Consider the following 48,534-nt stretch of genomic DNA (forward strand, 5'->3'; position numbering starts at 1 on the left):
ACATTCCGAACCCGGAAGCTAAGCCTTTCAGCGCCGATGGTACTGCAGGGGGGACCCTGTGGGAGAGTAGGACGCCGCCGAACAATCATTGTGGGGAAGCCCCGCACCTTCTGGTGCGGGGCTTTTCTGCGTTCGGGGTCAGCCCGCCCCCCGGCGGGGACTCCTGTAGGGTCAGGGGGCATCGATTCGACCATTTCTAGCGTGACAGTGGGAGGCCCCCGGGTGGAGGTCCAGGAGACTCGGGTTCAGACCGACCGAATTTTCACCATTCCGAACATCCTGAGCATGGCTCGGCTCGTCGGCGTACCGCTGTTCCTCTGGCTCATCCTGGAGGGGTACGACGGGTGGGCGCTGGCCGTCCTGATGCTCAGCGGGATCAGTGACTACCTCGACGGAAAACTCGCGCGCCGCTGGAATCAGATCAGCAAACTGGGCCGCCTGCTGGACCCCGCCGCGGACCGCCTCTACGTCCTGACGACGCTCTTCGGTCTCACCTGGCGGGAGATTCTTCCCCTGTGGCTCACCGCGGCCCTCCTCGCCCGTGAGGCAATGCTGCTGGTCATGGTGTGGATCCTGCGCCGGCACGGCTATCCGCCCCCGCAGGTCAACTTCCTCGGCAAGGCCGCGACCTTCAACCTCATGTACGCCTTCCCGCTCCTGCTGCTCAGTGACGGGGACGGCTGGTTGGCCTGGATGGCGTCCGTTTTCGGATGGGCGTTCGCGGGATGGGGTACAACGCTCTATTGGTGGGCAGGAATCCTTTACGTGGTGCAAGTCCGCCGCCTGGTCAGGGCTGCCACGGCCGATTGAGCTCGCTCGGCGCCGGTGCTGACGCGGAGGAGTTGCGGAGTATCCGTCCGGGACGGGTGAGGTCGGCTGGACCGTCATCTCTCTAGGAGGACTCTTCCGACATGAAGGCCGTCGTGATGGCCGGTGGCGAAGGTACGCGGCTTCGCCCCATGACCTCAAGCATGCCCAAGCCGCTCCTGCCGGTGGCCAACCGGCCGATCATGGAGCACGTGCTGAGGCTGCTCAAGCGCCATGGGCTCAGCGAGACCGTGGTCACGGTGCAGTTCCTGGCCTCCCTGGTCAAGAACTACTTCGGTGACGGCGAGGAGCTCGGGATGGAGCTCACCTACGCCAACGAGGAGAAGCCTCTCGGGACCGCCGGCAGCGTGAAGAACGCCGAGGAGGCCCTGAAGGACGACACGTTCCTCGTCATCTCCGGCGACGCGCTGACCGACTTCGACCTCACCGACCTCATCAATTTCCACAAGGAGAAGGGCGCACTGGTCACGGTGTGCCTGACCCGGGTGCCGAACCCGCTGGAATTCGGCATCACCATCGTGGACGAGGAGGGGAAGGTCGAGCGCTTCCTCGAGAAGCCGACCTGGGGGCAGGTCTTCTCGGACACCATCAACACCGGCATCTACGTGATGGAGCCGGAGATCTTCGACTACGTCGACCCGGACGTCTCGGTCGACTGGTCCGGTGACGTCTTCCCGCAGCTGATGAAGGAAGGCCGGCCGATCTTCGGCTACGTGGCCGAGGGCTACTGGGAGGACGTGGGCACCCACGAGAGCTACGTGAAGGCGCAGGCCGACGTCCTCGAAGGCAAGGTCCAGGTCGACATGGACGGCTTCGAGATCTCGCCCGGGGTCTGGATCGCCGAAGGCGCCGAGGTCAGCCCGGACGCGGTGCTGCGCGGGCCGCTGTACGTCGGGGACTACGCCAAGGTCGAGGCCGGCGTGGAACTCCGCGAGCACACGGTCGTCGGGTCGAACGTGGTCGTCAAGAGCGGGGCCTTCCTCCACAAGGCCGTCGTCCACGACAACGTCTACATCGGCCCCCACAGCAACCTGCGCGGCTGCGTCATCGGCAAGAACACCGACATCATGCGGGCCGCCCGGATCGAGGACGGTGCCGTCATCGGTGACGAGTGCCTCGTGGGTGAAGAATCCATTGTCCAGGGCAACGTGCGCGTCTACCCGTTCAAGACGATCGAGGCCGGCGCCTTCGTCAACACCTCGGTGATCTGGGAGTCCCGCGGCCAGGCACACCTGTTCGGTGCCCGGGGCGTCTCCGGGATCCTGAACGTGGAGATCACCCCCGAGCTGGTGGTCAAGCTGGCCGGTGCCTACGCGACGATGCTGAAGAAGGGCGCGATCGTCACCACGGCGCGAGACCACTCCCGCGGTGCCCGTGCGCTCAAGCGCGCGGTGATCTCGGCGCTCCAGGCCAGCGCCATCGACGTGCGCGACCTGGAGAACGTACCGCTGCCGGTGGCCCGTCAGCAGACGGCCCGCGGCGCAGCGGGCGGGATCATGATCAGAACCTCGCCCGGGGTGCCCGACTCGGTGGACATCATGTTCCTCGACGAGCGGGGAGCCGACCTCTCGCAGGCGCAGCAGCGCAAGCTGGACCGGGTGTACGCACGGCAGGAGTACCGGCGCGCCTTCCCCGGCGAGATCGGCGACCTCCAGTTCCCGTCGAGCGTGTTCGACTCGTACACGGGCTCGCTGCTCCGGCGGGTGGACACCACCGGCATCGCCGATGCCGGGCTCAAGGTGGTCGTGGACGCCTCCAACGGCAGCGCCGGCCTCGTGCTGCCCAGCCTGCTCGGCCGGCTCGGCGTGGACGCGCTGACGATCAACCCCGGTCTCGACGAGTCCCGGCCCACCGAGACCCGGGAGTCGCGGCGGGCCGGGCTCGTGCGGCTCGGGGAGATCGTGGCGTCGGCCCGGGCGGCGTTCGGCGTACGGTTCGACCCGGTCGGCGAGCGGATCTCCCTCGTGGACGAGCGGGGCCGGATCATCGAGGACGACCGGGCGCTGCTCGTGCTCCTCGACCTCGTCGCCGCCGAGAAGCGCAGCGGCAAGGTGGCCCTGCCGGTGACCACGACGCGCGTCGCCGAGCAGGTGGCGGCGTACCACGGGACCCAGGTGGAGTGGACGACGACCTCGCCCGACGACCTGACCCGGGTCGGCCGGGAGGAGACCACGATCTTCGGCGGCGACGGCCGGGGCGGGTTCATCGTCCCGGAGTTCAGCAGCGTCTTCGACGGGTCGGCGGCCTTCGTCCAGCTGATCGGGCTGGTGGCGCGGACCCAGCTCACCCTGAGCCAGATCGACGCCCGCATCCCGCGCGCCCACGTGATCAAGCGGGACGTGCCCACGCCGTGGGCGGCGAAGGGGCTCGTCATGCGGCGGGTCGTGGAGGCCGCCGGCGACCGGCAGGTGGACACCACCGACGGGGTGCGCGTGGTCGAGGCCGACGGGCGGTGGGCGCTGGTCCTGCCCGACCCGGCGGAGGCCGTCACCCACCTGTGGGCCGAAGGCCCCGACGACGCCTCCGCGCAGGCGCTGCTCGACGAATGGGGCGCGGTCGTGGACGGCGCCGGACAGCACTGACCGGAATCCGGCGGGCCGGGTGCGGGGAGTGACCCGGCCCGGCCCGCCGGACGGGCGCATTGGGTGTTGGCGGCGGCGACATGCAACGATGTGCGGCATGTCGCAGCCGCCCAACAACCGGAGTTCGGCCACACCGCCCGCGCGCCCGGACGCCTCCATGTCGCTGCTGACCCACGTGATGGACCACAGCCTCGACGAGGGCTATGCGGAAGCGTCGGCCCGGCGCGAGGCGGACGGCACGGCGGGGCTGCCCCGTACCCTCAAGGCCAAGCTGGGGCTCGCCGCGGGTCTCGTGCTCGCCGCGATGGTGGTCACGCTCGGTGCCGCGCAGGCACGCGTGGCGGCGCCGGTCCTGGCCAAGGAGCGCCAGGAGCTGATCGACCGGGTGCAGCGGGCGGACGACCACGCCGACGCCCTGGAGCGGGAGACCGAGCGGCTGCGGACCGAGGTCGCCGACCGGCAGCGCGCCGCGCTGAAACAGCAGGTCGGAGAGCGGGGCCGGCTGGTGGAACTGCTGGCTGGTGCAACCGAGGTGCACGGTCCCGGCGTCAAGCTGGTGGTGGACGATGCCAAGGGTGCCTCGTCGGGCGGCGGTGGCGGTCCGCGCGAGAGCGCCGGGTTCTCGAACACCGGCCGGGTCCGGGACCGGGACATGCAGCGGATCGTCAACGGGCTCTGGCAGGCGGGCGCCGAGGCCGTCTCGATCAACGGGCAGCGGCTGACGGCGCTGTCGGCGATCAGGGCCGCGGGTGACGCGATACTGGTCGACAACAAGCCGCTGGTGCCGCCCTACGAGGTCCTCGCGGTGGGTGACAAGAAGCGGCTCGGGCCCACGTTCCAGGACTCCGTGGACGGTCAGTACCTGCACGTCCTCCAGGAGAGCTACGGGATCCGCTACAGCCTGACCCCGATGGACGAGGTACGGCTGCCCGCGGCGTCGAGCCTGACCGTCCGCACAGCCACAGCAGCAGAGCCGAAGAAGGGTGCATCGTGATCGCGGTACTGGGCCTCTTGGCCGGAGTGGTGGTCGGGCTTCTGGTCCGGCCCGAGGTGCCGGCCGTGGTGGAGCCTTATCTGCCGATCGCCGTGGTCGCCGCGCTCGACGCGGTGTTCGGCGGTCTGCGCGCGATGCTGGACGGGATCTTCGTCGACAAGGTCTTCGTGGTGTCGTTCCTGTCGAACGTGGTCGTCGCCGCGCTGATCGTCTTCCTCGGCGACAAGCTGGGCGTCGGATCGCAGCTGTCGACGGGTGTGGTCGTCGTCCTCGGCATCCGGATCTTCTCCAACGCCGCGGCCATCCGCCGGCACGTCTTCCGGGCGTGACGCCGATGAGTACGGACAACACCCCGCCGGAGGAGCCGGACGCCTCCGGCCCGTCGAAGCCGGAGCCGCAGCCGCAGCCGTCGGCGCAGCCCGTGCCGCCCGCGGCGCAGCCCCAGGAGCCGCCGCAGGAGACCGGGCGCCAGCGCCTGGCCGCCGGGCTGTGGCCACCGAGGTTCAGCCGGGCCCAACTGATCGTCGCGCTGCTGCTGTTCGTCCTGGGACTCGGGCTCGCGATCCAGGTACGGTCCAACAGTGACTCCAGCGCCCCGCTGCGCGGTGCCCGGCAGGAGGACCTCGTACGGATCCTCGACGAGCTGGACGGGCGCACCCAGCGCCTGGAGGACGAGAAGCAGCGGCTGGACGACCAGCGCAAGGAGCTGCAGAGCAGTTCCAACCAGGCGGAAGAGGCCCGCCGTCAGACGGTTGAGAAGGAGCGCCAACTGGGCATCCTGGCCGGTACGGTGGCCGCACAGGGCCCGGGGATCACGCTGCGGATCACCGATGCCAAGGGCCAGGTGCGGTCCGACCAGCTGCTGGACACCCTCCAGGAGCTGCGGGCGGCCGGGGCGGAGGCGATCCAGATCAACGGCGTGCGCGTCGTGGCGGGCTCGTACTTCTCCGACGAGGGCGGCGGGGTCGGGATCGACGGTAAGAAGATCACACAGCCCTACGAGTTCAAGGTCATCGGCAAACCGCAGGATCTGGAGCCCGCGCTGAACATCCCGGGAGGTGTGGTGCAGACGATGGAGAAGGAACAGGCCACGGTCGCCGTCACACGGTCGGCGAAGATCGTTGTGGATGCCTTGCGGGCTGCGAAGCAGCCTGACTACGCTCGGTCGTCATCGCCGTGATGCGTAGCGGAATGTGGACAGGCTCACGCGGGCCGAAGCCTGCGGGGGGTCGGCGCACGGAAGTCGCCGTGCGTGGTGGAAACTGTCTGGTGGTTACGGACGTTGTCAGAATGTCCGGGTCGGCAGGTGTGTGCATGCAGAGTTCGTCCTGCCCCACGGGCGGGTCTGTTTCGGTCAAGGGGAATCGCCCGTGAAGTTGTTTGAGAAGTTGTTCGGCAAGAAGAAGAACGAGGAAAGCGGTGCGGCGCGGCACCGCGCGGGGCAGCCGGAAGGGGAAGGGCAGGGCGACAGGCCGCTCTTCCGCGACGAGGTGGCCGGCCCGGGTGACAACGCGGGCGGGCGCGGCGCGTCGTCCGTTGACCCGGCTGGTTCCGGACGCATAGGTTTCGGTGAACCATCAACCTCTAGTGCGGGTGGAGGGTTTGCCTCTGACCCCTATGCCACCAGTGCCTCCGCGGGGCAGCCGCGGCGCGAGGAGCCGTCCATGTCGGCCGAGCAGACGTGCGGCAGGTGCGGTCACCGCAGCGACGCTGCGAGCCGTTTCTGCTCCAACTGCGGGGCGCCGCTGCGGCCGGGCCTGACGCCGGAGCGCGCTTCGGAGACCACGTCCACCATCTCGATCTCGGGCCTGGAGGCCTACGAGGCCGAGGGGTCGGGCCAGCACGCGCCGTCCTCGCTCTCTCCCGAGGCCCAGGCCGCGGTGGAGGCGCTGCCGCCCGGTTCCGCCCTGCTGATCGTGCGGCGCGGCCCGAACTCGGGCAGCCGGTTCCTGCTGGACGGCGAACTGACCACTGCGGGCCGGCACCCGCAGAGCGACATCTTCCTGGACGACATCACCGTGTCCCGCCTGCATGTCGAATTCCGCCGGAGCCCGGAGGGCGGCTTCACCGTCGCCGACGTGGGCAGCCTCAACGGCACGTACGTGAACCGCGAGCCGATCGAGTCCGTCGCCCTGCACAACGGTGACGAGGTGCAGATCGGCAAGTACCGGCTGGTCTTCTACGCGAGCCTGCGGGGCGTCTGACCCCCTCGGACACCGTCCGGGGGGAACCCCACCCCCGGACACCCTCCGGGGTGACCCCAGGGAAGGTTCCATGCTGCGTACCCCGACGGGCGGTGCCGCCAAGAACGGCACCGCCGGCTCGGCCGGGCAGCTGGTCAGCATCGGCACGGTGCTGACCACGCTGCGGGACGAGTTCCCCGAAGTCACGATCTCGAAGATCCGCTTCCTGGAGGCGGAAGGCCTGGTCGAGCCCCGGCGCACGCCTTCCGGATACCGCAAGTTCAGCACGGAGGACGTGGAGCGCCTCGCGCGCGTCCTGCGCCTCCAGCGCGACCACTACCTCCCGCTGAAGGTCATCCGGGAGCAGCTGGACGCGCTCGACCGGGGTGAGCAGATCCGCATCCCCGCGCCCGCCGCGCACGGGGAGTCCGTGGACGGCGCACAGCCCTCCGCCGGGTACGCGGAGGCGGCCGGCGAGCCGCCGGCGGCGGCCCGGGTGGGCCGGGCCGAGCTGATCGCGGCCGCCGAGGTGGACGAGGCGCAGCTCGTCGAGTGGGAGTCGTACGGGCTCGTCTCGGAAGGGCCGGGCGGCGGATTCGACGCGGGGACGCTCGCCGTGGCCCGGCTGATCGCGGATCTCGGCCGGTTCGGCCTCGAACCGCGCCACCTGCGGGGCATGAAGGCGGCGGCGGACCGGGAGGCCGGTCTGGTGGAGCAGCTCGTAGCCCCGCTGCGCAGGCACCGCAATCCGCAGACCAGGGCGCACGCGGAAGCCACGATGAGGGAACTCGCGGGGCTCTCCGTGAGGCTCCACGAGGCCTTGGTGCAGACCGCTCTCGGGCTCCGTGCGCACTGACCGGACCGGTCCCGGTGGGGCCCCGACTACCCAAACCTGCCGGGCAGGTCCTAGGGTTGCTGTGTGAACGAGCTCGACGTTGTGGGTGTCCGGGTGGAAATGCCCTCCAACCAACCGATCGTGCTCCTGCGTGAAGTGGGAGGCGACCGGTACCTCCCCATCTGGATCGGTCCTGGGGAGGCGACCGCCATTGCCTTCGCGCAGCAGGGCATGGCCCCTGCCCGGCCGCTGACGCACGACCTGTTCAAGGACGTGCTGGAGGCGGTCGGTGAGGAGCTCACCGAGGTCCGGATCACGGATCTGCGGGAGGGCGTCTTCTACGCGGAGCTGGTCTTCGCCAGCGGGGTCGAGGTGAGCGCGCGGCCGTCGGACGCCATAGCGCTCGCCCTGCGCACGGGAACGCCGATCTACGGCAGCGACGGCGTGCTGGACGACGCCGGGATCGCCATTCCCGACGAGCAGGAGGACGAGGTGGAGAAGTTCCGCGAGTTCCTCGACCAGATCTCTCCCGAGGACTTCGGCACGGGCCCCCAGTAGCCGCGCCGGCGGCCGTGCCGTCCACCGGGAACTGTCAGCCCATTCGAGTAGCCTTTCCCCGCAGCGGGGTACGGGAAACCACTCTCAGGGTGATTATCACTCGGCGTGCCGAGTGTGGCGATCGTTGACGCACCCCTGGTCACTGCCTACCTTCAAGGTGGCAGGTCAAGGACGGAGGGTCGGCGTGAGGATCACGGGCGACGGTACGACCGGGGGCACCCCCGCGCGGAGCGACGGCGGGCCGTACCCGGTGCACGGCGGCGCGGCGGGTGCCTCGCCCCGTCAGCCGGCGGCCGCGCCGGTCGGACCGGTGGGCGAGGGCCCGGCGTCGTCCGAGCAGGTCGGCTACCGCGGACCCACGGCGTGCGCCGCCGCGGGGATCACGTACCGGCAGCTCGACTACTGGGCGCGCACCGGACTCGTGGAGCCGAGCGTGCGGCCCGCGTACGGGTCGGGCACCCAGCGGCTGTACAGCTTCCGCGACGTGGTCGTGCTGAAGATCGTCAAGCGCTTCCTGGACACCGGGGTGGCGCTGCAGAACATCCGCACCGCCGTGCAGCACCTGCGGGACCGGGGCTTCTGCGACCTGGAGCGCATGACGCTGATGAGCGACGGCGCGACCGTGTACGAGTGCACCTCGCCGGACCAGGTCGTGAGCCTGCTCCAGGGCGGGCAGGGCGTCTTCGGTATCGCGGTGGGCGTCGTCTGGCGCGACGTCGAGAACGCGCTGTCGCAGCTCCACGGGGAGCGCGTGGACACCGGGGAGACCCTGGTCGGCCACAACCCGGCCGACGAGCTCGCGGCCCGCCGGAACCGGGCCGTCTGAACCCGGCCGTCAGAACCCGGCCGTGCGGACCGGCCGTCCGAACCCGGCGGTCAGAACCGGCCGTCCGGCCCCGGCCGCTCGGCCCCGGCCGTGCGGACCGCCGTCCGTGGCCCGCGGCCGCGGCGGGTCCCGGACCGGTGATCACCGCGTTGTCAGTGGCGTAGGGCAGCATCGGTGCCGTGAGATCCGCCCCGACCATCCTGCACCTGGACATGGACGCCTTCTACGCCTCCGTGGAGCAGGCGTCGAAGCCCAGCCTGCGCGGGAAGGCCGTGATCGTCGGAGGGCTCGGGCCGCGCGGGGTCGTCGCCACCGCCTCCTACGAGGCCCGGCGGTTCGGGGTGCACTCGGCGATGCCGACGGCGCAGGCCCGCCGCCTCTGCCCGAACGGGGCCTACCTGATCCCGCGCTTCACCCTGTACCGCGAGGTCAGCGAGCTGGTCATGGGCCTGCTGCGGGAGCTCTCGCCGCTGGTGGAGCCGCTCAGCCTGGACGAGGCCTTCGTGGACCTGGAGGCGGGCGGAGCGGCCTTCGACGCGGCGGGCGCCCGCGCCACGGGGGAGCGGCTGCGGGCCGGCATCACGGCCCTCACCGGCCTCAGCGGTTCGGTGGGGCTGGCAGGGTCCAAGATGCTGGCCAAGATCGCCTCCGAGGAGGCCAAGCCCGACGGGCTGCTGCTCATCGAACCGGGGACCGAGCGCGAGCTCCTCGCGCCCATGCCGGTGCGCACCCTGCCCGGGGTGGGGCCGGCCACCGGGGAGCACCTGCGCCGGGCCGGGATCACCACCGTGGGGGAGCTGGCCGAGGCGGGCGAGGACGAGCTGGTGCGGATGGTGGGCCGGGCGCACGGCGTCGGCCTGTACCGGATGGCCCTGGGGCTGGACGACCGGCCGGTGGTCGCCGAGCGGGACGCGAAGTCCGTCTCGGTGGAGGACACCTTCGACGTGGACCTGCACGACCGGGTGCGGATCCGGTACGAGGTGCAGCGGCTCGCCGACCGCTGCGTGGGCCGGCTGCGCGCCTCGGGCCACTCGGGGCGGACCATCGTGCTGAAGGTGCGCCGGTACGACTTCTCGACGCTGACCCGCTCCGAGACGCTGCGGGGCCCCACCGACGACCCGGCGGTGGTGCGGGAGGCGGCCGCGCGGCTGCTGGAGGGCGTGGACACCACCGGCGGGGTGCGGCTGCTGGGGGTGGGCGTGACGGGGCTCGCCGACTTCACGCAGGAGGACCTCTTCGCCCAGGCGCGGGCCGCCGCCGAGGGGGAGGCGGAGGAGGCGCAGGGCCCCGAGGAGGACGCCGCCGCGGCCGCCCCGGAAGGCGGGCCCGCGGAGCCGCCCGCGGCGGCCCTGGAGGGCGCCGGGGCCGCTCCCGTGCGGCACTGGGCGGCGGGCAGCGACGTCCGCCACGCGGTGTACGGGCCGGGGTGGGTCCAGGGCAGCGGGGTCGGGCGGGTGACCGTACGGTTCGAGCGGCCCGGATCGCCCCCGGGCCGGGTCCGCACGTTCCTGCTGGACGACCCGGAGCTGGAGCCGTCCGACCCGCTGCCCCTGGTGGGCAGGTCCTAGGTGTCCTGGGGGTGGGGGCGCTGGAAGTCGGAGGGGAGGGCCACGTCCAGGCCGTAGTGGTGGTACAGCTGGAGCTCCTGCTCGGGGGAGAGGTGGCGGCCGACCCCGAAGTCGGGGGCGTCCTTGATCAGGGAGCGTTCGAAGGGCACGCGCAGGGCGTCGTCCACCACTTCGCTGGGTTCCAGGGGGACGAAGGCGTCGCGGCCGAAGAGGCCCGTCCGGACTGCGGCCCACTCGGGGACGCCCGTGGCGTCGTCGAGGTAGACCTCGTCCACGGTGCCGATCTTGGTGCCGTTGCGGTCGAACGCCTTGCGGCCGATCAGGCTGCGGGGATCGATGTCGGTCTGCACGGTCCCTCCGTACGGTCGCAGTGATGCACAGCTCATCCGTAATGACTACAGAAGTGCATATTTGGAGAGGGGGCCACTCGAGGGAGGGTCGAGAACGTCGCTGGTAGGCTGGGTGACGGCTGTTGACCCTGTGCGGGAGAGTCCTCCGAGTGAGTACGACGGAGGCGCCGAAGGAGCAAATCCTCCCCGGAATCTCTCAGGCATACGTACCGCACGTGACGAGGCCACTCTGGAAAGCAGGGGCAGGTCCCGGGACCCGCAGTACCGGTACTGGCCCCTCACCGACGGTGAAAGCCGGAGCTCTCGGGCGACCCCCGCGACTCCGGTGAAGCTCTCAGGTTGTGATGACAGAGGGGGAGGCCGTCCGGGTGCCCGCGCCGTGGTGCCCCTCGCAGGTCATACGACCAGGAGGCCTCCGTTATGACCGCCAACCGCATTCCGCTCTCCCAGCTCGAGCGGGGCATCCCCTTCGAGCAGCGTCACATCGGCCCGGACGCCGAAGCGCAGGCCAAGATGCTCGCCCAGGTGGGCTACGGCTCCCTCGACGAGCTGACCGCCGCCGCGGTACCGGATGTGATCAAGACTGCCGAAGCGCTGAACCTGCCCGAGGCGCGCACCGAAGCCGAGGTGCTGGCCGAGCTGCGTTCGCTGGCCGACCGCAACCAGGTGCTCTCCCCGATGATCGGCCTCGGCTACTACGGGACCTTCACCCCGCCGGTGATCCTGCGCAACGTCATGGAGAACCCGGCCTGGTACACGGCGTACACCCCGTACCAGCCGGAGATCTCGCAGGGCCGCCTGGAGGCGCTGCTGAACTTCCAGACCCTCGTCGCCGACCTGACCGGCCTGCCGACCTCCGGCGCCTCCCTGCTGGACGAGGGCACCGCGGCGGCCGAGGCCATGTCGCTGGCCCGCCGCGTGGGCAAGGTCAAGGGCGGGGTCTTCCTGATCGACGCCGACGCGCTGCCGCAGACCATCGCCGTGATCGAGACCCGCGCCGAGCCCACGGGCGTCGAGGTCGTCGTCGCGGACCTCTCCGAGGGCATCCCCGCCGAGATCGCCGAGCGCGGCGTCTTCGGCGTGCTCCTCCAGTACCCGGGCGCCTCCGGCGCGGTCCGCGAGATCAAGCCGGTCATCGACCAGGCGCACGAGCTCGGCGCGATCGTCACCGTCTCCGCCGACCTGCTGGCCCTGACGCTGCTGACCTCCCCGGGCGAGCTGGGCGCGGACATCGCCGTCGGCACCACCCAGCGCTTCGGCGTCCCGATGGGCTTCGGCGGCCCGCACGCCGGCTACATGGCCGTCCAGGCCAAGCACGCCCGCTCGCTGCCCGGCCGCCTCGTCGGCGTCTCCGTGGACGCGGACGGCAACAAGGCGTACCGCCTGGCCCTGCAGACCCGTGAGCAGCACATCCGCCGCGAGAAGGCCACCAGCAACATCTGCACCGCGCAGGTGCTGCTCGCCGTGATGGCCGGCATGTACGCCGTCTACCACGGCCCGGACGGCCTGAAGACGATCGCCGGCCGCACCCACCGCTACGCCGCCGTCCTCGCCGCGGGCCTGACGGCCGGCGGGGTCGAGGTGGTGCACGGCTCCTTCTTCGACACCGTCACCGCCAAGGTGCCCGGCAAGGCCGCCGAGGTCGTCGCCGCCGCCCGCGAGGGCGGGGTCAACCTGTACCGCGCGGACGCCGACCACGTGTCGGTCTCCTGCGACGAGACCACCACCCGCGCCGACCTCGAAGCCGTCTGGGCCGCCTTCGGCGTCACGGCCGACATCGAGGCCCTGGACGCGGTCACCGCCGACACGCTGCCCGAGGGCCTGCTGCGCTCGGACGCGTACCTGACCCACCCGGTCTTCCACCAGCACCGCTCCGAGACCGCGATGCTGCGCTACCTGCGCAAGCTCTCGGACAAGGACTACGCGCTGGACCGCGGCATGATCCCGCTGGGCTCCTGCACCATGAAGCTCAACGCGACCACCGAGATGGAGCCGGTGACCTGGCCCGAGTTCGGCCAGCTGCACCCGTTCGCGCCGGTCGAGCAGGCCGAGGGGTACCTCACGCTCATCAACGAGCTGGAGGAACGTCTCTGCGAGGTGACCGGCTACGACAAGGTCTCCATCCAGCCGAACGCCGGCTCCCAGGGCGAGCTCGCCGGTCTGCTGGCCGTCCGCGCCTACCACCGCGCGAACGGCGACGAGCAGCGCACCATCTGTCTCATCCCGTCCTCCGCGCACGGCACCAACGCCGCCAGCGCCGTGATGGCCGGCATGAAGGTCGTCGTCGTCAAGACCGCCGACGACGGCGAGGTGGACGCGGACGACCTGCGCGCCAAGATCGAGCAGTACCGGGACGAGCTCTCCGTCCTCATGATCACCTACCCGTCGACGCACGGTGTCTTCGAGGAGCACGTCGCCGACATCTGCGCCCAGGTGCACGAGGCCGGCGGCCAGGTGTACGTGGACGGCGCCAACCTGAACGCCCTGGTGGGTCTGGCCAAGCCGGGCCACTTCGGCGGCGACGTCTCGCACCTGAACCTGCACAAGACCTTCTGCATCCCGCACGGCGGCGGCGGCCCGGGCGTCGGCCCGGTCGGTGTCCGGGCGCACCTGGCCCCGTACCTGCCGAACCACCCGCTCCAGCCGACCGCCGGCCCCGAGACGGGCGTCGGCCCGATCTCGGCCGCGCCGTGGGGTTCGGCCGGCATCCTGCCGATCTCCTGGTCGTACGTCCGCCTGATGGGCGGCGAGGGCCTCAAGCGCGCCACCCAGGTGGCGGTGCTCGGCGCCAACTACATCGCCAAGCGCCTGGAGCCGCACTACCCGGTCCTCTACACCGGTCCGGGCAACCTGGTCGCGCACGAGTGCATCATCGACCTGCGCCCGCTCTCGAAGGCCACGGGTGTGAGCGTGGACGACATCGCCAAGCGCCTGATCGACTACGGCTTCCACGCGCCGACCATGTCCTTCCCGGTGGCCGGCACGCTGATGATCGAGCCGACGGAGTCCGAGGACCTCGCCGAGATCGACCGCTTCTGCGACGCGATGATCGCCATCCGCGCCGAGATCGAGCGGGTCGCCGGCGGCGAGTGGCCGGTGGACGACAACCCGCTCGCCAACGCCCCGCACACCGCCGCGGCGCTGGGCGGCGAGTGGAACCACCCGTACACCCGTGACGAGGCCGTCTTCCCGGGCGGGGTCGTGGCCGCCGAGAAGTACTGGCCGCCGGTGCGCCGGATCGACGGCGCCTTCGGCGACCGGAACCTGGTCTGCTCCTGCCCTCCGCTGGACGAGTACGACAACTGAGCCGGGCCGGCGGGCCCGTCGCCGGCGGGCCGCTGACCCGGTGAGGTCACGCTGAAGGGGCCGGTCCCGGAGCTTCGAGCTCCGGGACCGGCCCCTTCCGTGTCCGTGCGGTGTTGCCGTGCGGCTCCGGTCACGCCGCCGCGAGCGGGCGGTGCGGGGCGATGATCTGTCCGTCCGGCAGCAGCTCACCGGTGTCCTCGAAGAGCAGGACGCCGTTGCACAGCAGGCTCCAGCCCTGTTCCGGGTGGTTGGCCACCGGGCGCGCGGCCTCCCGGTCGGCGGATTCTGATGACGGGCAGGCGGGCTGGTGCTGGCACATGGATGGGTTCTTTCGCTGCGGTGTGGTCTGTTCGCTACGGCTCGATGCGTGGTTCATGGCCGTCCCCCTGGGTCGTCCCCGCACCTGCGGGGAGGATGTCCTCAGTGTTCCCCCAGGACGGCTGCTTCGCAGGTATTTCCCGGCAGCTGTCCTCTTGGAATGAGGACGCATCACCCGTGCGGGCGGTTCAGGCCAACTCCCCTGTCATTTCGGGTGGTTCGCATTGACCCGAGCGGACTAGGCCGAATGGGCCACTCGGATCAGGCCGCCGGGGCGGCGAGGGTGGGCGGGACCGGTGGGGCCGCCGGGGTCAGCCGGTGGGTCATGACGGGCAGCAGCTCCGAGACGGGATGCGGCCGGAAGGGTGCGATCCCGGGCGGGGCCGGAGCCAGGGGCACCAGCAGGTCCGCCGCGGCGGGGAGGCCGGCGGCGGCGTCGGCGCCGACCGCCCCGTGCAGCCACAGGGTCAGCATGTACAGCTCAGGTACGGACAGCAGCCTCGGCTGGTAGCCCTTGCCGAGCGACTCCGCCTGGCGCAGGGCGCGTTCGGTCGCGGCGACGTAGGGACCCTCGAAGAAGTGGGAGAAGGCCCAGCCGTCCGGGGTCAGCCGGGTGTCGGCCGCCGCGACGAAGCGGTCGCCGCTGCGGATCAGGAACCGCCAGCCGGTCAGGCGGGTGCGGGGCGGGCGGGCGGCGGCCGGGTGGCCGGACACGCTCAGGCGGTCGAGCACGTGGACCGGGAGCGGGAGTTCGGCGGTCAGCGGGCCCTGGACCGAGCGGAGGGCCGGGGTGTGTGCCTCGTGGACGGCGGTGGGAGAACCGAGTGCCGCGAGGACGCTGCGCAGGGCGGGCGCGGGAGCCGGGTGAACATGCAGCGGCATGGTGGGTCGCCTCTCACTTGGGAGACCTGTGGTGCGGGGGAAAGTGCGGACGGCGCTGTCGCATTCTGGGGTCAGAGGTGGGCTTTGGGGCAATGGCCGCGCGCCAACTCTCTGCCTCGTTTGCGGAGTTTATACGACATGTGTTCACGCAGTGTTTCGGCTAGCCGTCCCGCCTATTGCCGGCAAGGCGCCTTCCGGTCCCGCTGTCATGGTATTCATGCCGGATACACGCGGACATGCCGCGCTGACCTCGGAGGTTACCCCAAGGGCGCTCGGCTTGAAACCTTCGGCAATCAGGAACCGGCAAAGGCCAACGGGAAATTGCGTTCCACGGGTTGCCAGGTGAATGTGCCGGAGCGCCCTTCGGGCCGTACCGGCGCGCGCTCCCCGCCAAGGCCCGCCGCCCCGCGTTATGGATCACGGTGCCTGGGCATCATCGACCGTGACGTGCGCCCGGGTGGACCGGGCCTGGCCCACTCGAGGAGGGACGCTTCGATGGGGGAGAAGGTCGTGGCAGGCGGATTCGACCTGTCCGATCGGCATCGGTATCGGAGGAAGCTTCACGAGTGCCTGGAGGGGCTGGAGCGGCTTCTGGCGGAGAAGAGGTTCGATCGCCCGAAGAACATGATGGGGCTGGAGATCGAGCTGAATCTCGCGGGTGCCGACGGTTTGCCGCGCATGGTGAATGCACAGGTGCTGGAGCGGATAGCGAGCCCGGATTTCCAGACCGAACTCGGAATGTTCAACCTGGAGGTGAACGTACTCCCGCACCGGCTCGACGGGAGGGTATTCGACCAGCTCTCCGAAGAACTGAGCGCGGGACTCCACTACGCCCACCGGCAGGCCGCGGAGATCGACGCGGGCGTCGTGATGATCGGGATCCTTCCCACCATTTCGCGTGCGGACCTGGCCCTGGCCAACCTCTCGGCGGTGGACCGCTACTCCCTGCTCAACGAGCAGATCCTGATGATGCGCGGGGAGGACTTCCGGCTCGACATCGACGGGGTCGAGCGGCTGACCTGGAGCACCGGTTCGATCGTGCCGGAAGCCGCCTGCACCTCCGTGCAGCTGCACCTCCAGGTCACCCCGGCCCGCTTCTCCGACGTGTGGAACGCGGCGCAGGCGGTGACCGCCGTACAGATAGCGGTGGGGGCCAACTCGCCGTTCCTGTTCGGGCGCGAGCTGTGGCGCGAGTCGCGTCCGCCGCTGTTCACGCAGGCCACCGACACCCGGCCGCCCGAGCTGCAGGCGCAGGGGGTGCGGCCGCGGACCTGGTTCGGGGAGCGGTGGGTGGACTCGGTGTACGAGCTGTTCGCCGAGAACGTCCGCTTCTTCCCCGCCCTGCTGCCGATCTGCGACGAGGAGGAGCCGCTGCGGGTGCTCGCCGAGGGCGGGGTGCCGAGCCTGCAGGAGCTGGTCCTGCACAACGGCACGGTCTACCGGTGGAACCGGCCCGTCTACGGGGTCGCCGACGGGGTGCCGCACCTGAGGGTGGAGAACCGGGTCCTGCCCGCCGGGCCCACCGTTGCCGACGTCGTCGCCAACGCCGCCTTCTACTACGGGCTCGTACGGACCCTCGCGGACGAGCCGCGCCCCGTGTGGACCCGGATGTCCTTCGCGGAGGCGGAGGCCAACTTCGACGCGGCCTGCCGGTACGGGATCGACGCGCGGATCCGCTGGCCGCGCAAGGGCCGGGCCGGGGGGCTGGTGAGCGTGCCCGCGGTGCGGCTGGTGCTGGACGAGCTGCTGCCGATGGCCGCGGCCGGGCTGGACGCCTGGGGCATCGAACCCGCCGACCGGGACCACTACCTCGGGATCATCGAGGAGCGGTGCCGGCGCCGGGTGAACGGGGCGACCTGGCAGGTGGAGACGTACCACCGCGCGCTGGCGGGCGGGCTGGAACGCGACGCCGCCCTCGCGGCGACCACCCGGCGCTACAGCGAGCTGATGCACAAGGGCGACCCCGTGCACACCTGGCCGGTGGGCCTGGAGGAACAGGAGGTGGACGCCACGCGGGCGGTCCGCCGCTGAGGGCCGGGCCGCTCCCGCCGGTCCGCTCCCGCCGCCGAGGAGGCAGTATGGGGTGGTGGTCGGAACGGGACGGGAGTCAGGCGTGCGGGTCGAGCCGGAGCCGGTGGTCGTGGAACTGCGCGAGGACGGGCGCCGGGTGCTGCGTACCGAGACCCTGCTCGTGCTCGCGCTGTCGCTGGGCGCGAGCGGGGTCTCGGCGCTGATCAGCTTCATCGGGTCGCTCACCAAGCCGGGCGGCCTCAAGGACCAGGCCGCCACCCTCAACGGCTCCTACGCGCCCGGCCGGCCGTGGCTGGACCTGGCCTGGCAGCTGTTCGGGATCGCGACCGCGCTGGTCCCCGTACTGCTCGTCGCGCACCTGCTGACCCGCGAGGGCGCGCCCGGGCTGCGGGTGCTGGGCTTCGACCGCACCCGCCCCGGCCCGGACCTGGCCCGGGGCGCGCTCGTGGCCGCCGGCATCGGCAGTGCCGGGCTCGCCTTCTACCTGGCGGCCCGGGCCACCGGCTTCAACCTGACGGTGGTGCCGGAGGCCCTGCCCGACGTGTGGTGGAAGTTCCCCGTGCTGATCCTCTCCGCGGTGCAGAACTCCGTGGTCGAGGAGGTCATCGTGCTGGCGTACCTGCTGCGCCGGCTCGGGCAGCTGGGCTGGTCGCCGACGGCCGCGCTGCTCGCCAGCTCCCTGCTGCGCGGTTCGTACCACCTCTACCAGGGCATCGGCGGGTTCATCGGCAACATGGTGATGGGCGTCGTCTTCGTCCTCGCCTACCGGCGCTGGGGCCGGGTCGGCCCCCTGGTCGTCGCGCACGCCCTGCTCGACATCGTCGCCTTCGGCGGGTACGCCCTGCTCGCGGGCAAGGTGGGCTGGCTGCCGACGCCGTAGCGGTCAGGCCGCGGGGGCGGTGAGCAGTTCGCCGTCGACGACGGTGACGGCGCGGCCCGTCAGGAGGGTGCGGTCGTCCGCGAGCCGGACCCGGACCAGGCCCGTGCGCGCCCCGCCCTGGAGGCCGGTCAGCTCGGTACGGCCCAGGCGCGCCGCCCAGAAGGGGGCGAGCGCGGTGTGGGCGCTGCCCGTCACCGGGTCCTCGTCGATGCCGACGGCGGGGAAGAAGCCGCGCGAGACGAAGTCGTAGCCGCGGGAGGGGTCCTCGGCGGGGGCCGTGACGATGACCCCGCGCCGCGCGTAGGCGCGCAGGGCCGCGTGGTCGGGCACGAGTTCCCGTACGGTCCGCTCGTCGGTCAGCTCCACCAGCAGGTCGCCGATGTGCTCGGCGGTGTCGTGGAACGACTTGGCCCGCGCTCCCAGCGCGCGTTCCACCGCGGGGACCGGGTCCAGCGGGCTCAGGGACGAGGTCGGGAAGTCCATGGTGACGGTCCCGTCCTCGGCGACGTCGGCGGTGAGGATCCCGCAGCGCGCGGCGAAGCGGACCGGGCCCCGGGCGAGGCCGGCGGCGGCGATGACGTGCGCGGTCGCGAGGGTCGCGTGGCCGCACATGTCCACCTCGGCGGCCGGGGTGAACCAGCGCAGCGCCCAGTCGGCGTCGCCGCCGGCCGGCAGCGGGTGGGCGAAGGCGGTCTCGGAGAGGTTCATCTCGGCGGCGACCCGCTGCAGCCAGGTGTCCGGCGGGAAGCCGCCGTCAAGGAGCAGGACTGCGGCGGGGTTCCCCTGGAAGGGGCGGTCGGTGAAGGCGTCGACGATTCGGATGCGCATGGGGCCGACCGTAGGGGGCTCCCCCGAAAACGGACAAAGGCCAATTCGAGGTGACTGGCCTGGTCACGGCCGCGATCCGGGCGACTGTCGACGACAGGTTCCGATATATCGTTGACGCATCGCGATGGATCAGCGATAGTGAAGAAGTCGAAACGACGACTGGCATGACGGACATGGCAGAGATGACGAAAGGAGCGCAGTGATGCGTTCACGCGGACAGCACGACCACGGACATGACCACGGACGGGGCCACGGCCACTGCGGGCCGGACCGTCGGGAGGAGTTCAGGGGGCTGCGCGCCGCCTTCGGTCCGTTCGGGCCGCCCTTCGGGGGCGGGCCCTTCGGCGGGCGGGGCGGACGCGGCGGACCGCGCGGGCGGGCCAGGCGGGGCGACGTGCGCGCCTCGATCCTGGCGCTGCTCGCCGACCGGCCGATGCACGGCTACGAGATGATCCAGGAGATCGGCGAGCGCAGCGGCGGGGCGTGGAAGCCCAGCCCGGGCTCGGTCTACCCGACCCTGCAGCTGCTCGAGGACGAGGGGCTGATCACCAGCGCGAGCGAGGGCGGCAAGAAGCTGTTCACGCTCACCGACGCCGGCCGCACCGAGGCCGAGTCGGGCCCGGACGCCCCCTGGGCGGATGCCGGGCGCGGCTTCGACTTCGAGGCGGTGCACGAGGTCCGTGCCGCCGCCGGCGGGCTGATGGAGGCCTTCGGGCAGGTCTTCAAGACCGGCTCGCCCGAGCAGCGGGAGAAGGCCCTCGCGGTCATCAACGACGCCCGCAAGAAGCTGTACCTGATCCTGGCCGACGAACACTGAGGCAGGACGCGCGCCCGGCCGGGACGCGTACCGGCCGGGCACGCGCAGGCGCGCCCCGCGAGTCCGCTCGCGGGGCGCGCCTCGTCGTGCGTCCGGGCCCGGGTCAGGCGACCAGGCCGGCCAGCTTGCGCAGGGACTCGTTCAGCGCGGCCGTCGCGGAGTCCTTGAGCTTGCCCGCCATCAGCGAGACGGCGGCGCCCGTGAACTCCCCGTCGATGCGGACCTTCGTGGCCCCGCCGTCGGGGGTCAGGGTGTAGCGGGTGAGCACCGCGACGCCCATCGGGCCCTTGCCGGTGATGGCGAAGACGCGCTGCTCCTCCAGCTCCGAGACCGTCCACAGGACCTCGGCGGGGAATCCCATCATCTTCATGTTCTCGCTGAAGGTGGACCCCACCGCGAGGGTCTCGGGACCGCCCTTCGGGAAGTTCGTGTGGGTCATGCTCCACTGCCCGTACGCGTCCCAGTCGGTCAGCTGGGCCCAGAGCTTCGCGGCGGGCGCCTCGATGCGTGATTCCGCGGTGACTTCAGCCATGCGTCCACCCCTTCTCGTCGGGTACGTGCGGCGGAAGGTAGCCCCGGCGCGCGGAACATACAAGACTGACGACCTGTCAGATCCGGGGGGTTCCGGCCGGATGATCTCGGGTGTGTCTCAACAGGTGTCTCGCGGATGACGGTCCTGTCCGGCCCTGCCATGATGGCCGGATGCAAGCGTCAGGGAAGAACGCCGGACTGGGCCTCGCCCTCGTCTCGGCATGCGCGTTCGGCGGTTCGGGTGTCGCGGCGAAGCCGCTGATCGAGGCGGGTCTGGACCCGCTGCACATGGTGTGGCTGAGGGTGGCCGGGGCGGCCCTGGTGCTGTCCCCGCTCGCCTGGCGGCACCGGGCCCTGGTACGGCGCAAGCCCCTGCTGCTGGCCGGCTTCGGGCTGGTCGCCGTCGCGGGCGTGCAGGCCTTCTACTTCGCCTCCCTGTCGCGGATCCCGGTGGGCGTGGCCCTGCTGCTGGAGTACCTGGGCCCCGCGCTGCTGCTCGGCTACATCCGCTTCGTGCAGCGCAAGCCCGTGACCCGCGCGGCCGCGGCCGGGGCGGCGGTGGCCGTCGCCGGGCTGGCCTGCGTGGTGGAGATCTGGGCCGGGCTGCGCCTGGACCTGTTCGGGGTGCTCCTCGGCCTCGCGGCCGCCTGCTGCCAGGCCTTCTACTTCGTCTTCGCGGACCAGGGCGCCGATGCCGAGGACGCGCCGGACCCGCTGGGCGTGATCGCGCACGGCATGATCGTCGGCGCCCTGGTGATGACCGTGATCGCGCGCCCCTGGCAGATCGACTGGCAGGTGCTCGGCGGGGACGCCGCCATGGGCGACTTCCGGGTGCCGGCCCTGGCGCTGCTGGCGTGGGTGGTGCTGGTCGCCACCGTGTTCGCGTACCTGACCGGTGTGGTCTCGGTGCGCAGGCTCTCGCCGCAGGTCGCGGGCGTGGTGGCCTGCCTGGAGGCGGTCGTGGCCACCGTCCTGGCCTGGGTCCTGCTGGGGGAGCAGCTCTCCGGCCCGCAGGTCCTGGGCGGCGCGCTGGTGCTCGGGGGCGCGTTCATCGCGCAGTCCTCGCGGCCCGCGCCGGTGGCCGTGCAGGAGTCGCCGCTGCCCGCGGTGCAGGACCGGGAGCCGACCAGCGCGTAGGCCCTGTCCGGGCGGCACGGGCCCGCGAAGACCGCCCGGACAGGGCCCGGCCGCCCGCGCGGAACCCGGGGTGGAGGATTCCGGTCAGGGCTGGTCCGGGCGCCGGGGGCCGCGTAAGGTGCTGGACATGTCCTGCACCGTTTTCTCCGCCGTTCTGCCGCCGCCGGCCGCCTAGCGCGGGCGGCTGCCTCCAGAACGACGTACGACCCGCCCGGGAAGCCCCCGGGCCGGTACGCGCTGCCCGCGAAGCGATGACCTCCTGTCCTCGTCCTTCACGCATGCGCGGAGAAACACGTGTCGAACCACTCGCCCGCCGCCGGGCGCAGCCTGCTGTACCTCGTCGTCGCCGGAGCCGCCTGGGGCACCGCCGGGGCGGCCGCCTCCCTCCTCTTCCTGGCCAGTGACCTCGGTCCGCTCGCCCTGTCCTTCTGGCGCTGCGCCGGCGGGCTGGCGGTGCTGCTCGGGGTGCTCGCCGTACGCCGCCGCCCCGCTCGGGCGGCCCGGCCCGCCCGGCCGTCGGCGGCTTCGCTGATCGCCACCGGGCTGATGTTCACCCTGTTCCAGGCCGCCTACTTCGGGGCCGTGCGCGAGACCGGCCTGGCGGTCGGCACCGTGGTCACCCTCGGGGCGGGGCCCGTGCTGATCGCGCTGGGCGGCCGGTACTGGATGGGTGAGCGGCTGGGCCTGGGCGGGCTGGCCGCCGTCGGCGGTGCGCTGGCGGGGCTGGCCGTACTGGTGCTGGGCTCCGGGGGCGGTGAGGTGCGGCCGCTCGGGGTCGTCTGGGCGCTGGTGTCGGCCGCCGGGTACGCGGCGATGACGCTGCGCGCGCGGTGGCTCGGGCGGCGCGGCGCGGGCGGGGACCCGCTGGTCACCACCGCGTGGTCGGTGGCGGTGGGCGCGGTGTGCCTGCTGCCGCTCGCGGCGGTGGAGGGCCTGCTGCCGCACACCGCCGAGCCGGCGCGGGTGCTCTGGCTGCTGGGGTACGTGGCCGTGGTGCCGACGGCGCTGGCGTACGTGCTGTACTTCACCGGGGCCGCGGCGGTGCGTGCCGCGACGGTGTCGGTGGTCATGCTGATCGAGCCGGTCAGCGCGGCGGTGATCGCCGTCGCGGTGCTCGGGGAGCGGCTGACCGGCGCCGTGGTGCTGGGCACCGTACTGCTGCTGGCGGCGGTCGGGGCGCTGATCGCGGCCGAGGCGCGCCGGCCCGCCGGCGGGGTGCGCCGCGTGGCCGGCGGCGGGCCGGAGGACCGGCCCGCCCAGGAGCCTCAGAGCGCGGTGATGTAGTCCGGGACGGCGATGCCGGGGGCCAGGTCGGCGTACGGGACGGGGGTCCCGTACGCCGGTGCCACCGGGACCACGCCCGACCAGAAGGGCAGGTCCAGGTCCTCGGCGTCGTCGTTCGGGCCGCCCGTGCGCACCTTCGCGGACACCTCGTTCAGGTCGAGGCGGATCACCGCGGTGGCGGCCAGCTCCTTGGCGTTGGCGGGCCGGGAGTCCGCCGAGCGGCCGGGCACGACCTGGTCGACGAGGGCGTCCAGCGCGATCCGGCACTCCTCCTCGTCGGTGACCTGGTAGGCGGTGCCGTGCACGACCACCGAGCGGTAGTTCATCGAGTGGTGGAAGGCCGACTTGGCCAGCACCAGGCCGTCCACGTGCGTCACCGTGAGGCAGACCGCCAGGCCCGGGTCGGCCTTCCCGGCGGCCAGCAGCGGGCGCGAGCCGGTGGAGCCGTGGACGTAGAGGGTCTCGCCCACCCGGCCGTAGAGCGTGGGGAGGACCACCGGCGCGCCGTCGCGGACGAACCCGAGGTGGCAGAGGTAGGCCTGGTCGAGTATCGAGTGCACCGTCTCGCGGTCGTAGCGCGCCCGCTGGCGGGCGCGGCTCGGGACGGTGCGGTCGGTGGGCTCGTAGTCGGCGACGGTGGTGGCGCTCATGGTGCGTACTCCATTGCACTAGTGCATAATGTCGTTTGTGCTAGGAGAGTATCTGATCAGTGGGCGTCGCGCATCGGAAATCGCGGCCAGTGTCGAAACCGGCGTCGGATCGGGCGAGCTCGCCCCGGGGGCGCTGCTCCCGCCGATGCGCGAACTCGCGGCCGCCCTGGGGGTGAACCCCAACACCGTGGCCGCCGCGTACCGCACCCTGCGCGAGCGCGGGGTCATCGAGACCGACGGGCGGCGCGGCAGCCGGATCCGGGCCCGCCCCGCGACCGCGCCGCGCGACGTGCGGCGCATGCCGGTGCCCGAAGGCGTCCGCGACGTCGCGCAGGGCAACCCCGACCTGGCGCTGCTGCCCCCGCTGGACGGGGCGCTGGCCGCCGCCGCCCGGCGGTACGCCGAAGCCCCGACCCTGTACGGGCAGGACCCGGTGATCCCGGACCTCGCCCGGCTCGCCCGGGCCGGCTTCGAGGCCGACGGGGTCCCGGCCGGGGCCCTCGCGGTGACCTCGGGGGCGCTGGACGGCATCGAGCGCGTGCTGGCCGCGCACCTGCGGGCCGGGGACGCGGTGGCCGTCGAGGACCCGGGCTGGGGGAGCGTGCTGGACCTGGCCCCCGCGCTCGGCCTGCGGGTGGTGCCGGTGGCCGTCGACGACGAGGGGCCGGTGCCGGAGTCGGTGGCCCGGGCGCTGGCGGAAGGGGCGCGGGCCCTGGTGGTCACGGCCCGCGCGCAGAACCCGACCGGCGCCGCCGTCTCCGCGGCCCGGGCGGCGGGGCTCAGGGAGCTGCTGGCCGGCCGTCCCGAGGTGCTGCTCATCGAGGACGACCACGGCCACGGGATCGTCGACCTGCCGCTGTGCCCCCTCGGCGGGGTGACCCGGCACTGGGCGCTGATCCGCTCGACGGCGAAGGCGTACGGCCCCGACCTGCGGCTCGCGGTGCTCACGGGCGACGCGGTGACGATGGACCGGGTCCGGGGACGGCAGCGGCTGGGCCCGGGGTGGGTGAGCCGGCTGCTCCAGTACGCGGTGGTCGACCTGTGGACCTCCGGCGCCGTGGACCGGGAGGCCGTGGCGCGCTCGTACGGGCTGCGCCGGGACGGCCTGGTCGCCGCGCTCGCGGAGCGGGGCGTACGGGCGCACGGGCGGAGCGGGATGAACGTGTGGGTGCCCGTCGCCGACGAGACGGCGGCGGTCACCCGGCTGCTGGCGGCCGGCTGGGCGGTGCGCCCCGGGGCCGGCTACCGCGTCCAGGCGGGCCCCGGGGTGCGGATCACCGTCTCCGGGCTGGACCCGGCGGAGGTCGGGGGCCTGGCCGACGCGGTGGCCGACGCGGTCCGCCCGGCGGCCGGGGGGCGCTTCGACTGAGACGCCTCCGCCCCCGCCGCGGAGTGCGGCGGGGGCGTGGCGCGTCCGGTCGGGCGGGGGTCCGGGCCGGTCAGGCGGCCTTGCGCGGGGCGGACCGGGACTGGGTCAGGGCCGCGCCCGCCAGGATGACCGCCGCGCCGACCGGGGTGTTCCAGTGCAGCTGCTCGCCCAGGACCAGGACGCCGGCGGTGGTGGCGATGACCGGGATGAAGTAGGTGACCATCTGCGCGGTGGTCGGCCCGATCTCCGTCACCAGCCCGTACTGCATCTGCAGCGCCATTCCGGTGCCCAGGGCCCCCAGCGCGACCACGGCGAGCGTCGGCCAGAGCGGGAAGCCGGCCGGGGCCGCGGTGAAGACGGCGCTGACGGCGGCCAGCTGGACGGTGGAGACCATGAGCTGGGCCCCGGTGAGCGCCACCGGGGAGCCGGGGGTGCCGGCCAGGGTGCGGCGGACGTAGATCCAGCCGATCGGGTAGGAGAGCGCGGCCAGCAGGGCCAGCGCGGTGCCCTTGGCGTCGATCCCCGCGAAGCCCTGCCAGGCGCCGAGCACCGTCAGGACGCCCAGGAAGCCGATGCCCAGCCCCGCGAAGCGGCGGCGCGTGGGCCGGTCCTCGGACAGCGCCACCAGCGAGAGCGCCATGCCCCACAGCGGGGAGGTGGCGTTGCAGATCCCCGCCAGGCTGGAGGGGATGCTCTGCTCGGCGTACGCGAAGAGCGAGAACGGGACGGTGTTCAGCAGGAGCGCCGCGACGGTGAGGTGGCCCCAGGTGCGCCGGCCGCGCGGGAGCGGCTCCCGGCGCACCAGCAGCACCACGAGGAGGGCGAGCGCCCCGAAGAACACCCGGCCGAGGGCGACCTGGAAGGGGGCGAACGCCTCGGTGCCGACCTTGATCAGGAGGAAGCTGAAGCCCCACACCACCGAGAGGAGGGCGAACCGCAGCCGCCAGTCCAGGCGGGCCGCGCCGGCGGTGCCGCGGCGGGCCGGCTGCCGTACGGGGGAGTGGACGGTGGTGCGGGAGGTGGTCGGTGCGCTCATGCGGTTCACTCTGCTGCGCACGACCTCGTAGGACAAGCGAGAGTTCCTTCGACGGAAGGCGTAGCATCGCTTACATGTTGAACCTGGAGCGCCTGCGCACCCTCGACGCCCTCGCCCGCCACGGCTCGGTCAGTGGTGCGGCGGGCGGCCTCCATGTGACCACATCCGCGGTCTCCCAGCAGATGGCCAAGCTGGAGCGGGAGGTCGGCCAGCCGCTGCTCGCCAAGAACGGGCGCGGGGTCCGGCTCACGGACGCGGGGCGGCTGCTCGCCGACCACGCCGCCCGCATCATCTCCCAGGTGGAGCTCGCGCAGGCCGACGTGGAGGCCCAGCGGGGCTGCGCGGTGGGGGAGTTGCGGATCGGGGCCTTCCCCACGGCCATGCGGGGGCTGCTGCCCCGCGCCCTCGGCACGCTGCGGGCCGCCCATCCCGAACTGCGGGCCATGGTGCGGGAAAGCGAGCCCGAGGAGAGCATGGCGGCCGTCGTGCGCGGCGACCTGGACATGGCGCTGGCCATCGACTGGCACAACAAGCGGATGCCGGTGCCTGCCGAACTGTCCCGGGCCCACCTCCTGGACGACGCCGCCGACATCGCCGTCCCCGCCGGGCACCCGCTGGCCGGCCGCGCCGAGATCTCCCTCGGGGACCTCGCCGACGACGACTGGATCTCCTGGAACGAGGGGCAGTTCTGCCACGAGTGGCTGGTGTTCACCCTGCGCGGCATCGGGGTCGAGCCGCGCATCGCGCACATCGCCGAGGAGCACCACACCCAGCTGGCCTTCGTGGAGGCCGGGCTGGGCGTCTGCGTGACGCCCCGGCTGGGCCGCGGGCCGGTGCCGCCCGGCGTGCGGCTGCTGCCGGCGGTCGACACCGTCCGCCGCCACGTGTACGTCGTCTGGCGGACGGACGCGGGCCGCCGGCCCTCCGTCAGGGCCGCCGTCGAGGCCCTGGCGGAGGCGGCCGCGGCGGTGTAGCCGCCGGTCACGTCCCGTCGGTCGCATCCCGTCGGTCACGTCCCGCCGGTCGCATCCCGTCGGTCACGTTCCGTCGGTCGCATCCCGCCGGTCGCGTCCCGCGGAAGTCCTCACATCTTGCGGAAGTCCCAGGACACCACCGAGTCCGGGGTGAGGCGGATCCAGGCGTGGCGGCCGTCGTGCGGCATCTCCTCGATCCCGAAGTTCTTGAGGGGGAAGAGCCGTTCCGGCTCCAGCAGCTCGGGGCAGGGCTCGCCGGTGCGCGGCGCCTCGCCCACGAAGACCGCGCGGCCGGACAGCTCGACCCCGCGCAGTTCCCCGTACTCCTCCCCGGCGTCCACCACGACCGAGATCCGCGGGTCGGCCCGCAGGTCGGCCCAGCGGCGGCTGCGGGTGATCGAGTACAGCCACATCGAGGTGCCGTCCCAGACGAACCACAGGGCGCCCACGTGCGGACGCCCGTCCGGGGAGACCGTGGCCACCCGGCAGGTGCGCTGCTCCCGCAGGAACGCGTCCACCTCCTTGCCGCTCATCATGATCCGCCGGCCCCGCCGCTGCGCCGCCCCGGCGCCCGTCCCGTCCATCCGTCCCGCACCCCTTCACATCTGACTGTGTGTCAGGAATCATGCGTGCTCTTCCGTCGCCACGCCAGGGGGAGTCATGCGGGAACTCGATCCGGCCGCCACCGCGCTGCTCACCGTGGAGTGCCAGAACGGAGTGGTGGGCGAGGAGAGCGCCCTGCCCGAGCTGGCGAAGGAGGCCCGCGGCTCCGGAATGCTGGACCGGGTCGCCGCGCTCGTCGACGCCGCGCGCGGCGCCGGCGTACAGGTGGTGCACGCGGTCGCCGAGCGGCGGCCCGACGGACTCGGGGCCAACACCAACGCACGGCTCTTCCGGGCCGCCGGGAAGCTGCCCGTCCGGCAGCTGACCGGCACCGACGCGGTGCGGGTCGCCGCCCCCATCACCGTGGACGGCCGGGACCTCGTGGTCCGCCGGCTGCACGGGCTCTCCCCGATGGCCGGCACCGACCTGGACGCCCTGCTGCGCAACCTCGGGGTCCGCACCCTCGTCGTCACCGGGGTCTCCTCGAACATCGCGATCCCGAACACCGTCTTCGACGCCGTCAACCTCGGCTACGAGGTCGTGGTCCCCTCCGACGCCATCGCCGGGGTGCCCGCCTCCTGCACCGCCGAGGTGATCCGCAACTCCCTCGCACTGGTGGCGGCCGTGACCACGGCCGAAGCCCTGCTTGGGCAGTGGGCCCCGCGGCGCTGACCCCCGTCACGCGTACGCCCCGGGCGGCCGGTGCCGTCCGGGCGCCCGGTCCGCCGGTCGAACTGAGGTGAACGCCTGGAAAACCGGGTGTACTTCGGAAGGATGGGGGCGGCCGGTCCGGTGCAGGGCGGGCCGCAGTCGACTGGGGGTGTGGTGTGACGGTGCAGCGGTCGTCATCGGGGCGTCGGGCAGTCGCGGTGGTCGGGGTCGGGGCGTCGGGGGCCATGGTCGCGGTCCAGGTCTGCGAGGCGGCCACGCGGCGGGGGACCGCGCTGGACCTCCTGCTGATCGAACCCGGACCCGAAGCCGGGCGGGGCACGGCGTACGCGACGACGGACCCCCGGCACCTGCTGAACGTGGCCGCCGGGAACATGAGCTGCTACCCCGATGATCCGGGGCACTTCACACGGTGGCTGTGCCGGCACGGCTCGCCGGACGTCTCCGCGGCGGACTTCGTCGAACGGCAGCGGTACGGGGCCTATCTCGCCGACACGCTCGGCCGGGCCGTCATCGCCTCCCACGGCACCGTCGCCGTCCGCAGGCTCCGCACCCGGGCCACCGGCTGCCGCTGGCAGGGCCCGACGGCGCGGATCGAACTGGCCGACGGCGGTGCGGTGGACGCCGACTGCGTGGTGCTGGCCACCGGCCCCGGCCCGGTCGCCGACGCGGACTGGGCGCCGGCCGGGCTGAGGGTCAGCGGCCGGCTGGTCCCGGACCCCTGGGCGCCGGGGGCGCTGGACCCGGTACTGGCCGAGGCCGGCGCACAGGACGTACTGCTCGTCGGCACGGGACTGACCGCCGTGGACGTCGCGTTGCAGCTGGACCGCCCCGGCCGGACCCTGCACGCGGTCTCGCGCGGCGGGCGGCTGCCGCAGTCCCACGCCGTGGTCCCGCTGCCCGCCGCGGCCTGCGAGGACCATCTCGACGGCCTCTCCCTGGCGGGACTGCGGGGCGCGATCCGCCGGCACGTCGGCCGGGTGCTGCGCACCCACGGGGACTGGCGCCCCGCCGTGGACGGACTGCGCCCGCTCACCGCCGGGCTCTGGGCCTCCCTGTCCGAGGAGGACCGGGCCGCGTTCCTGGAGCAGGACAGCGCGCTGTGGAACGTGCACCGGCACCGGATGCCCCCGGCGACCGCGGAGGCCGTGTCACGGATGTGCCGGATGCGGCGGCTGCGGCCCGGCGCCGGCCGGGTCACCGCCGCCCGCCGCGGCCCCGACGGATCGGTCACCGTCACCCTCGCGTCCCCCGACGGGCGGGAGGCACGGGAACTGACGGTCGGCTGGGTGGTGAACTGCACCGGCGTGCACGTGCCGGCGAAGGACACCGCCGATCCGCTGTGGCGGGGGCTGCTCGACGGGGGCGAGGCCGTGCCGGGCCCGCTCGGCATGGGCTTCGGCACCGACCGGGGCCGGCTGCGGGGTGCGGACGGGCGGGCCGTGCGGCCGGTGTGGACGCTCGGCGCGCCGCGCCGCGGCGAGCTGTGGGAGACCACCGCCGTCCCGGAGATCCGCGGGCAGGCGCGGGCCGTGGCCGAGGCGGTGCTGGGCCACCTGGCCGGATCCGCCCCGGCCCCCCGGCCCGTACGGCGGCCGCCCCTCGACACCTCGGGGCTGCCGCTCAGCACCCATGACGCGGCCGCGGCGGTCTACCGCTCGGGCCTGGAGCGGCTGCTGACCCTGCGGTCCGGTGCGGTGCACGCGTTCCGCCGGGCCGCCGTGCTCGACCCCGGCTTCGCCCTCGCCCATGCCGCGCTCGCGCTGACCGGCCACGAGAGCGGGACCGGTGTGGACGTGGCCCGCGCCCTCGCCGACGCCCGGCGGGCGGTGCGGGAACGGGGCGGCGCGCACGAGCGGTCCTGGGTGGACGCGGTCTCGCACCGCGTGCGGGGGACCGGCGCGGACCAGGCCCTGGTGCGCCACCTCGACGGCCAGCCCGGGGACATGCTGGCGCTCGCCACCGCCGTGCCCGGCATCAGCTCCTCCGGCTTGCCCGGTTTCGACGGCGCCACCGCCCGCCGCCTGGCGGAACGGGCGTACGAAGCCCACCCCGGGCACTGGTTCCCCGCCTCCGTGCTGGCCCTCGTGCGGCAGGAGGAGGGCCGGTACGAGGAGGCCGAGGCGCTGGCCGAGAAGGCCCTGGCGGCCGAGCCCGCGTCGGGGCACGCCGTCCACGCGCTCACCCACGCCGACTACGAGCGCGGCCGGCACCGGGCGGGCCTGGAGCGTCTCGACCGGTGGCTGGCCGACCGGCCGGGACGCGCAGGCGGCCACCGGGCCCACTTCGCCTGGCACGCGGCCCTGCACGAACTGGCCCTGGGGGACGAGGCCGCGGTCCGGCGCCGGTGGAAGACCGAGCTGTCGCCCGCCGACGTGCAGGGGCTGCGGGCCCTGGTGGACTCCTGCTCGCTGCTGTGGCGGGCCCGGCTCACCGGCGGCCGGCACGGCGGGACCCCGCTCCACGAGGTCCTGGAGGTGATCGACCGGGACCTGCTGGAGCGTCCGGCCACCGCCTTCACCGCGCTGCACGCCGCGTTCGCCCTCACCGCGGCCCGCGACCTGCCCGGGCTGCGGCGGCTGCGCTCCCACTCCCTGCGCGGCGACCGGGTCCAGCGCGAGGTCGCGGCGCCGCTGTGCGAGGCGCTGGAGCACTTCACCGAGGAGCGCTGGGGGGAGGCGGCGGACGGGCTGGGCCGGATCCTGCCCTCCCTGGGCCGGGCGGGCGGCAGCGCGGCCCAGCGCGAGGTGGCCGAGGAGGCACTGCTGTACGCGCTGGTCTCGGCGGGCCGCCCCGGGGCCGCGCGGGCGCGGCTGGAGGAGAGGCTGCACCGCAGGCCCTCCCCGCACGACCGGAGCCGGCTGGCCGCGCTGACGCCGCCCGGTGCCGGACACCGCTGAAAGACCCCTTCCGGCTCCGTCCACCCACCGCACCACCCGAAGGGCCGCGCTTTCCGCGCGGCCCTTCGGCATGTTCGCAGTCCTATCAGGAGGGCTAATCAACCGGCCCTGGGGCGGCGGGAGTTACCTCCGTATCGTTTTTAAAGGTAACCGCCATGGAGGAGGAACACTCACATGAGTCCCATCGCCCCGCACCACTACTTCGAGACCCGGCTCCAGCTCACCGAGGACCCGCTGCTGGTCGCCGCCCGCCTCGCGGACTCCGGCCTGCACGAGTCCTACGTCGTCTACGAGAACGGCGGCAGCTGGTCCTACGCGGGCGGCGTCCGCGCCGAGCTGACCCTCGACCGCACCGGTGCCCGGCTGACCCAGGAGGACGGCACGGACGCCTTCCGCGCCTGGGACGGGCAGCCGCTGCGCCTGGTGTCCGACCTGCTGGGCGCCGTCTCCGTGCCGTACTGGCGGGCCTACGGCTGGGCCGCCTTCGAGCTGTCCTACGCCAAGGACGGCGCCCTGGACCAGATCGGCGACGGCCGCCTGATGCACCTCATCGTGCCCCGCGCCGAGGTCCGGTTCGAGGCCGGGCACGCCCTGCTGCGCGCCGCCGACCAGGCCACGCTCGACGCCCTCCTCACCACCGTCGCCAGCACCGCGCCGGCCGCCGCCGGGCGGCCCCGGCCGCTGGACGTGCACGCCACCGGCGGCAGCCAGTACCGCGAGGCCGTGCGGCGCGCCGTCGAGGAGATCAACGCGGGCGCCCTGCACAAGGTGATCCTGTCGCGGGTCGTCGAGGTCGACGGCGAGGTCGATCTGACCGGCACCTACGTCGCCGGGCGCCGGGGCAACAACCCGGCCCGCTCCTTCATGCTGAACCTGGGCGGCACGGAGGCCATCGGCTTCAGCCCGGAGATCGTCGTCCAGGTCTCCGAGGACGGCCGGGTCGTCAGCCAGCCGCTGGCCGGCACCCGCGCGCTCACGGGCGACCTGCTCGCCGACGAGAACCTGCGCGCCGACCTGTTCGGCTCCCCCAAGGAGGTCTACGAGCACGCCATCTCCGTCAAGGTGGGCGCGGACGAACTGGTCGACGTCTGCGTCGAGGGATCGGTCGAGGTCCCGGAGTTCATGGCGATCCGTGAACGCGGCAGCGTGCAGCACCTCGCCTCCCGGGTGGCCGGCCGGCTCGCCCCCGGCCGGGAGGCCTGGGACGCCTTCGGAGCGGTCTTCCCCGCCGTCACCGCGTCCGGAGTGCCGAAGTCCGCCGCCTACGACTCCATACGCCGGCACGAGCCGGAGTCCCGCGGCCTCTACAGCGGAGCGGTCCTGACCGTGGACCACGCCGGTGCCATGGACGCGGCCCTGGTGCTGCGCAGCGCCTACCGCAAGGACGGCCGCACCTGGCTGCGGGCCGGCGCCGGCATCGTCGGACACTCCACCCCCGAGCGCGAGTTCGAGGAGACCTGCGAGAAGCTCGACAGCGTCGCCCGGTTCCTCGTGCCCGCGGGCAGCGGCGGCACCCGATGAAGGTCACCTCCGAGGTGCACCTCGCCGGGATCGGCAGCTGGCTGCCCGACGAGGTCACCACCGCCGACGCCGTGGCCGACCGCCGGTACGCGGAGGAGGACCGGAAGGCCTCCGGGATGCTGGCCGTGCGGGTGGCCGGCGCAACACCCGCCCCCGACATGGCCGTACGGGCCGCCCGGTCCGCGCTGCGACGCGCCGGCCGCACCGGACTCACCGCCGACGACTACGGGGCGCTGCTGCACTGCGCCACCTACCACCAGGGCCCCGACGGCTGGTCCGCGCCCCACTACGTCCTGCACCGCACCCTGGACCGGCCGATCGGGGCGGCCCAGGTGGGCCCCGGCTGTCTGGGCATGCTGACGGCCCTGGAGATGGCCGCGCACCGGCTCGTAGCCGACGGCGGCAAGGACGCCGTCCTGATCACCGCGGCGGACAACTTCTCCCCGCCCCTGGTGGACCGCTGGAACTCCTCCCGGCTGTTCCTCCTCGCCGACGGGGGCGCGGCCGCCGTGGTCTCCCGGCGGGGCGGCTTCGCCCGGCTGCTGTCGGTCGGATCGGTCTCGGCCCCCTCCATGGAGGAACTGCACCGGGGCGGCGAGGAGCTCTTCCCGCCGGGGATCACCGTCGGCCGGTCACTCAACTTCGAGGAGCGCAGCGACTACTGGCGCCGGCAGTGGGCCCAGGGCGCGGCGCCGCCGCGGGTGCACCTCGGCGACGTGGTCGCCGGAGCCGTCGAGGCGGCCCTGGAGGAGGCGGACACCACCCTGGAGAAGGTGGCCCGGATCTGCCACACCGGCTACTCCGAAGGCGCCCTGCACACCATCTACCTCGACCCGCTGGACATCGAGGCGGCCGACGGGACCTGGGAGTTCACCCGGCGCGTCGGGCACGTCGGCGCCGCCGACCCGTTCATCGGCCTGGAACGCCTCTGGACCCGGGGCGAGGTCGCCCCCGGGGACCGGGTGCTGCTGCTGGCCGCCGGCCCCGGCATGGAGGTCGCCTGCGCCGTCGTGGAGATCACCACGCGCCATCTGCCCGCCACCGCACGACAGGAGGAAGCCCTGTGATGCTCGACGGATGCACCCCCTGGCCGGCCGGGACGGCCGAGCACTACCGCCGGGAGGGCCTGTGGGACGGCACCGACCTGGGCTCGCTGCCGCGCGCCTGGGCCGGGCAGTACGGCAGCGCCACCGCCCTGGTGGCGGGCGACCGGCGCGTCTCCTACGCCGAGTTCGCCGACCTGGTCGACCGCAGGGCCGCCGGATTCGTCCGGCAGGGGGTGCTGCCGGGGGACCGGATCGTCCTCCAGCTGCCCAACGTCCCCGAGTTCGTGGAGGTGGCGTTCGCCCTCTTCCGGGCCGGCGCGAAGCCGGTGTTCTCGCTGACCTCGCACCGGGCGAACGAGATCCGGCACCTGTGCGAGCTGTCGGGCGCCTCCGGCTACGTCGTCCCGGGCGTGTTCCGGGGCTTCGACCACACCGCGCTGGCCTTGGAGATGGCGGCCGAACTGCCCGCCCTGCGCAGGATCTACGCCCAGGGGGAGACCGGCTCGCCGGCGGTGGTCCCGCTGGAGTCGGTCGACGCCGATCCGGTGGAACTGCCCGCCAACGACCCCTCCGACGTGGCGTTCTTCCTGCTCTCCGGGGGCACGACCGCGCTGCCCAAGCTGATCCCGCGCACCCACGACGACTACGCGTACCAGACCCGTACGGTCGCCGCGCTCGTCGGCCTGACCAGCGAGGACGTCTACCTGGCCGCGCTGCCGGTGGAGTTCAACTTCACCTGGGGCTGCCCCGGAGTGATCGGCACGCTCTCGGCGGGCGGGACCGTGGTCCTCGCCCCGGACCCGACCGCCGACGACTGCTTCCGGCTGATCGAGCGGGAACGCGTCACCCTGACCTCGGTGGTGCCCACCGTGGCACGGCTCTGGCTGGACGAGCGCGAGTGGTCCGACTGGGACCTGTCCAGCCTCAAGGTGCTCCAGATCGGCGGAGCCCGGCTCGAACCGGAGCTCGCGGCCCGCGTGGGACCCGAGCTCGGCTGCCGGCTCCAGCAGGTGTTCGGCATGGCGGAGGGGCTCCTGACGATGTCCCGCCCCGACGACGACCCCGACAGCGTCCTGCACACCCAGGGCCGGCCGGTGTCCCCCGCCGACGAGGTGAAGATCGTCGACGAGCACGGCCGGGAGGTCCCGGCCGGAGACACCGGGGAACTGCTCACCCGGGGGCCGTACACCCTGAGGGGCTACTACCGGGCCCCCGAGCACAACACCAGGGCCTTCACCGAGGACGGCTTCTACCGCACGGGCGACCTGGCCGGCCTCACGGAGGAAGGCCGGCTGGTGGTCCGGGGACGGCTCAAGGACGTCGTCATCCGCGGCGGCGACAAGATCGCGGCGGGAGAGGTGGAGGCCCACCTGCTCAACTGCCCGGGGATCGCGGCGGCGGCGGTGGTGCCGGTGCCGGACGAGTTCCTCGGCGAGCGGATCTACGCCTTCCTCGTCGCCCGCACCGACCAGGACGGGGCGGGAACGGCCGCCGGGACGCCCTCCCTCGCGGACCTCAAGGCCGCGCTGCACAGCCGCGGACTCGCCGACTACAAGCTGCCGGACCGCGCCGAGTTCGTGTCCGACCTGCCCCTGACCCCGCTCGGGAAGATCGACAAGAAGGTGCTCGCGGCCGCCGCCGCCGATCCCGCCCTGCCGCGCCGCTGGAAGCCGGCCGGACAGCAGCCGGCCGCACCGTCCGCCGGGCAACAGCCGGCCGCACCGTCCACCGGGGCAGCCGCACCGGGCACGTCCGCCGGGCCCGCCCCCGTCCTGTCCGCCTCCGACACTTCCGCCTCGGTCCCGTCCGCAACCGTCCCGTCCGCAACCGTCCCGCCCGTCCCCGTCCCGTCCTCACCGAAGAGGTGAACCGCCATGGCCGCCACTCGTGCCGCCCGTACCGCACCGCGCACCGCGCCGCTCTCCGCTGCAGAACTCCGCCAGGAGGTGGCCGACGTGCTCGGCACCCACCCCGACGGCCTTGCCGGTGACGCCCATCTCGTCCACCAGGGCCTCGGCTCGCTGGAGATGATGCGCCTGGTCACCCGCTGGCGCCGGCAGGGCCTGCCCGCCGAGTTCGCCGAACTCGCCGCCGCCCCCACCCTCGACGACTGGCACCGCCACCTCACCGCCGCCTGGAACGCCCGTACCGAGGAGGTGGCCTGATGGACGCCCTACTGGTCAAGGGCGGTTGCCTCTACCCTGCCGACTCCACCGACCGGGTCGTCCCCGACGGAGCCGTCCTCATCCAGGACGGAGTGGTGACGGCCGTCGGCCCCGCCGCCGAGGTCGAAGCCGGCATCGCCCCCGAACTGCACCCCGCGCTGCGGACGATCGACGCCCGGGGCCGGATGATCCTGCCCGGCTTCGTCAACCCGCACTGGCACGAGATGTTCGCGATGCGCTTCCCCTTCAAGGGCGCGCTGCGCGACCCCTCGGACCGCGACGACAAACCGGTGTTCATGGCGCTCGGGGGCGACGTCCCGCAGATCTCCGTCATCTTCGACTCCTTCCACGGCCAGGTCGACAGGCTCACCCCCGACGAGGCCCTCGCCATCGCCCGCTACTCGATGTGGACCCAGCTGCGCTCCGGCGTCACCGCGCTGGGCGACGTCGGCTCCCTCAACAAGCCGGAGGCGCTCGCCCGCGCCGCCCGCGAGCTCGGGATGCGGCTCACCGTGAGCACCTGGGCCTCGGACGCCGTCTGTGCCCCCGGGGACAGCCGGTTCCGCCGCACCCGTGACGCGGACGGCGAACTCCAGCGGATCGAGAAGCTGCTGGGCGACTGTGCGGCCGACCCCGGGGGACTGGTGCGGGCCTGGCCGACCGCCGTCTACGGGACGAACATGACCGACGAACTCGGTGCCGGGTTCGCCGAGCTCGTGGCCCGCTTCGACGTCCCGTTCGCGGCGCACGTCGGCGCGCTGCGCAACGAGGCCGAGGTGATGCTCGCCTACCACGGGTCGACCCCGGTGCGCCGGTTCGCCGACCTCGGCCTGCTCTCCGAGCGGTTCATGGCGGTGCACTGCGCCTTCGCCGACGCGGGCGAGCGGGCCCTGCTGATCGGCGCGGGCGCGCACATCAGCCACTCGCCGGCCAAGTACGGACCGGCCGGGGAGGCGTCCTTGACCGAGACCCGGATGTTCCCGGAGTTCCGGCGCGCCGGACTCGACGTGTCGCTCTCCACCGACGGCGCCGCCATGCCGATCGGCGGGATGGCCGAGGCGATGCGCGCGGTGTGGCAGGTCTACAACGAGATGTACGCCGACCCCACCGAGGTGCTGCCCACCGACGCACTGGCGATGGCGACGCGGATTCCCGCCCGCGGCCTCGACCAGGGCGACCGGATCGGCAGCCTGGAACCGGGCAAGCAGGGCGACCTGCTGCTGGTCAGGGCCGAGGACTGGCGCTACCTGCTCAACCCCCGTCCCCTGGAGGGCTTCCTGGCCCTGGGCGGCTCCATGGACGTGGACACCGTGGTCGTCGCCGGCCGGGTCCTGGTCGACGGAGGCCGGTCCACCCGGCTGGACGAGGAGGCCCTGGAAGCCGAGTACCTGGAGGCGCTGGGCTCGTTCACCGTCCGCTGCCTCGGCGTGGACTCCGACGCGGTCGCCGCCCGGCTGCGGCACCGCACCGAGACGCTCGCGGCCCGCCGGCTGGCCCGGGCGGGTGCGACCTACCTCCCCACCGACCGGAAGGAACGGCGATGACGACGAAAACGGCCCTGGTCACCGGTGCCGCGGGCGGCATCGGAGCGGCGGTCGCGAGGGCCCTGGCCGCCGACGGCGCACGGGTCGCCCTGCTCGACGCGGACCCGGCCGCCCTGGAACCGCTGACGAAGGAACTGCGGACGGCGGGCGCGCCGGTCCTGGCCCTGGGCGTGGACGTCCGTTCCAGCAGGGAGGTGGACGCCGCCGTCGACCGCACGGAACGCGAACTGGGGCCGCTCGACCACCTGGTGAACGCCGCCGGCGTGCTGCGCACCGGAGAGGTCGCGGGCTTCAGCGACGAGGACTGGGACACCACCTTCGCGGTCAACGCCACCGGCGTCTTCCACGTCAGCCGGGCGGTCGCCAACCGGATGGTGCCGCGCCGGTCCGGGGCGATCGTCACCGTGGCCTCGAACGCGGCGGGCATCCCGCGCTGGAACATGGCGGCCTACGCGGCGTCGAAGGCCGCGGCCACCAGCTTCACCAAGACGCTGGGGCTGGAACTGGCCAGGTTCGGCATCCGCTGCAACGTGGTCGCCCCCGGCTCCACCGAGACGCCGATGCTCACCTCGATGTACGCGGACGGCGACGCGGCCGGGCCCTCCGTCGAGGGCTCGCCCGGCACCTACCGGGTGGGCATCCCGCTCGGCCGGCTGGCCCAGCCCGAGGACATCGCCCACGCGGTCCTCTTCCTGCTCTCCGACCGGGCGGCACACATCACCCTGCACGGCCTGACGGTGGACGGGGGCGCCGCGCTCGGCGTCTGAGCCGGGCCCCGTCCGCCTCCCCGTCCCGTTCCCCGTCCGCGTCCCCCGCCCCTTCCTTCCTCTTGCCCACTGGAGCCACCATGGCGATCCCGCTGATCGATTCCTATCCCATGCCGACCGAGGACGAGCTGCCGCGCAACACGGCGCCCTGGACCGTCGACCCGGCCCGGGCGGTCCTGCTCGTCCACGACCTCCAGAACTACTTCCTCAGCCCCTTCGGCCACGGCGGCCCGGACACCGGCCGCCAGCCGCTGACCGACCTGATGGACCACGCCGAGGTGCTGCGCGCCGCCTTCGCCGAGGTGGGCGCACCCGTCGTCTACACCGCCCAGCCCGGTGGCATGACGGACGAACAGCGAGGTCTGCTCAAGGACTTCTGGGGAGCCGGCATGAGCGCCGACCCGGCCCACCGCGCCATCCCCGAGCGGATCGCCCCGGCCCCCGGCGACCGGGTGTTCACCAAATGGCGGCCCAGCGCCTTCTGCCGCACCGACCTGCTCGGACTGCTGCGCCGCACCGGCCGCGACCAGCTGGTGATCTGCGGGGTGTACGCCCACGTCGGGATCCTGATGACCGCCCACGAGGGCTTCTCCCACGACATCCAGACCTTCGTCGTGGGCGACGCGGTCGCCGACTTCTCCGCCGAACGGCACCGCGAGACGCTGGAGTACGTCTCCACCCGCTGTTCCGTCACGGTCTCCACCCGCGCGGTCCTCGCGGCACTGGACGGAGGCCCGCGATGAGCTCCCACCCGCTGCTCGACCGCGTGCTCGGCGCCGACCCGCCGCCGTTCGCCCTGCTGCACCGGCCCGGAGCCACCGGACCCGACCGGATCGACCTCGTCGTCGGCCCGGCCGCCGAGCGGGAGCTGATCGCCGACATCCCGCTGACGTCCGGCGACGGGGCCCCCGGCGCCCGGCACGAGGTCCTCGCCCTGCTGCCCTACCGGCAGATCCGCGAGCGGGGCTACGCCTGCCCCGACGACGGGGCGCCGCTGCTCACCATGGCCGTCGAGGACCAGGCGGTGCTGCCGCTCGACGAGGTGCTGGCCGCCCTGCCCGACCTCCCGATCAGCATGGACGAGGGGTGCTTCGACGCCGACGACGAGGAGTACGCCGCCCGGGTGCGCCGGGTGCTCACCGAGGAGATCGGCCGCGGGGCCGGTGCCAACTTCGTCATCAAGCGCTCCTTCACCGCACGGATCGACAACTGGTCGGCGCGGACGGCCCTGTCGTTCTTCCGCCGGCTCGCCGGCCGCGACCCCGGCGGCTACTGGACCTTCGTCATCCACACCGGTGACCGCACCTTCGTCGGGGCGTCCCCGGAACGCCACATCAGCCTGGACGCCGGCCGGGTCGTGATGAACCCGATCAGCGGCACGTACCGCTACCCGGCCGGAGGGCCCGACCTGGACGGGGTGCTCGCCTTCCTCGCCGACCCCAAGGAGGCCAACGAGCTGTACATGGTGCTCGACGAGGAACTCAAGATGATGGGCCGGGTCTGCGAACTGGGCGGCCGGGTCACCGGCCCCGCCCTCAAGCAGATGGCCCGGGTCGCCCACACCGAGTACTTCATCGAGGGCCAGAGCTCCCTGGACGTACGGGACATCCTCCGGGAGACCCTGTTCGCGCCCACCGTCACCGGCGGCCCGCTGGAGAGCGCCTGCGAGGTGATCAGCCGGCACGAGCCGGAGGGCCGCGGCTACTACGCCGGCGTGGCCGCGCTGATCGGCCGCGACGAACAGGGAGCCCGCCGGATGGACTCGGCGATCCTCATCCGCACGGCGGAGATCGGCCCGGACGGGCAGGTCCGCATCCCGGTCGGCGCCACCCTGGTGCGCGACTCCGACCCGGCGAGCGAGGCCGCCGAGACCCGTGCCAAGGCGGCCGGGCTGATCGAGGCGCTGCGCTCCCCGGCGGGCGGCCCGGCCGGGTCCGTCCCGGTGGCCTCGCTCGCGGCCCGGCCCGAGGTCCGGCGGGCCCTGGCCGCGCGCAACGAACCGCTGGCCGACTTCTGGTTCCGGGCGCCCGCGGACCGCGCCCGCCCGGTGCGCGGACTCGCCGGCCGCCGGGTGCTGGTGATCGACGCCGAGGACACGTTCACGTCGATGGCCCGCCACCTGCTGGAAGCGCAGGGGCTGCGGATCGTGGTGAAGCGGTTCGACGAGGATTTCCGGCTGGACGCGCACGACCTCGTCATCGTCGGCCCGGGTCCGGGGGACCCGAGGGACACCTGCGACCCCAAGATCGCCCGGATGCGACAGACGACCGCCGCGCTGCTGCGGCGGGGCATCCCGTTCCTCTCGGTCTGCCTCGGCCACCAGGTGCTGAGCACGCTGCTCGGACTCCCGATCGTCCGCCACCCCATGCCCACCCAGGGCGTCCAGCGCCGCGTCGGCTGCTTCGGCCGTACCGAACCGGTCGGCTTCTACAACACCTTCGCCGCCCACTCCGACTGGGACCTGGTCGACTGCCCGGCCCGGCCGGGGCACGTCCGGGTCTTCCGCGAGGCGTCCGGCGAGGTGCACGCGCTGCGCGGCCCCGGGTTCGCATCGGTGCAGTTCCACCCCGCCTCGGTGCTGACCCGGCGCGGCGGCGAGCTCCTCGCGCACATGGTCTCCGAGGTGCTCGGAGAGGTAACGGAGCTTTATCGGACGCCCGTTGCCGCCACCCCGATACCTGCATAGCTTAATAACCGGTAACGGAAGCCCGGGCCCGCACCACCGGCCGGCACCCCGCCCCTCCCACCGCGCCCACCCTGGAAAGGACCTGTCCGATGCGCTTCGACAACATATGGATCGCCGGCACCGGAGGCACCCTCGGTGAACTCGTGCCGGTGGCCGAGGCGGTGGCCGACGGCTCCTACTCGGCCGACGCCGCCGCGAGCACCGGGATGGCCAGCTACTCCCGCTCGGCCGATGCGCCGCCGGAGATGGCCGTCACCGCCGGCCGCCAGGCCGTCAAGGAGGCCGCCGAGAAGGGCGCCCGGGTCGGTGCCGACTCCCTGGTCCTGCACAGCCACGGTCACTTCCAGGGCATCGACATGTGGCCCGCGGCCTGCTGGATCGCCCGGGAACTGCTCGGCCCCACCCTCAACAGCATGCCGATGACCGTCGCCGCCTGGTCCAACGGCTCCCTCGCCTCCCTCGACGTGGCCGCCTCCACCCTGATCGCCCGGCCCGAGGTGCCGTCCGCCCTGATCACCCTCGCGGACCGCTTCGCGCCCCCCGCCGACCGCTGGTACACCTCGCCCGGCATGGTCTTCGGCGACGGCGCCGCGGCCGCCGTGGTCACCCGCGACACGGGCCGGCTGCGCCTGCGCTCCCTGGTCAGCGAGACCGACACGGTCCTGGAGGGCCTGTCCCGGGGCGCCGAGCCGTTCCGCACGGCACCCGGTGAGCGGCCGGACATGCGCCGCAGGACCCGTGAGTTCCTCGCCACCGGCGAGGTCTCCCTGCGCGACGTGCAGACCAGGTCCGTCGAGCGCACCCGCAGCGTCGTCGGCCGGGCCCTCGACGAGGCCGGCGTGGCTCCGGACGGCATCCACTGGCTGGTGACCCCCTTCGTGGGCCGCACCCTGCACCGGGAGAGCTTCGTCCGGCACCTGGACATCTCACCCCTCGACTCCCTGCACGAACTGGGCCTGACCATCGGCCACCTCGGCCCCTGCGATCAGCTGTACGGCCTCGACCACCTGCTCAGGAACGACCTGCTGAACCCCGGGGACCGGATCCTCGTGATCGGCACCGGCATGGGCTTCACCTTCTCCGCCGCGGTCCTCACCGCCGACGGCGTCTGACCGCCGCGCTCCCGCACCGCCCGGCCTCCGCGCCGCCCGGCTCCCGCACCGCCGCGCTTGCGCACCGCCCCGCCCGCCACCCCGTCCAGGAAGGGACACCCAGACATGAGCGCCCTCAGCACCCCGGCCACCGCTTCCCCCGGCACCTTCCCGGGAGCCCGGACGGCCTCCCGGCTGCCCACACCCGCCGAGCTCCGGGACGAGATCCCGCTCCCGCCGCTCGCCCGCAAGACCACCCAGAGAGCCCGCCGCGAGATCTCCCGCGTCCTGGCCGGACAGGACGACCGCCTGGTGGTCATCGCCGGCCCCTGCTCCGTGCACGACCCGGACGCCGCCCTCACCTACGCCGAGCGGCTCTCGGCGCTCGCCGCCGAGTACCAGGACCGGCTCCTGGTGGTCATGCGGGTCTACGTCGAGAAGCCCCGTACCCGGATCGGCTGGAAGGGGCTGCTCAGCGACCCCTGGCTGGACGGCTCCCAGGACCTGCCCAGCGGGCTGCGGCTGGCCCGCGGCCTGATGGGCCAGATCGCCGGCAGCGGACTACCCGTCGCCTGCGAGTTCCTCGACCCGCTGGTCCCGCACTACCTCGCCGACGCGGTCTCCTGGGGCGCCATCGGCGCCCGTACCGTACAGAGCCAGGTGCACCGGCAGGTCACCAGCGGCCTCGGGATGCCGATCGGCTTCAAGAACGCCACCGGCGGCGGCGTCGAGGACGCGGTGGACGCCATCGTCTCGGCCTCGCACCCCCACGTGTACCCCGGGATCGGCGACGACGGCCTGCCCGCCGTGGTGAGCACCGAAGGCAACCCCGACGGCCACGTGGTGCTGCGCGGCGGCAGCGCCGGCCCCAACTACGAGGCCGGCCCGGTCGCCGAGGTCCTCGCGCAGCTGGCCGCCGCGGGACTGCCGCAGCGGCTGGTCGTCGACGCCAGCCACGGCAACAGCAACAAGGACCACGAGCGGCAGCCGCTCGTCATCGGCGACATCGCCCGGCGGGTCGCCGCCGGTGAGGAGGGCGTCGCCGGGGTCATGATCGAGAGCTTCCTGGCCGCCGGCCGGCAGGACCTCACCATGGGCCGCACGGACCTGCTCACCTACGGACAGTCCGTCACCGACGCCTGCGTGGACTGGCCGGAGACCGCCCGCATGGTCGGGGAGCTGGCCGACGCGGTCGCCGCCCGCCGCGCCCACGCGCAGGCGCCCCGGCACTGACCCCCGGATCCCGGCCCGGATCCCGCCGACCGACTCCGTACCTTCCGAGAGGAATGAACACCGTGGCTGTCAACACGAGTTCGACCCTGCCCCTGGCCCGCGTCCTCGACGGCGCGCGGACCGCCGCGCAGCACCGGCACACCCTGACCGTCCCCGAGCCCGCCGCGTCCCGCCCCGAGGAGTACGCCGTGGCCGCGCTGGCGGCGCTCGTCCACCGCTACACCGGAGAGACCGAACTCCTGATAGGGCGTCAGCGGCAGCCGGACTCGGCCGAGGCGGTGGGCATACGCGTGGCCGGCGACACCACCGCCGAGCAGCTCCTGGAGTCCGTCGCGCAGGCCGGCTTCCCCGGCTGCGCCGCCGACGCGGGCCGCCTGCCGCACGCCGCCGTGACCACCGCCGACGGGTCCGGCCGGGCCCCCGCGGCCCTGACCCTGTTCCTCGGCCCCGGCGACGGCACCTTCGAACTCCGCATGGACAGCGCGGAGTTCGACGAGCAGGCCGCCGTCCAGTACGCGCGGCACGTACAGCGGGTGCTCGACGCCCTGGCCGCCGCGCCCCAGGGCACCGTACGCGACATCGCGCTGCTCACCGACGAGGAGACCCACCGCACCCTGGTGGAGTGGAACGACACCGAGGGACCGGTCCCGGAGGCCTTCTTCCACGAGCGCGTCGCCGAGCACGCCCGGCGCACCCCCGACGCCCTGGCCGTGGTCCTCCCGGGCGTCCGGCTGACCTACCGCGAGCTCGACGACCGGGCCAACCAGCTCGCGCACCGGCTCGCCGCCCGCAGGGTGCGCCCCGGGGACCGGGTCGGCGTCTGCTTCCCGCGCGGCGCCGAAAGCCTGATCGCCCAGCTCGCCTGCTTCAAACTGGCCTGTGCGGCGATCCTGCTGGACAGCGACTTCCCGGCGGAGCGCATCCGCTTCATGATCGAGGACGCCTCGGCCGTCGCCGTCCTGACCCTGGCGGAGCACGAGCCGAAGGTCGAGGGCCTCGCCCCGGTGCTCGCCCTGGACACCGACGACTGGCGCGAGGAGCCGGCCACCGAGGTCAGCGAGCCCGTCGGACCCGACGACCTGATCCACATCTGTTACACCTCCGGCTCCACCGGCGCGCCCAAGGCCGTCATGGTCCGCTTCGGGGCGGCGCGCAACCTGATCCACAGCATGAGCGAGCTGTGCGGCATGGACAGCGCCTCCCAGGGCACCTGGCTGGCGGCCCCCGGCTACGGCATGATCGAGGTCGAGTGCTTCCCGGTGCTGGCCGTCGGCGGCACCGTGCACATCCCGGACGTCTCCGTCGTCGCCTCCGAGTACCGCCTCCAGGAGTGGTTCCTGCGCGAGGGCATCACCACCACGCTGCTGATGAAGCCGATGGCCGAGCGGCTGTGGCGGCTGGAGTGGCCGCAGGACGCGCCCCTGGAGAACATCCGGGTCTGCGGGGAGCGCATCCAGTCCTGGCCGCCGGCGGGCCTGCCGTTCCGGCTGATCAACCTGTACGGCTCCGCCGAGGCGACCGTGGTCGCGGCCTGCGACATCAGCGAGCTGGGCGAGCGGCTCGGCGAGGAGGGGCGCGCCCGCCGGCTCCCGCCGATCGGCCGGCCCACCACCAACGTGACCATCTACGTCCTCGACGAGGAGTTCCGCCCGCTGCCGCCGGGGCTGGTCGGCGAGCTCTGCATCGCCGGTGTCAGCCTCTCGGCCGGCTACCTGGGCCGCCCGGAGGCCACCGCGGAGAAGTGGATCACCAACCCGATCGATCCGGCCCGGCACCCCGTCATGTACCGCACGGGCGACCTCGCCCGGTACTGGCCGGACGGCAGCATCGAGATCGTCGGACGCACCGACAACCAGGTCAAGGTGCGCGGCAACCGGGTCCACCTGGGCGAGATCGAGGTCGTGCTGACCACGCTGCCCGGGGTCCAGCAGGCCGCGGTGCTGGCCCGGCAGGACGGGCAGGGGGACGTCCAGCTGACCGCCTACATCGAGCCCGACGCCGGCGCGGCGCCCTCGGTACGGGACATCCGGCGCGGCCTGGGCCGGCGGCTTCCCGCCTTCATGGTCCCGGCGGCCTACGTCATCGGCGGCCTGCCCACCACCACCAACGGCAAGATCGACCGCACCGCGCTGCCCGAGCCGCCGCGCTCCCGCCCGGAGGTCGACACCGCCTACCAGGCTCCGTCCGGGGCCCTGGAGGAGTCGTTGCACGGACTGTGGGCGAAGGTCCTGGAGCTGGACGGCGTCGGAGTGCTCGACAACTTCTTCGACCTGGGCGGGGATTCGCTGCGGGCCGCCCGGCTGACCGAGCTGGTCCGCGAGCGGCACGGGGTGGAGCTGGAACTGGTCGACCTCTTCGACGAGCCGACCGTCCAGAAGATGGCCGCCCTGGTCGCCCGTACCGCCGCCGGCTGAGGGACCCGGCCCGGCGGGCCGTGACCGAGGCAGTGGCCCCCACACCCGTGGGGGCCACTGCCGTACGGGTCACCGGAGGCCCAGCATCTCCAGGTAGTGCTCGTTGTACATGATGCCCAGGACGTTGCCGAAGGGGTCGGTCACCGACGCGGTGACGAAGCCGCTGCCGTACTCGGTCAGCGGCGTGTACGGCGCGGCGCCCATCGCGAGCAGCCGGTCGAGGGTGCCCCGCACGTCGTCGACGTGCCAGTGGCCGATGGCGCCGCCGGGGGCCGCGGGCAGGCCCGGAGGGGCGTAGCGCCGGTCGATGAGGCCGAGTTCGGTCTGGTGGTCTCCGATCCTGAACTCGTAGTAGGCGGTCGTACCGCCCTCGCCGGGACCCTCGAAGTAGGGCTCCACGCCGAGCAGTTCCGCATACCAGTCCTTGGCTGCTTCCACATCGTCCGCGTAGAAGTTGATGGTGGCCAGTCCTCGCAGCATGGGGCGGTTCCTTCCGTGCGTTCCATGAACACCATCCATCTTCCGCTTCAAAGTGCTCAAGGACTGAGCACTTTCCTGGAGGAGACTGGAAACATGCGTGCTGACCGAATCGTTGCCGCCCTCATGCTCCTGCAGACCCGCGGCCGGATGACCGCCGCCGAACTGGCGGGCGAGCTGGAGGTGTCCGTCGCCACCGCCCGCCGCGACCTGGAGGCGATGTCCGCCGCCGGCATCCCGGTGTACCCGCAGACCGGCCGAGGCGGCGGCTGGGCGCTGGTCGGCGGGGCCCGCACCGACCTCAGCGGGCTGTCGGCCGCCGAGGCGAGGGCACTGTTCCTGCTGGTCGGTCCGGCCGCGGAGGTCTCGGGGCAGGCCAGGGCCGCGCTGCGCAAGCTGCTGCGGGCGCTGCCGCAGACCTTCCGGGCCGACGCCGAGGCCGCGGCGGGCGCCACCATGGTCGACCCCACCCCGTGGGGCGAGCGGGACCGGAACAGGCCCGAGATGGTCGACCGGCTCCAGGAGGCGGTGGTCCGGCGGCGCAGGATCCGGCTGACGTACACCAACGGCTCCCGGGAGCGCACCGAACGGGTCGTCGACCCGTGGGGTCTGGTCGACAAGGACGACACCTGGTACCTGATCGCCGGGACCGAGCGGGGCCGGCGGACCTTCCGCGTCGACCGGATCGGCGAGGCCGAGGAGAACGGCGAACCCGCTCCGCGCCCCGACGGCTTCACCCTGGCCGAGGCCTGGCGGGAGGTCGTCGGAGACATGGAGCGGCGCCGCTCGCGGACCTGGGCGACGGTGCTCGTCGAGGCCGTGCACCTGCCCGTCCTGTGCGACCGGTTCGGACGGCACTCCCACCCCGGGGGCACGGACGCCGACGGGCGGGCCCGGGTACGGCTGGCCGCGCCGACCCCGCTGGACCTCGCCCGGAACCTGGCGGGCTGGGGAGGCCTGGTCGAGGTGCTCGAACCCGCCTCGGTCCGGGCCGAGCTGGCCCGCATCGGGGCCGAGCTCGCCGACCGGTACGCGGGCGCGCGGACATGAAGGCGGCCGCCTCCCCCCGCCGCGCGGGGGTGGCGGCCGTCGCCCCGGACGGGCGGAGCCGGGGGTACGGGTCACACCCCCTCGGCCGTGGCGAGGGAGGGCTCCGGGGCCTCGGTGAACGAGGTGGAGCCGTGCAGCCAGGCCACCGCCTCGCGCAGGCCGGCGGGGGAGAGGCCGGAGAGCAGGGCGTTGCGGGCGGGGACGTCCGCCCCGGCCGCGTGGTAGAGCCGCTCGCCCATCGCCCGCGCCGTCAGGGTGGTGCGGGCGGTGCGCTCCCGCCGCAGCGCGTTGTACTCCGCCAGGCGGTGCGGGGCGTCCCGCGGGTCGCGGCGGAGCAGCCGGCCCAGCACCACCGCGTCCTCCAGGGCCATGCAGGCGCCCTGGGCGGCGTACTGGAGCATCGGGTGCGCGGCGTCGCCGAGCAGGGCCACCCGTCCGTCGGTCCAGCCCTCGACCGGATCGCGGTCGCACAGCACCCAGATCCGCCAGTCCCGCCCGAGCTCCAGCAGCCGCCGGGCCCCCGCGCACAGTCCGGGGAACTCGCCCAGCACCCGGGAACGGCTCGCGGCCGCGCCGGTGATCTCCTCGCGCGCCCCGTCGTCCCGGGTGGCCGCGAGGTTGAGGAAGTCGCCGCCGCCGATCGGATAGTGCACGAAGTGCCAGCCCGGCCCCGCCCACAGGGCGACGGCCCTCGCCCGCAGCTCGTGCGGAACCTCCTGCATCGGGATCACCGACCGGTAGATGGTGTGCCCCGAGACGCGGGGGCCCCCGTCGCCGAGGAGCTGGGCCCGTACCGCCGACCGCAGCCCGTCGGCGCCGAGGAGCACGTCGGCGGAGAACCGCCCGCCGCCGGCGGTGAGCGCCGTCACCCGGTCCCCGGTCTGCCGGTACCCGGTCACCCGCTGCCCGGCCAGCAGCTCCACCCCCGCCTCGCGGCAGCCCTCCAGCAGCGCCCGGTGCAGGTCGCCGCGGTGGACCACGGCGTAGGGGCCGCCGAACCGGGTCCGGTAGGCGCCGGCCAGCTCCATGGAGGCGACCCGCTGTCCCGACGTGCCGTCCATGAAGCGCAGTTCGTCGATGAAGTCGGCGCGTTCCGCCACCCGGTCGCGCACGCCCAGCAGGCCGAGCGCGTGGAAGGCGTTGGGCGCCAGCTGTATGCCCGCGCCGATCTCCGAGAACTCCGGCCGGCCCTCCAGGACCGTCGTCCGGTGTCCGGCGCGCGCCTGGCCCAGAGCGGCGGCCAGTCCGCCGATGCCGCCGCCCGCGACGAGTACGTGTGTCATCCGCCTGCTCCTCTTCTCATGGGTCCTCGTGGGCCCCAGGGGGTGTTGCGAAAGTCCCGCACGGCGCCCACGGCGCCCGGCACGCCCTCTCGCCGCACCGGCCGAAGTCCCGGGTACGCCCAGTACGAGGGCCTTCGCCCGGCACGCCGAGAGCACGCACCGGACACCGCGGGCACCGCGCAGGACTTTCGCAACACCCCCTCGTGGGGTGGTCACGGGAGGGGTGAACGTGCTGCGGCGGCCGGCCCCGTCGCCACGGGGAGCGAGAACACCCGCTCCTTGGCGCGGGCCTTCTCCTCGTCGCGCCGGCCGCCGCCG

The 48,534-nt window shown here is 73.4% G+C and carries 42 protein-coding genes, 1 rRNA gene and 1 riboswitch; of the genes, 33 read left to right on the forward strand and 10 right to left on the reverse strand.

From position 1 onward, the window contains the following. The 11 genes from rrf to ACQKM2_RS34015 all read left to right on the forward strand — a co-directional run. Window positions 1-83: ribosomal RNA gene (rrf, locus tag ACQKM2_RS33965) — 5S ribosomal RNA — on the forward strand; the annotation flags it as partial. A 139-nt stretch (window positions 84-222) separates the two neighbouring features. Next, window positions 223-810 (forward strand): CDP-alcohol phosphatidyltransferase family protein, encoded by a 588-nt coding sequence (locus tag ACQKM2_RS33970; RefSeq protein WP_405981727.1) that lies wholly within the window; start codon window positions 223-225, stop codon window positions 808-810. A 101-nt stretch (window positions 811-911) separates the two neighbouring features. Then, window positions 912-3,410, forward strand: a complete 2,499-nt coding sequence (locus ACQKM2_RS33975; RefSeq protein ID WP_427716727.1) for a sugar phosphate nucleotidyltransferase — start codon at window positions 912-914, stop codon at window positions 3,408-3,410. 88 nt (window positions 3,411-3,498) lie between these two features. Beyond that, window positions 3,499-4,404, forward strand: a complete 906-nt coding sequence (locus ACQKM2_RS33980; RefSeq protein ID WP_427716729.1) for a DUF881 domain-containing protein — start codon at window positions 3,499-3,501, stop codon at window positions 4,402-4,404. Continuing rightward, complete coding sequence (locus ACQKM2_RS33985) at window positions 4,401-4,733, forward strand: small basic family protein (protein ID WP_007262894.1); 333 nt, start codon at window positions 4,401-4,403, stop codon at window positions 4,731-4,733. The genes ACQKM2_RS33980 and ACQKM2_RS33985 overlap by 4 nt, the downstream gene beginning before the upstream one ends. Window positions 4,734-4,738: 5 nt before the next feature. Continuing rightward, the gene (locus ACQKM2_RS33990) at window positions 4,739-5,584 is read left to right on the forward strand and encodes a DUF881 domain-containing protein (protein ID WP_427716732.1); all 846 of its coding nucleotides are present in this window, start codon (window positions 4,739-4,741) and stop codon (window positions 5,582-5,584) included. Between the two features lie 130 nt (window positions 5,585-5,714). Beyond that, on the forward strand, window positions 5,715-6,608 hold the full coding sequence (locus ACQKM2_RS33995) for an FHA domain-containing protein (protein ID WP_427716735.1): 894 nt from the start codon (window positions 5,715-5,717) through the stop codon (window positions 6,606-6,608). 70 nt (window positions 6,609-6,678) lie between these two features. After that, window positions 6,679-7,443 (forward strand): MerR family transcriptional regulator, encoded by a 765-nt coding sequence (locus ACQKM2_RS34000; RefSeq protein ID WP_427716736.1) that lies wholly within the window; start codon window positions 6,679-6,681, stop codon window positions 7,441-7,443. A 63-nt stretch (window positions 7,444-7,506) separates the two neighbouring features. Next, a complete protein-coding gene (locus ACQKM2_RS34005; protein WP_007262890.1) occupies window positions 7,507-7,980 on the forward strand; it encodes a bifunctional nuclease family protein in 474 nt (157 codons plus the stop codon). 184 nt (window positions 7,981-8,164) lie between these two features. Beyond that, complete coding sequence (locus tag ACQKM2_RS34010; protein WP_427716739.1) at window positions 8,165-8,806, forward strand: MerR family transcriptional regulator; 642 nt, start codon at window positions 8,165-8,167, stop codon at window positions 8,804-8,806. A gap of 179 nt (window positions 8,807-8,985) precedes the next feature. After that, complete coding sequence (locus ACQKM2_RS34015) at window positions 8,986-10,374, forward strand: DNA polymerase IV (RefSeq protein ID WP_427716741.1); 1,389 nt, start codon at window positions 8,986-8,988, stop codon at window positions 10,372-10,374. Here the strand turns inward: ACQKM2_RS34015 and ACQKM2_RS34020 are convergent. After that, complete coding sequence (locus ACQKM2_RS34020) at window positions 10,371-10,724, reverse strand: PRC-barrel domain-containing protein (RefSeq protein WP_427716743.1); 354 nt, start codon at window positions 10,722-10,724, stop codon at window positions 10,371-10,373. The two genes, ACQKM2_RS34015 and ACQKM2_RS34020, sit on opposite strands and share 4 nt — an antisense overlap. Window positions 10,725-10,847: 123 nt before the next feature. Beyond that, window positions 10,848-10,946, forward strand: a riboswitch (glycine riboswitch). Between the two features lie 198 nt (window positions 10,947-11,144). Between ACQKM2_RS34020 and gcvP the strand changes: the two genes are divergently transcribed. Continuing rightward, entirely contained in the window at window positions 11,145-14,030 is a 2,886-nt protein-coding gene (gene gcvP, locus ACQKM2_RS34025) for an aminomethyl-transferring glycine dehydrogenase (protein WP_427716745.1), read from the forward strand. A 130-nt stretch (window positions 14,031-14,160) separates the two neighbouring features. Here gcvP and ACQKM2_RS34030 read toward each other — a convergent pair whose 3' ends face one another. Together ACQKM2_RS34030 and ACQKM2_RS34035 are read right to left on the reverse strand one after the other, a co-directional pair. Then, the gene (locus ACQKM2_RS34030) at window positions 14,161-14,349 is read right to left on the reverse strand and encodes a DUF5999 family protein (protein WP_007262885.1); all 189 of its coding nucleotides are present in this window, start codon (window positions 14,347-14,349) and stop codon (window positions 14,161-14,163) included. A gap of 260 nt (window positions 14,350-14,609) precedes the next feature. After that, window positions 14,610-15,230, reverse strand: a complete 621-nt coding sequence (locus ACQKM2_RS34035; protein ID WP_427716747.1) for a hypothetical protein — start codon at window positions 15,228-15,230, stop codon at window positions 14,610-14,612. A gap of 495 nt (window positions 15,231-15,725) precedes the next feature. Between ACQKM2_RS34035 and ACQKM2_RS34040 the strand changes: the two genes are divergently transcribed. Next, entirely contained in the window at window positions 15,726-17,261 is a 1,536-nt protein-coding gene (locus tag ACQKM2_RS34040) for a glutamate-cysteine ligase family protein (protein ID WP_427716748.1), read from the forward strand. Window positions 17,262-17,343: 82 nt separating this feature from the next. Beyond that, complete coding sequence (locus ACQKM2_RS34045) at window positions 17,344-18,141, forward strand: CPBP family intramembrane glutamic endopeptidase (RefSeq protein WP_285346161.1); 798 nt, start codon at window positions 17,344-17,346, stop codon at window positions 18,139-18,141. A gap of 3 nt (window positions 18,142-18,144) precedes the next feature. On the opposite strand, the gene ACQKM2_RS34050 is transcribed toward ACQKM2_RS34045, so the two are convergent. Continuing rightward, window positions 18,145-18,969 (reverse strand): PhzF family phenazine biosynthesis protein, encoded by an 825-nt coding sequence (locus ACQKM2_RS34050; RefSeq protein ID WP_427716749.1) that lies wholly within the window; start codon window positions 18,967-18,969, stop codon window positions 18,145-18,147. A gap of 202 nt (window positions 18,970-19,171) precedes the next feature. Here ACQKM2_RS34050 and ACQKM2_RS34055 point away from each other — a divergent pair, with 202 nt between their 5' ends. Then, window positions 19,172-19,786, forward strand: coding sequence for a PadR family transcriptional regulator (locus ACQKM2_RS34055; RefSeq protein WP_427716751.1), 615 nt, complete (start codon window positions 19,172-19,174; stop codon window positions 19,784-19,786). A 103-nt stretch (window positions 19,787-19,889) separates the two neighbouring features. On the opposite strand, the gene ACQKM2_RS34060 is transcribed toward ACQKM2_RS34055, so the two are convergent. Beyond that, complete coding sequence (locus ACQKM2_RS34060) at window positions 19,890-20,318, reverse strand: type II toxin-antitoxin system Rv0910 family toxin (protein ID WP_427716753.1); 429 nt, start codon at window positions 20,316-20,318, stop codon at window positions 19,890-19,892. Window positions 20,319-20,488: 170 nt separating this feature from the next. Here ACQKM2_RS34060 and ACQKM2_RS34065 point away from each other — a divergent pair, with 170 nt between their 5' ends. Then, window positions 20,489-21,454, forward strand: a complete 966-nt coding sequence (locus ACQKM2_RS34065; RefSeq protein ID WP_427716755.1) for an EamA family transporter — start codon at window positions 20,489-20,491, stop codon at window positions 21,452-21,454. Window positions 21,455-21,748: 294 nt separating this feature from the next. Beyond that, window positions 21,749-22,738 carry a DMT family transporter gene (locus tag ACQKM2_RS34070; RefSeq protein WP_427716756.1) on the forward strand — a complete coding sequence of 330 codons (990 nt, stop codon included), beginning with the start codon at window positions 21,749-21,751 and terminating at the stop codon, window positions 22,736-22,738. Here the strand turns inward: ACQKM2_RS34070 and ACQKM2_RS34075 are convergent. After that, entirely contained in the window at window positions 22,720-23,388 is a 669-nt protein-coding gene (locus ACQKM2_RS34075) for a pyridoxamine 5'-phosphate oxidase family protein (RefSeq protein WP_427716757.1), read from the reverse strand. The two genes, ACQKM2_RS34070 and ACQKM2_RS34075, sit on opposite strands and share 19 nt — an antisense overlap. Window positions 23,389-23,425: 37 nt before the next feature. On the opposite strand from ACQKM2_RS34075, the gene ACQKM2_RS34080 reads away from it, so the two are divergent. Further along, window positions 23,426-24,757 carry an aminotransferase class I/II-fold pyridoxal phosphate-dependent enzyme gene (locus ACQKM2_RS34080; protein ID WP_427716759.1) on the forward strand — a complete coding sequence of 444 codons (1,332 nt, stop codon included), beginning with the start codon at window positions 23,426-23,428 and terminating at the stop codon, window positions 24,755-24,757. A gap of 70 nt (window positions 24,758-24,827) precedes the next feature. Here ACQKM2_RS34080 and ACQKM2_RS34085 read toward each other — a convergent pair whose 3' ends face one another. Further along, window positions 24,828-25,829 (reverse strand): DMT family transporter, encoded by a 1,002-nt coding sequence (locus ACQKM2_RS34085; RefSeq protein ID WP_427716761.1) that lies wholly within the window; start codon window positions 25,827-25,829, stop codon window positions 24,828-24,830. 38 nt (window positions 25,830-25,867) lie between these two features. On the opposite strand from ACQKM2_RS34085, the gene ACQKM2_RS34090 reads away from it, so the two are divergent. Then, the gene (locus ACQKM2_RS34090; RefSeq protein WP_427716763.1) at window positions 25,868-26,767 is read left to right on the forward strand and encodes a LysR family transcriptional regulator; all 900 of its coding nucleotides are present in this window, start codon (window positions 25,868-25,870) and stop codon (window positions 26,765-26,767) included. Window positions 26,768-26,877: 110 nt separating this feature from the next. Here ACQKM2_RS34090 and ACQKM2_RS34095 read toward each other — a convergent pair whose 3' ends face one another. Then, on the reverse strand, window positions 26,878-27,351 hold the full coding sequence (locus tag ACQKM2_RS34095) for a pyridoxamine 5'-phosphate oxidase family protein (protein ID WP_427716765.1): 474 nt from the start codon (window positions 27,349-27,351) through the stop codon (window positions 26,878-26,880). A gap of 76 nt (window positions 27,352-27,427) precedes the next feature. Between ACQKM2_RS34095 and ACQKM2_RS34100 the strand changes: the two genes are divergently transcribed. From ACQKM2_RS34100 to ACQKM2_RS34160, 13 genes are all read left to right on the forward strand, one after another. Next, window positions 27,428-28,042, forward strand: a complete 615-nt coding sequence (locus ACQKM2_RS34100) for a cysteine hydrolase (RefSeq protein ID WP_427716767.1) — start codon at window positions 27,428-27,430, stop codon at window positions 28,040-28,042. A 161-nt stretch (window positions 28,043-28,203) separates the two neighbouring features. Beyond that, entirely contained in the window at window positions 28,204-30,939 is a 2,736-nt protein-coding gene (locus ACQKM2_RS34105; protein ID WP_427716791.1) for an FAD/NAD(P)-binding protein, read from the forward strand. 174 nt (window positions 30,940-31,113) lie between these two features. Then, the gene (locus ACQKM2_RS34110; protein ID WP_427716769.1) at window positions 31,114-32,460 is read left to right on the forward strand and encodes a salicylate synthase; all 1,347 of its coding nucleotides are present in this window, start codon (window positions 31,114-31,116) and stop codon (window positions 32,458-32,460) included. Continuing rightward, the gene (locus ACQKM2_RS34115) at window positions 32,457-33,527 is read left to right on the forward strand and encodes a ketoacyl-ACP synthase III family protein (RefSeq protein ID WP_427716771.1); all 1,071 of its coding nucleotides are present in this window, start codon (window positions 32,457-32,459) and stop codon (window positions 33,525-33,527) included. Before ACQKM2_RS34110 ends, ACQKM2_RS34115 begins: the two co-directional genes overlap by 4 nt. Continuing rightward, the gene (locus tag ACQKM2_RS34120) at window positions 33,527-35,374 is read left to right on the forward strand and encodes a (2,3-dihydroxybenzoyl)adenylate synthase (protein WP_427716772.1); all 1,848 of its coding nucleotides are present in this window, start codon (window positions 33,527-33,529) and stop codon (window positions 35,372-35,374) included. The genes ACQKM2_RS34115 and ACQKM2_RS34120 overlap by 1 nt, the downstream gene beginning before the upstream one ends. Window positions 35,375-35,380: 6 nt before the next feature. Next, the gene (locus ACQKM2_RS34125; protein ID WP_427716774.1) at window positions 35,381-35,671 is read left to right on the forward strand and encodes a phosphopantetheine-binding protein; all 291 of its coding nucleotides are present in this window, start codon (window positions 35,381-35,383) and stop codon (window positions 35,669-35,671) included. Further along, window positions 35,671-37,215: an amidohydrolase family protein gene (locus ACQKM2_RS34130; protein ID WP_427716776.1), complete on the forward strand. Its 1,545-nt coding sequence runs from the start codon at window positions 35,671-35,673 to the stop codon at window positions 37,213-37,215. Before ACQKM2_RS34125 ends, ACQKM2_RS34130 begins: the two co-directional genes overlap by 1 nt. Continuing rightward, window positions 37,212-37,982 (forward strand): 2,3-dihydro-2,3-dihydroxybenzoate dehydrogenase, encoded by a 771-nt coding sequence (locus ACQKM2_RS34135; RefSeq protein WP_427716777.1) that lies wholly within the window; start codon window positions 37,212-37,214, stop codon window positions 37,980-37,982. Before ACQKM2_RS34130 ends, ACQKM2_RS34135 begins: the two co-directional genes overlap by 4 nt. 80 nt (window positions 37,983-38,062) lie before the next feature. Beyond that, window positions 38,063-38,725 carry an isochorismatase family protein gene (locus tag ACQKM2_RS34140; RefSeq protein ID WP_427716779.1) on the forward strand — a complete coding sequence of 221 codons (663 nt, stop codon included), beginning with the start codon at window positions 38,063-38,065 and terminating at the stop codon, window positions 38,723-38,725. Continuing rightward, a complete protein-coding gene (locus tag ACQKM2_RS34145; protein WP_427716780.1) occupies window positions 38,722-40,668 on the forward strand; it encodes an anthranilate synthase family protein in 1,947 nt (648 codons plus the stop codon). Before ACQKM2_RS34140 ends, ACQKM2_RS34145 begins: the two co-directional genes overlap by 4 nt. Window positions 40,669-40,757: 89 nt before the next feature. Further along, window positions 40,758-41,780, forward strand: a complete 1,023-nt coding sequence (locus ACQKM2_RS34150) for a ketoacyl-ACP synthase III family protein (protein WP_427716782.1) — start codon at window positions 40,758-40,760, stop codon at window positions 41,778-41,780. Between the two features lie 105 nt (window positions 41,781-41,885). Next, window positions 41,886-42,992, forward strand: coding sequence for a 3-deoxy-7-phosphoheptulonate synthase (locus tag ACQKM2_RS34155; protein WP_427716784.1), 1,107 nt, complete (start codon window positions 41,886-41,888; stop codon window positions 42,990-42,992). Between the two features lie 62 nt (window positions 42,993-43,054). Next, window positions 43,055-45,406, forward strand: coding sequence for a non-ribosomal peptide synthetase (locus tag ACQKM2_RS34160; protein WP_427716785.1), 2,352 nt, complete (start codon window positions 43,055-43,057; stop codon window positions 45,404-45,406). A 69-nt stretch (window positions 45,407-45,475) separates the two neighbouring features. Here ACQKM2_RS34160 and ACQKM2_RS34165 read toward each other — a convergent pair whose 3' ends face one another. Next, window positions 45,476-45,886: a VOC family protein gene (locus tag ACQKM2_RS34165; protein WP_427716786.1), complete on the reverse strand. Its 411-nt coding sequence runs from the start codon at window positions 45,884-45,886 to the stop codon at window positions 45,476-45,478. 93 nt (window positions 45,887-45,979) lie between these two features. Between ACQKM2_RS34165 and ACQKM2_RS34170 the strand changes: the two genes are divergently transcribed. Continuing rightward, entirely contained in the window at window positions 45,980-46,933 is a 954-nt protein-coding gene (locus ACQKM2_RS34170; protein WP_427716788.1) for a helix-turn-helix transcriptional regulator, read from the forward strand. Window positions 46,934-47,004: 71 nt separating this feature from the next. On the opposite strand, the gene ACQKM2_RS34175 is transcribed toward ACQKM2_RS34170, so the two are convergent. After that, complete coding sequence (locus ACQKM2_RS34175) at window positions 47,005-48,216, reverse strand: FAD-dependent monooxygenase (protein ID WP_427716790.1); 1,212 nt, start codon at window positions 48,214-48,216, stop codon at window positions 47,005-47,007. Window positions 48,217-48,534 lie beyond the last annotated feature (318 nt).

The organism is Streptomyces sp. NPDC004126 (assembly GCF_050275515.1).
Classification (GTDB): Bacteria; Actinomycetota; Actinomycetes; order Streptomycetales; family Streptomycetaceae; genus Streptomyces.

What these genes read in the sequence shown, in the direction of transcription:
- ACQKM2_RS34145 (WP_427716780.1), top strand. Translation starts at nt 38,722, where the DNA reads ATGAGCTCCCACCCGCTGCTCGACCGCGTGCTCGGCGCCGACCCGCCG.
- ACQKM2_RS33975 (WP_427716727.1), top strand. Translation starts at nt 912, where the DNA reads ATGAAGGCCGTCGTGATGGCCGGTGGCGAAGGTACGCGGCTTCGCCCC.
- ACQKM2_RS34065 (WP_427716755.1), top strand. Translation starts at nt 20,489, where the DNA reads ATGCAAGCGTCAGGGAAGAACGCCGGACTGGGCCTCGCCCTCGTCTCG.
- ACQKM2_RS34000 (WP_427716736.1), top strand. Translation starts at nt 6,679, where the DNA reads ATGCTGCGTACCCCGACGGGCGGTGCCGCCAAGAACGGCACCGCCGGC.
- ACQKM2_RS34120 (WP_427716772.1), top strand. Translation starts at nt 33,527, where the DNA reads ATGCTCGACGGATGCACCCCCTGGCCGGCCGGGACGGCCGAGCACTAC.
- ACQKM2_RS34150 (WP_427716782.1), top strand. Translation starts at nt 40,758, where the DNA reads ATGCGCTTCGACAACATATGGATCGCCGGCACCGGAGGCACCCTCGGT.
- ACQKM2_RS34035 (WP_427716747.1), bottom strand. Translation starts at nt 15,230, where the DNA reads ATGCCGCTGCATGTTCACCCGGCTCCCGCGCCCGCCCTGCGCAGCGTC.
- ACQKM2_RS34135 (WP_427716777.1), top strand. Translation starts at nt 37,212, where the DNA reads ATGACGACGAAAACGGCCCTGGTCACCGGTGCCGCGGGCGGCATCGGA.
- ACQKM2_RS34050 (WP_427716749.1), bottom strand. Translation starts at nt 18,969, where the DNA reads ATGCGCATCCGAATCGTCGACGCCTTCACCGACCGCCCCTTCCAGGGG.
- ACQKM2_RS33990 (WP_427716732.1), top strand. Translation starts at nt 4,739, where the DNA reads ATGAGTACGGACAACACCCCGCCGGAGGAGCCGGACGCCTCCGGCCCG.
- gcvP (WP_427716745.1), top strand. Translation starts at nt 11,145, where the DNA reads ATGACCGCCAACCGCATTCCGCTCTCCCAGCTCGAGCGGGGCATCCCC.
- ACQKM2_RS34130 (WP_427716776.1), top strand. Translation starts at nt 35,671, where the DNA reads ATGGACGCCCTACTGGTCAAGGGCGGTTGCCTCTACCCTGCCGACTCC.
- ACQKM2_RS34110 (WP_427716769.1), top strand. Translation starts at nt 31,114, where the DNA reads ATGAGTCCCATCGCCCCGCACCACTACTTCGAGACCCGGCTCCAGCTC.
- ACQKM2_RS34175 (WP_427716790.1), bottom strand. Translation starts at nt 48,216, where the DNA reads ATGACACACGTACTCGTCGCGGGCGGCGGCATCGGCGGACTGGCCGCC.
- ACQKM2_RS34155 (WP_427716784.1), top strand. Translation starts at nt 41,886, where the DNA reads ATGAGCGCCCTCAGCACCCCGGCCACCGCTTCCCCCGGCACCTTCCCG.
- ACQKM2_RS34030 (WP_007262885.1), bottom strand. Translation starts at nt 14,349, where the DNA reads ATGTGCCAGCACCAGCCCGCCTGCCCGTCATCAGAATCCGCCGACCGG.
- ACQKM2_RS34165 (WP_427716786.1), bottom strand. Translation starts at nt 45,886, where the DNA reads ATGCTGCGAGGACTGGCCACCATCAACTTCTACGCGGACGATGTGGAA.
- ACQKM2_RS34090 (WP_427716763.1), top strand. Translation starts at nt 25,868, where the DNA reads ATGTTGAACCTGGAGCGCCTGCGCACCCTCGACGCCCTCGCCCGCCAC.
- ACQKM2_RS34095 (WP_427716765.1), bottom strand. Translation starts at nt 27,351, where the DNA reads ATGGACGGGACGGGCGCCGGGGCGGCGCAGCGGCGGGGCCGGCGGATC.
- ACQKM2_RS33980 (WP_427716729.1), top strand. Translation starts at nt 3,499, where the DNA reads ATGTGCGGCATGTCGCAGCCGCCCAACAACCGGAGTTCGGCCACACCG.
- ACQKM2_RS34140 (WP_427716779.1), top strand. Translation starts at nt 38,063, where the DNA reads ATGGCGATCCCGCTGATCGATTCCTATCCCATGCCGACCGAGGACGAG.
- ACQKM2_RS34115 (WP_427716771.1), top strand. Translation starts at nt 32,457, where the DNA reads ATGAAGGTCACCTCCGAGGTGCACCTCGCCGGGATCGGCAGCTGGCTG.
- ACQKM2_RS34075 (WP_427716757.1), bottom strand. Translation starts at nt 23,388, where the DNA reads ATGAGCGCCACCACCGTCGCCGACTACGAGCCCACCGACCGCACCGTC.
- ACQKM2_RS34040 (WP_427716748.1), top strand. Translation starts at nt 15,726, where the DNA reads ATGGGGGAGAAGGTCGTGGCAGGCGGATTCGACCTGTCCGATCGGCAT.
- ACQKM2_RS34125 (WP_427716774.1), top strand. Translation starts at nt 35,381, where the DNA reads ATGGCCGCCACTCGTGCCGCCCGTACCGCACCGCGCACCGCGCCGCTC.
- ACQKM2_RS34170 (WP_427716788.1), top strand. Translation starts at nt 45,980, where the DNA reads ATGCGTGCTGACCGAATCGTTGCCGCCCTCATGCTCCTGCAGACCCGC.
- ACQKM2_RS34055 (WP_427716751.1), top strand. Translation starts at nt 19,172, where the DNA reads ATGCGTTCACGCGGACAGCACGACCACGGACATGACCACGGACGGGGC.
- ACQKM2_RS34060 (WP_427716753.1), bottom strand. Translation starts at nt 20,318, where the DNA reads ATGGCTGAAGTCACCGCGGAATCACGCATCGAGGCGCCCGCCGCGAAG.
- ACQKM2_RS34100 (WP_427716767.1), top strand. Translation starts at nt 27,428, where the DNA reads ATGCGGGAACTCGATCCGGCCGCCACCGCGCTGCTCACCGTGGAGTGC.